Genomic DNA, 55,130 nt, shown 5'->3' on the forward strand with positions numbered 1-55,130 from the left:
AGCATGTGGCCGCTGATCATCTTCCGGGTCGTGCAGGGCCTCGGCGCCGGGGCGATCTTGCCGACCACGATCACCATCATCGGCGACCTCTACTCGGTCCGCGAACGGTCCAAGGTGCAGGGGTACGTCGCCAGCGTCTGGGCGGTGGCGTCGGTGGTCGGGCCGACGCTGGGCGGGGTGTTCGCCGAATGGCTGTCGTGGCGCTGGATCTTCTTCGTCAACATCCCGCTCTGCCTGCTGGCCGGCGCGATGATCGTGCGCGGCTTCCAGGAGCGGGTCGAGCGCCGCCGGCAGGTCGTCGACTACCGCGGCGCCGCCCTGCTCACGGCCGGCCTGGTCCTGGTGATCCTCGGCATCCTCGAAGGCGGCCAGGCCTGGGCGTGGACCTCTCCGATCAGCCTCGGCGTGCTCGGCGTCGGCTCGGCGCTGCTGGTCGTCTTCGGTCTCGTCGAGCGGACCGCCGAGTCGCCGGTGCTGCCGCTCTGGGTGTTCCGCCGCCGGCTCCTGGTGACGAGCGGCCTGATCTCGGTCGGCGTCGGCGCCATCCTGATCGGCCTGAGTTCCTACATCCCGACGTACGCCCAGGACGTGCTGGGCACCGGCCCGCTGGTGGCCGGCCTCGCCCTCGGCGCCCTCACCATCGGCTGGCCGATCACCGCCAGCCAGGCCGGCAAGATCTACCTGCGCGTCGGTTTCCGGGCGACCGCCCTGATCGGCACGGCCGTGGCCACCGTGGGCATCATCCTGTTGCTCCTGCTCGGCGACAATTCATCGATCCTCCAGGTGGCCGCCTTCTGCCTGGTCATCGGCCTCGGCATGGGCCTGACGGCGGCCCCGACGCTGATCGCCGCCCAGTCGAGCGTGGGCTGGGCCGACCGCGGCGTGGTGACCGCCAACAACATCTTCCTCAGGTCGCTGGGCAGCGCCGTCGGAGCCGCGGTCTTCGGCGCGATGGCCAACGCGGTGATCGGCTCGTCCGCGGTCGACCCGGCCCGCCTGACCGTCGCCGTCCACCGCATCTTCATCGCCATGCTGATCGTGGTGGTGGTGATGATCGCCCTGTCCGCCCTGATCCCCCGCTCGGCCGACGACGTCACCCACGACCAGCCGGCCGAGGCCGTCCCGCGGTGAATCAGTCCGCTACCGGTCGATCCCGGCCATGTTGGCGTCGTCGTGGCGGGCTCCGGCCGCCGGTCGCAGCGCGTCGAGGCGGGCGAGTTGCGCGGCGGTGAGTTCGAGGGCGTCCGCGGCGGTGTTCTCCTCGACCCGGGCCACCCGGCGGGTGCCGGGGATGGGGGCGATGTCGTCGCCACGGGTGAGGATCCAGGCGAGCGCGGTCTGCGCCGGGGTGGCGCCGATCTCGGCGCCGATGGCGGTGACCTCGTCGACGATGGCGAGGTTGCGGCGGAAGTTCTCGCCGGTGAAGGACATGGAACGCCTGCAGAGCCTGGTCAACCGCCCCGACGGCGCCTTGGTCGTGGTCGTGCTGGGCCAGGACCGCTGGCGCTTCACCGCCCACCCCGACGGCCGCCTCGACACCGGAGCCCTCGGCATCACCGTCTACACGAGACTGGAGCCCACCGCCCCGGGCTGCTGAGTGGGTCATACTGAAGATCATGACTCCCCGTCTCCTCGGCAGGGCCGCCCTCCTCGGGGCAGCCCTGCTGGTCGCGTTCCCGGCGACGCCGGCATTCACCCAGCCCGCCCAGCGCGCCACCCCTCCCGCCGAGCGTGCCTTTCCCGCCGAGCGCGGCCCTCTCGCGGGGCGTGTCTTTCCCGCCGAGCGCGGCCCTGTCGCGGAGCGTGCCTTCTTCGCCGAGCGTGGGCCCTCCGTCGAGCGCGACGCTCTCGCTCGGCGCGCCGACCCGAAGTGGTATCAGGTTCGGGAGGAGTGGCAGGGCGAGCACGAGTATCTGTATGAGATCGCCGATCGCTTCCTCGGGGACGGCGACCGGTTCACCGAGATCTTCGCGCTGAACAAGGGCCGGGTTCAGCCGGACGGCATGGCGCTGGAGAACCCGGAGGAGATCGAGGCGGGCTGGATCCTGCTGCTTCCGCCCGATGCCGAGGGCGACGGTGTGCAGACCGGCCCGCTGCCGGTCGCGTCGAGTGCGCCACCGTCCACTGCGCCGCCCGCTCCCGCTGCGGCGACTCCGGGGTCGCCGTCGTCCGACGCCGGAACTCCCGCCTGGGTCATCGCCCTACTCATCGCCGGCGTCCTCATCGTTGGCGCGGCCGTCGCCGTGGTGCTGCTACGTCGCCGCAAGCCCGCTCCGAAGCCGCCGTCGTTCGACCACCCGACGTCGCCGATGCGCACCCTGCACGCCGCCACCGACTGGATCCTCGACCGCGCCCTGCGTGGGCTGGTCACCTCGGCTCAGGGGACCGGTCGCCCTACGCCCGCGATCCTGGGCGTGACGCTCGACGAGAACCGGATCGCGCTCCGGCTGGCGACCCCGGACACCTCGGCGGTGGCGCCGTGGAAATCCGGCGGCGACGGCCGCTCCTGGATCGCGTCGCTGAGCGACCTTCAGGCCCAGCCCGCCGCCGGCGACGTCGCCAGCCCCTGCCCGCGGCTGGTCACACTGGGCACCACCGACGGCACCCGCGAGCTGATCGACCTGGGCCGCAGCGGCGGTGTCATCGGTGTCACCGGCGACGCCGAGGCGGCCCGCGAGGTCGTCGCGGCGTGGGCCGAGGAGTTGGTCAGCAGCCCATGGTCCGATCGCGTCCAGGTTGTCACCGGTGACTTGCGGGTGAACATCAAGGGCGAGCAACTGACCGTGCTCGACGGCATCCCCGCCGCCCTGGACACCGCCGCCGCGGCCGCCACCGGCGCGCCGGGCGTGCTGATCCTCGGCACCGCCCCCGAGGGCCGCGACCTGGGCCGGGCGCGCTACTTGGCCGACCACCCCGAGGCCGCGTGGGTGGTGATCGTGCTCGGCGGAACCGGCCAGGACCGCTGGAACTTCACCGCCCACCCGGGCGGCCGCCTCGACACCGGCTCCTTGGGCAGCAGCGTCCACTGACGACCGGCGCCGCCCAGGCCACCATGTCACCGGAAGCCGGCGGCAGAGCCGGCCCCGAGCCGCGCCAGCCCCCATGTCACCGGTGACCCACGGTCATCGGCTCCGACGGCGCGCTCTCGGCGACGACGGCTGGGAGGCGGGGCGCGACGGGGAGGCGCCACACCAGGAAGATCGCCATCAGGACGAAGGTCTCGGACGCCCGGTCGCTCCACCAGATCGGGGACAGCACGCTGAGCAGGTAGCAGAGCGCCGCCGCCACCACGTCGAGGCGGTCCCGGCTGCGGGCCAGCACGAGCAGGGCCGGCGGCAGGAAGACCAGGTGGTGGGTCCAGGCGACCGGCGTGATCAGGTTGGCGGTCAGGCCGGTGAGGGCCAGGGCGGTCAGCTCCTCCCCGTACGCGTGGGCCTGCGACGCCCGGCGCAACCCGGCAACCAGGGCGACCGCGCAGCACACCAGCCAGGCGCCGGTGGGGGCGGTGTGGCTGCCGGCGAGGCGCGCGAGCAGACCGGCCAGCGACTGATTGGCCACCGCGTCCGCCTCGCCGACCCGGGCCGTGTGCCACATCAGGTCGCCGAAGTAGCGGAGCGACTCGCGTGGTGCCACCAGAAGACTCGCCGCGGTCAGCGTCGTGACCGTGGCGACCGCCACCCCGGCCGCCCGCCACTGACGCGTGACCAGCAGGTAGACGATGAACAGCCCGGGTGTCAGCTTGATCGCGGTGGCGATCCCGACGCCGACGCCTCGCCAGCGTTTCGGCAGAACCGTCAGGTCGAGCACGACCAGGGCCAGGAGCAGCAGGTTGACCTGGCCCAGGCCGAGGGTCTGGCGGACCGGCTCCATGGCCAGGGCCGCCACGAACACGAGGGGTTTCGACCGCAGGGTGACGGCCAGGGCGAGCAGGCTCGACGCGGTGATCACCCAGCCGGCCACCTTGAGCGGGACCAGGGCGGCGGGCAGGAGCAGGATCGCGGCGAACGGCGGGTACGTGAAACCGAGCGCGCCGCGCACCGGCGCGTGGTAGCCGTACAGGTCGCCGCCGGCCAGCCACCAGCGGACCGCGCCCTGGTAGATGGCCATGTCGAAGAACCGGTAGTGGCGGTCGAAGACCAGGGCGACGACGATCAGCAGCGCCAGCGTGGCCGCGACGCCGCGCTTCATGGCGTCTGGCTGCGGCGGGTGTCGAGGACGGCGAGGCTGTACTGGACCGTTCCGGGGGCGAGGGTCGCGTTGGCGGGACCGGGGCGGCGTACGACCGCCTGGCTGAAACCGATCTGGTCGGTGCCGGCGAGCAGGTAGATCTGCCAGTCGACGAGGCCGTAGCGAGGCGTCTCGCCGGTGTAGGCGAGGCCGGTCGCGGGACGTCCCGCCGGATCGGTGGCGGCGTCGAGCGTGCGTATCCCGTGCAGGCCGGCCAGGGTCCGGAAGAGCGTGGCCCGGTCGGCGCCACTGAGCGTGTTGGTGAACACGTCGAGCAGGCGGGTGCACTCGCGGAACAGCCAGCCCTCCCGGTCGGCGACCGGCACCTCGGCGGCGTCCGGCAGCGAAGCCACGTCGCCGTCGAACTCGGGGTCGTCGGCCAGGTTGGGCGACACGGTGTCGGGCTGCTTCCCGGGCCCGGGCGACCCGTCGCGGCGCCACGAGGCGGCATCCCGGTCGGTCACCGGCCGTACGCTCGAACCCTCGTCGCCGATGATCAGCCAGCCCTCGCCGGGACGGCCGTCGGCCGGCTGCATGCCGCGGACGTCGTCGACCCGGATGAGGTTGTAGCCGCTCGCGTCGTCGATGTGCATCACCCGCGCCGAGGTGCCCCTGACGTGCAGGAACTGGCCCTTGCCACTCGGTTGTCCGGCCCGGTCGGCGGCCGCGGCGAGCACGGCCGGCGGCGCCGCGACGGTCGCTCGGGGCGGCGGCGTGGGCGCTCGGCGGGTGATCGTGACGAAGGCGCCGCCGGCGGCGATCAGGACCAGCGCGGCCGCGGCGGGGATGAGCCGATGAGCGCGCCGCCGGCTTTTTCGGGGTACGGGCTGAGCCAGCACCGTACGCAGGCAGAACTGCGCCTGTGACGACCCCGGCGGCAGCGGCGAGGGCACCGGGTTGGCCGCGGCCAGCCGGCGCATGGCGTCGGTGTCGTTCATGCCGATCGCACCTTCCTGGCCATCGGGACGTCTTCCACGGGCGAGGAATCAGCAAGGGCCAGCAGCCGGGCCAGCCGTCGCCGGGCCCGGTGCAGCCGCACCTTGAACGCCACGACCGAGCAGCCCAGAACGGTGGCCGCGGCCTGGTTGTCCAGGCCCTCCCAGCCGACCAGCAGCAGGGCCTCCCGGTCGCCCGGCGCCAGGCCGTGCAACGCCTGCCGGAGCCCGGTGTCGGTGATGACGGAGAGGGCGTGGTCGGGTTCCGGTTCGAGGCCGTGCCCGGCGATCTTCTCGGCCACCCGGGTCTGCCGCCGGTCGGCCCGCACGGCGTTGGCCAGGCAGTTCCGCGCCACCCGGTAGAGCCAGGGCAGCGGCTCGTCGGGCAGCCGCTCGAAGTGTCGCCACGCGACGGTGAAGGCCTCGGCGACCACGTCGTGGGCCCGGGCCTGGTCCGTCCGTCGTGACACGAAAGCGAGCACCAGCGGATAGTGCTCACGGAACATGGCCGTGAACTGCTCCTCCATAGCGCCCCCTCAAGCATCTTCACCTGGCTTAGGTCCGGCGAAGAGCTTCGGGTTACTACGGCCGTCGATCCGTTATCCGAGCGTGACGGTGGCGCGTCAGCGGACCTCGACGTCCCAGATCGAGAAGCCGTAGGCCCGGAACCGCTTGAGGCAGTAGACCCGCACGTAGCGGGCGGCCTTGCCGTCGGCGGGAACCGTCACGACACCGCCCGTGCCCGAGGTGGTGGAGTAGACCGACGTCCATGCGGTTCCGTCGGTGGAGAGTTCGACGCGGTACGACACGGCGCTCGCGTCTTCCCACCGCACCGTGACATCGGTGACTCGCCAGGTGGCGCCGAGGTCCACCTTCAACCACTCCGGCTCTGCGAAGCCGCTGCTCCACCGGGTGGCCGGGTCGCCGTCGACGGCCATGCCGGCCGACCAGTGATCGCTCTCCACACTGGAGGCGAACGCCGGGCGGTTGAGCGCGAGGTTGCGCCTGGCGGTGTTGACCGACCCCTTCGGCGCCGAAGCGGCGGGTTGGGTGGTGGCGGGGTTGTCCGGGGTGGGTTTGACGCCGCCGGCCGCGGGCGGCGAGAGCTGAGCCGCTGGGGTACGCGAGGACACCGGATCGGTCGACGGCCGGCCCACCGGCGGGGCCACCACCGGAGCCGACGAGGGCGACAGGGTGGGAACGGGGGCGACGGCGGCCGGGACGGCCACGTCCGCATCGGGTTCGGACCGGCCCAGGATCAGCGCGGTCGCGCCGGCGGCCAGCACGAGGACCACCGCGGCCGCCGCCATCACCCGCCGGCCGGCGCCGAGGCGGGGCCGGCCCGGTGACTCGCCCCGCAGCAGGGCGAGCAGCTCGGCGGCGGTCGGCCGGTTCGCCGGGTCCTTGTCGAGCGCGCGCAGCACCGGTTCCCGCAGCTCGTCCGGCACCCCGTCGAGCCGTGGCGGCATGGTCATGATGCGCGCGGCCGTGGCCTGGGGTGAGTCGCCGCGGAACGGCGTGCGCCCGGCCGCCGCGTACCCGACCAGGCAGCCCCAGGCGAAGATGTCGGCCGCCGGCGTGATCGGGATGTCCGGGTCGGCGGAGAAGCGCTCGGGCGCCATGTAGGCGACCGTGCCGACCATCATGTCGGTCCGGGTGTGCTGGCTGGTCAGCTCGAACGGCCGGGCGATGCCGAAGTCGATGACCCGCGGGCTGTCCGCGGCGAGCAGCACGTTGCCCGGTTTGAGGTCGCGGTGGATGACGCCCGCGCCGTGGATGCCGGCCAGGGCGGTGGCCACCCCGAAGGCCAGCGGGCGCAACGCCTCCGGGGCCAGCGGGCCCTGCCGGGTCACCACCTCGCCGAGACTGGGCCCGTCGACGTACTCGACGACCAGGTACGGCGGGTCATGATCGAGGTCGGCGTCGAGGAACGCCGCGGTGCAACTCGCCGGCACCTGCCGGGCCCGGCCCACCTCGCTGCGGAACCGGCCCCGGACCTCGGGGTCGGCGAGCAGTCCCGGGTGCACCAGCTTGATCGCGACCCGCTCGCCGCCGGGGTTCTCGGCCAGGAAGACGACGCCCATGCCGCCCGCGCCCAGGCGTCCGAGCAGCCGGTACTCACCGAGCCGCTCCGGATCCGACGTGGCCAGAGGATCCACGTGCCGCCCGCCGCTCATCAGAGCCCACTCCCCTGCCCGGTTAAGTTGTGACGACCGGTTATACCGCGCGCCGCGACCGCGACGATGCATCGGGCCCGGAAGTCTGCCCTGGATCACCCTGGGACGAGAGTCCAGCCGGTCACCGTTTGATCACCGAACGGCCACCACCGCCTCGGTTCCGGCCCCTACGGTCGGACGCCATGAGCACGCTGCCCCGCTGGGCCGACCCGGCCGTACCCGACTCCGCGTTGGACCGCCCCGGGCTCAGCCGCCGCGGCGTCCTCCGGACTGCCGGCCTGTTCGGCGCCGCTGGGCAGCCAGGGTGAGGGGCGGCAGCGAGGGTGAGCAGGCAGCCCGGGCGCCCGGCAACCCAGCTCAGCCCATGACCAGCGCGAGCGCCGGCCGCAACGAGGGCGGGCACCGTCGCAGCCCGGCCCGCGCGGATGGGCCGGCGCGGATAGGCCGGCGCCACCGTAAGGCGTCTAGCTGGCTAGCTCGTCCTCGACGAACGCGGGCCTGGCCAGCGTGACCGCCGGGATGGTCGTCACGAGGATGACAGCGAGCAGGAACAGCAGCGGCAGGGTCCACCCGCCGCTCACGTCGTGGAGCAGTCCGACGAGCAGCGGACCGAGCGCGCCGAGCGCGTACGCGACTCCCTGGGCAAAGCCGCTCAGCGCGACCGTGCCGCCCTGGGTCCGGGTGCGAATGTTGATGAGCACCAGGCAGACCGGGAACAGGATCGACCCCGAGCCGATGAGCAGCACCCAGAGCAGGGTGAGGGTCGCGGGCGCGAGCAGCAGCCCGAGGTAGCCGAGCGCGAAGCTGGCAACACCGGCGGCGATCAGCCAGCTGACATTACGCAGCCGCGCGACGAGCAAGGGCGCGATGAGTGCGAGGGGCACGCTGATGAGGCCGGTGACGGCGAGCAGCACACCGGCCTCGGTCGGCGTCGAGCCGGCGATGTCGCCGAGGATCTCGGGCAGCCAGGCGAAAGCCGCGTAGGTGCAGATCGTGCTGGTCGAGAACAAGACGGTGATCGACCGGGCCACGCGCGACCGCCACAGTCGCGTGACGAGGGCGGGCGGTGGTGACTCGACGGCGACGGCGGCCGAGAGTCGCCGGCGGCGCTCCCGCGCGATGATGATGAGCCACGGTACGAGCGCGATGACGGTGGTCACCGACCAGATGCCGAGCGCGAACCGCCAGCCGATCCGCTCGGCGACCGGAGCGGCGACCGCCGCGGGCACGGCCGTGCTCAGTCCCACGATGCAGACGTAGACGGCGGTCAGCAGCGCCACCCGGTCGGGGAAGTAGCGCCGCACGATCGGCGGCAGCAGCACATTGCCGATCCCCGTACCGGTGAGCGCGACGACACTGCCGGCGAGCAGCACCGCGAAGCCCGGGGCGAACGCGCGCACGAGATGGCCGAGGGTCATGAGCAGCAGCGCGAGCACGATGCCGCCGTCGAGGCCGAGGCCACGGGCGACGCGCGGCGCGATGAAGCCGGAGGCCGCCAACAGGATCGGCGGCAACGTGCCGAGCACCCCGACGCCGATGTTCGAGATCGGGATGTCCACCCGGATGTCGCCGAGGATCGGCGATATGACCGCGACCGCCTGGCGCAGGGTGAGTGCGACGAGCACGATGCCCAGCAGCGCCGCCGCGCGTCCCGCCCACAGCGGAAGGGGGCGGTGCTCGGACATCCCCTGAGCCTAGTGCTTCAGCCGGGAATCGTGATCATGGCTCGACCGGCGACGGAGAAGGTGTGGGCGAAATCGCGCCGGAGGGCCGGCGGCGTCCGATCTCGACAGACATGTAACCGGCCCGTAACATGGGCCCATTGAATCGTTATAACCCGACAGCTGGAGCACGCCATGCCTGCTCGGTTCGCGCTCGCCCTGATCCTCGCGCTCGCCCCGATGCCGGCCGGCGCCCCAGCAGCCGCAGCCTCGGCGGCCGGCGCCCCAGCGGCCGGGCTCACCGTTCACGACCTGCGGACCGGCAACGTCGCGGCGCCGCTGGGCATCGACGAGCCGCGGCCCGCGCTGAGCTGGCGGCTGCGGTCGGGGCGGCAGGGTGACCGGCAGAGCGCGTACCGCGTGCTCGTCGCCAGCCGGCCCGAGCTGCTGGCCCGGCGGAGCGCCGACGTCTGGGACAGCGGCCGGGTCGCGAGCGCCGACTCGGTGGCCGTCCGGTACGGCGGCCCGGACCTGGTCTCCGCGCGCCGGTACTACTGGACGGTCCAGGCGTGGGATGTGAACGGCCGCCCGTCGCCGCCGTCACCGGTGTCATGGTGGGAGACCGGCCTGCTGGACGCGGCGAGCTGGGCCGGCGCCCGGTGGATCACCCCGGACGTCGGCGACGCGCACTCGTGGCGGGACCTCACGCTGGACACCGATGTCACGATCCGGTCGGGGGCGGCGAGCCTGCTGTTCCGGGCCGCGAGCGCCGACACCTACGCGATGTGGCAGATCAACGCCGTGACCCACCCGGGCCGGGTCATGCTGCGGCCGCACGTCCGGCGCCAGGGGGCGTACGCGCTGCTCGGCGAGGTCGACCTGAGCCCGGTCGTGACACCGGAGAACGTCGGCGCGACCCATCACGTGCGGATCCGGGCCGACGGCGGGACGGTCACCACCTGGATCGACGGCGTCCAGGTCGACGTACGCCCGCTGGATCTTCCCGGCCCGGGCACCATCGGCTTCCGGTCGTCGGTCAGCCAGGGTGTGCCCGAGGTCGCCCAGTACGACCACCTGACCGTACGCGACCTCGGCGGACGCACCCTGTTCAGCGACGACTTCACGGCCGACCCGGATCCCCGGTTCCCGGGCGCGCCCGTGGTCGACGGCCGTCTGGAGCCGCGAGGCGACCCGACCCTGCTCGCCTCCGACCCGGACGCCCCGATGCTGCGCAAGGCGTTCGACCTGGACCGGCCGATCGCGAGCGCCCGGGCGTACACCTATGGCCTGGGCTTCGCCGAGCTGCGGCTCAACGGCGGCAAGGTCGGCGACCGCGTGCTGACCCCGGCGAGCACGCCGTACGAGCGGCGGAACCTCTACGACACCTACGACGTCACGTCGCTGCTCCGGCCGGGCGCCAACACCGTCGGGCTGTGGCTGGGCAACGGGTACGGCCCGCGGTTCAGCCCGTACGGGTTCCGATGGCCGGGGCCGAAGCAGGCGATCGCGCTGCTCGCCGTCACGTTCGCCGACGGCACCCGGGCCACGGTCGCCTCCGACGACACGTGGCGGTGGTCGGACGGCCCGATCCTGGCCAACGACCTGTACGGCGGCGAGAGCTACGACGCGCGGCTGGCGCAGGACGGCTGGGACCGGCCGGGCTTCGACGACCGCGCCTGGCATCCGGTGCGGACCACGACGGCGCCCAGCCCGGTGCTCGCCGCCGACGACGCTCCCCCGATCCGGGTGGTGGACACCCTCCATGCCACCGGTGTCACCGAGCCCCGTCCCGGTGTGCACGTCCTCGACTTCGGGCAGAACATCGCCGGGTGGCCCCGGTTGCGGGTCACCGGGCCGGCCGGCACGACGGTGCGGATGCGTACGGCCGAAGAACTCGGCCCGGACGGCCGGCTCGACACGGCGACCAATCGCAACGCGGCGTCGGCCGACGCGTACACCCTCGGCGACGCCCCGGGCGAGCAGGTCTGGGAGCCGCGCTTCACCTATCACGGCTTCCGCTACGTCGAGGTCACCGGTTTCCCGGGCGCGCTCGGCCCGGACAGCGTGACGGCCCGCGTCGTGCACGCCGACGTCGCGCCGACCGGGACGATCGCCACCTCGGACCCGTTGCTGGACCGGATCTGGCGGAACAACCGCTGGGCGATCCTGAACAACTCGATGAGCCTGCCGACCGACACCCCGGTGCGGGACGAGCGAACCCCGCCCGGGATGGACGTGCAGGCCTATCACGCCGCCGCGGTCCGGGAGTTCGGGATGGAACGGTTCTACGCCAAGTACCTGCTCGACCTCCCGCCGGGAACGGCGTTGCCGAACGACGCCGGCAACGCCCAGCTGCCCGACATGGGCGGCGGCTCGGTCTCGCTCGCCTGGTCGCTCTACGAGCAGTACGGTGACCAGGCCCTGCTGGCCCGCTCCTACCCGGCCATGGCGGCGTTCGTCGAGGCCAACGCGGCGGCCCGGCCGGATCTGGTCTGGCCGGACGACCGCGGCTTCGGCGACTGGTGCCCGCCGGTGCGCGGCCCGGACGCGCACGACGGGCAGGGCAGCCCTTCGACCGGCGAGTGCTTCAGCGAGCGGGCGATCGTGAACACCGCCCTGTCCTACCGCCAGGCCGACGACACGGCCAAGGCCGCGGCGGCGCTCGGCCGGACCGCCGACGCGGCGCGTTTCCGGCGGCTGGCCCAGGACATCGCGGACGCCTTCAACGCCCGCTTCCTCGACCCGTCCGGCACCGGGTACGGCAGCGGCCGCCAGGTCACCAGCGTCCTGCCGCTGGCCTTCGGCATGGTGCCCGAGGACCGGGTCGCCGCGGTCGGCGCACGGCTGGCCGACACGGTCCTGACCGCCGATCACGGCCACCTGGACACCGGCATCTTCGGTACCCGGTACCTGATCGAGGCCCTGGCCCGGGCCGGTCGCGCCGACGTCGCCGCGACGGTTCTCGGCACGACGACCTACCCCGGTTTCGGCTACCAGCTCTCCCGGGGCGCCACCACGCCGTGGGAGCAGTGGACGTACGAATCGAACATGGAGACCCACGACCACGCCATGTTCGCCGGCGTCAACGCCACGCTCTACACCGTCTTCGCGGGCATCACCCCGGCGTCACCGGGCTACGCGTCGATCGCGGTCGCCCCGCAGGTGCCGCCCGGTCTGGCCCGCCTGTCGGCGTCGATCGACACGGTACGCGGAACGGTGACCTCGGCCTGGACCAACGCCGCCTGCCGCTTCGACCTGACCGTCACCGTCCCGGTCAACGCCACCGCCACGGTCGACGTGCCCACGTTCGGCCACGACGTCACCGCCCCGGCCGGGGCTGAGCCCGCCCCGGGTGTCACCGGTGTCGCGCGCTACGCCGTGGGCTCCGGCACCTGGCGCTTCACCGTCACCCGATGCGACTGAGGCCCGGCCGGAACGTTCTCCGGCCAGGCCGGAGCAGTTCCCGGAGACGTCGGCCGAGGCCGGCGCCGGCGACGCGAGGGTGAGCAGCGGCGCCAGGAGCACGGCGGCGATCAGGCCGAGAAGCGTCTTCATCGGACGTTGTATCCGCGGGCGCTCCAGAACGAGGCCGGGTTGTCGTTCTCCAGGTCCGGGTCGCCGACGCTGACGGCCGCGAGCGGCTTGCGGCCGTCGCGCACCTCGACGTGGGTGTGCGCGGCGCCGCTGGAGCTGACCCCGTGCCAGGCCTCGGTGGCGATCCGGTCCTCGCGGTCGACCCGGTCGCCCTCCTGCAGCGACGACGACGGGTTGGTGTGCAGGTAGATCACCGTCTTGTTGACGTCCGAGTTGTAGACGGCGATGGTGGACAGCCCACCGCTGCCGTTCGAGCCGCGGACGATGTTGATGACCTCGCCCCGGACCAGCGCGTAGACCGGCGAGCCGACGCTGCGCGCCATGTCGATGCCCTCGTGGCGGCCCGGCGTGTTCTCGTAGCCGTCGAAGCCACAGGTGATGGAGCCGCCGCTGGCGTCGTACAGACCGTGGGTCAGGTTCTCCTTGCTGTCGCCGTCGTTGGTGTTGAACTTGTGGGAGGCGTTCTCGTTCTTCAGATCCGAGTTGAGGTTGACCTTGCCGCCGGCCTTGATGGTCTGCCGTGCGCCCTTGTAGTCATGGTTGAAGTAGACGGTGACCGGGTCGGAGGTGCGGTTCCAGACCGCCGCCGCGTCGTTCTTCACACACTTGAACTGGCCCGCGCCGTCGCTCTTGAACTCGTAGCAGGACGGCTGGCTCTTGCCGTAGTCCGGGATCGAGCCGGTGAAGTCGGACACCGATCCCTGGTGGTTGCTGTTGAAGTACAGGCAGAACTCGCCCGACTCGCAGACGCCGTTGCGGCCCGCGGCCTGGGCGGCGGTGGGCGTCATGGCGATGATGCTCGCGCCGGTCAACGCGGCCATGGCGATGGGCATGATCTTCTTGTTCATGGACGGACTCCAGTTCTAGAGGGTTCGGAGGTATTCCTCGTAGGTGACCTTCGGGACACCCGGGCCGTCGTCGGCCGCGTTGTTGGCCAGGCCGTTGCGACCCTCGTAGTAGGCGCCGACCTGCTTCTGGGCCGGCGACGACAGGTCGGGGTCGCTGATCGCGACGGCGTGGATGTGCAGCGGCCAGTCGCCCTGGGCCGGGGTCCGCAGCCAGGCCGCGAAGCCGACCTGGCGGAGCGCGGTCACGGCGGCCGTACGCTGGGCGGCGGTCAGCGCCTCGGCGTCGAGGTCGAGCACGCCGCCGCCGTCATGGGTGCCGGCCGACGTCGGATCGGTTCCGGGCGAGTACGAACCCTGCTCGACGACGTACGTACGGCCGGAGCGCCCCTGCGCCGCCTTGAGCATCGCGAGGGTCCGGTCGTTGACCGGGAAGCCCTGGTGGGTGACCTTCGCGCCGGCCAGGACGATCCGGGTCAGGGTGAACTGTCCCTCGCCGAGCCTGGTCAGCGACGTCCGGCCGGGCAGCCCGGTGGCGTCGAGGCCGCTGTAGCCGAGCTGCTGCTGCCACTGGGCGTAGGCGGTGACGGTCCGCGTGCCGAAATGACCGTCCTCATAGGCCGGATCGAGCAGGCCCTTCTTGCGCAGAGCGGTCTCGACCAGCTTGACGCTCGGCCCGGCGCCGGGGGTGACCGCCGAGTCGGCCTTGGCCGGGTCCCACTGCGCCGCCTTGAGTACGGCTTCCATGTCGACCGTGGGCAGCGCGGCCGCGGCCATGGCCGGCTGCGGCCCCAGCGCGAGCGCGGGAACCGCAAGGCACACCGCCAGCAGAGAACGACGGGAGAAATTCACGGAAAACCTCTCTGTACGGGGTGATTGCCGGCTGTCGAGAGAGGACGCTACGGACGGGCGAACCGGACCGTGAGGGGTGAACAACCCACATTTGGATCACCGGATTACGATCTCGAGCGGAGCACGGAGGTGCAGACCATTCGCGACACCGGACCGGTAGAGACCTCGGTCAGAACAGCCGCCGCCCGGATCGCCGTGACCGCGCGGGTGCTCGTCGTCCTCGCCTGCACCGCCCTGCTGCCCATCGGCGACCCTCCGAAGGCCGCCGTGGCCGTGGTCGCCGTGGTCGTGGCCTGGCAGGTCGCCTCGGTGGTGAGCGGCTGGTGGCCACGATGGACGGCGGCCGTGGACGCCATCCCGCTCGCGGCGGCCTGCGTGGTGCTGCCCTGGGCCCACCCGCCGCACGGCCACCTGGACCTGGACGACTGGGCCCGGACGGTGACCTCGGTGTGCGTCGGCGCGGCCCAGTTCTCCCTCCGCCCGCGCGACGGCGCCGCCCACCTGCTGGTGACCTCGGCCGCGGTCTGGGCCGGGTCGGCCCTGGCCACCGGCACCGGCTGGGACCTGGGCGCCGCCCAGACGGTGATGCTGCTCTGGCAGGGCGCGCTGGCCCGGGGGCTGATCGTGCTGGTGTCCCGGGGCGCGCGACGGGTGGACGAGCTCGCGGTGGCCACGGCCGCGCTCCGGCGGGACGCGGAGCTCACCGCCGCCCGCCGGGCCGACGTCGAGGACCACCTGGCCGTGCTGCACGACACCGTCGCCGCCACGCTCACGGCGGCGTCGTCGCGGGGCGCCGGCGGTCCCGAGCTGCGCCGCCGCGCGCGGTCCGACCTGTCCCGGCTCGAGCCCGCGCCCCGGACCGCCACGTTCGCCGACCTGACCACGCCACCGGAGCATGGCGGCCTCGTCGTCACGGCCGTGCTTCCGCCGGCCCACGGCGTGCCCGCGATCCCGCCGTACGCCATCAATGCCCTCCTCCTGGCCCGTGACGAGGCGCTGCGCAACGTCGAACGGCACGCCGGCACCGACCGGGCCCGGCTGGAGCTGCGGCTGCCCGCGCCGGGCACGGTGGAGTTGGATGTCGTCGACGACGGTCGGGGCTTCCGGCCGGACGCCGTGCCGGCCGGGGTGCATCTCGGTGTGCGGCTGTCCATCGCGGCTCGGATGCGCCGGGCCGGTGGAGGCGCCCGGGTGGTCAGCGCCCCCGGTCAGGGCACCAGGGTCGAGCTGCGCTGGCCCGCGCCGGATGCGCCATGACCGACATCCGCCGGGCGGTCCGGTGGGGCACCTGGGTGATCGCCGGGGTGCTGCTGCTGGTGCTGTACCGCGCCCAGGCCCTGAACGGCTCCCGGCCGGCCTATCTGGCCAGCGTCGGCGCCTGGGCCGCGACGGCCGGGCTGCTGGCCTGGCCGTTGCCGCCCTACCGGCTGCGGCGGATCCTGGCCGCCGTCCTCGGCGTCGTGACGCTCGGCGCCACCGCCGCCGTCACCCTCACCGTTCCCGCCGCCCTGCAACACACCACCGCGAACTGGGCCGTCGGGGCGAACGGCTGGCTGCTCCTCACGCTCGCCTCGGGCCGCCGGCTGACGACGCTCCTGCTGTGCCTGACCGTCCCGGTGGTGTTCGCCGAGTCGGCCGCCCTGGCCGCAGGCGGGGTCGAGGTCGTGCTGATGACCGCGCGCGCCCTCGGCATCCTCGGCCTGCAGCTGCCGATCGCGCTGGCCGCCCGGGCGGTCGAGCAGTCGGCCGAGGCCACCCGGGTGCTGCACCTGACCCGGGAGGCCATCCGGACCGAGCAGTTCGTGGCGGCCGCCCTGCACGACGATCGGCTCCGCCGGTCCCAGGCGGTCGCCGCCGCGGTCGAGCCGGTCCTGGCCGGCCTGGCCGGGCCCTCCCCCGGCCCGGACGACACGTTGCGGCAGCGCAGCGGCGTCGCGGCGGCCCAGGTGCGCCGGCTGCTGGCCGAATGGCACGGCGCCGGCGGGGACCCGCTCGGCGCCGACCTGTCCACCTGCCTCGACCTGGTGCAGGCGGCGGGCACCCGGGTGGAGGTCGCCGTGCACGCCGGGAGCCTGCCCCCGGAGCTGCGCCGGGCCGCCTGTGACGTGGTGCGGGAGATCGCCCGCCGGCCCACGGCCCGCCTGCGCCTGACCGTCGTGCCGACCCCGGCCCAGCTGTGCCTGAGTGTGGTCGCCCGGACCGACGGCGCCGATCCGGGTTTCGCGCTCACCGAGGTTCCGGCCCCGCTGACGATCCGCACGACGACCATCGGCACGACTCTGTGGGTGGAGCTGACATGTCCCGTCTGAACCCGGCCGTCGCGATCGTCGACGACCACCCGGTGGTCCTGGCCGGGGTCCGCTCCTGGTTCGACGGCGCCGGGATCGCGGTGACCGCGGCGGGCGGCGACCCGCGGATCGCCTGGAGCCCGGACGGTCTGCGGGCCGACGTCGTCGTCCTCGACCTGCAGCTGGCCGACCGGCCCACGGCCTCCTGGGACGCGCTGGCCGACCTGGTCGCCGCCGGTCGGCGGGTCATCGTCTACACGATGCGCGAGGACCGGGAGACCGCGCTGCGGTGCCTGGACGCCGGCTGCGCGACCTTCCTCACCAAGGCCGAGGGCGAGGAGCATCTGGTCGCGGCCGTCCGGGCCGCCGCCCAGGACCTGCCGTACGTGCCACCCGCCCTGGCCGGCGCGATGTCGGCCGACGACACCTCCGACCGCCCGCGGCTGACCGACCGGGAGCAGGAGGTGCTGCTGGCCTGGTTCCAGTGCGAGTCCAAGCAGCTGGTGGCGGCCCGCTGCAACCTCTCCCCGCGTACGGTCGAGGGCTACATCGACCGGGTCCGGGTCCGCTATGCCCGGGCCGGTCGCCCCGCCCCGACGAAGGCCGCGCTGGTCGCCCGCGCCCTGCAGGACGGCCTGATCCAGCTGGACGACCTTTAGGGCGCGAGCGTTAGACCCGGCGCCCCCTGGGTAACCGTCGGCATGGCCCTGGGCAAGCTCGTCGCAGCGATCGTCGGCGGCGCCCTCGTGGTGCGCGTCGCGCGGTCGCGGCATCAGCGCTTCATGCATCCGTCGGGACGATCGTTCGCCGGCGATCTGGAGATCTTCGGGCGCGGTGAGCCCGGCGGGTCGGCGCTGCTGTCCGAGCCGGCGCGGCACGACGTCACGGTGCGCCTCTCCAAGGGGGTGGGCACCCGTGGTGGCCGGGCCGACGTCCGGGGGCTGGCGGTCCGCGTACACCTGCCGTCGGGCCCTCTCGATCTGTTGCTCTCGACCGCCGGACGCGGGCCGGTGACCCGGCATCTGCCCGTGCCGCGGCGCAGCTTCGACACGATGTACGGCTCGATCACCGCCTACCGGACCGGGAGCGGCCGGAAGCTGTACGTCGCCGCCCGCCCCGATCCGGCCGGGCCGCCGCTCGGGCGGTCGCTGGAGTCGCTCGCCCCCGGCAACCGTCTCCTGCTCGCCGTCCGGCACCGGGGCGTCGGGCGTACGGTCGGCCGGGTCACGCTCGGCCAGGAGCTGCCGCCGCCGGTGGACGCCGGCCTGGCCTTCGACGCGGTCCGCAACTCGCGGTCCGACCTGCACCCGAGCGGGCTGGTGCACGGGGTGCGCGCGTTCGCGTACCGGCAGAGCCAGCGCTGGCGGGGAGCCGTACCCGCCAGCCCGGACCACGACGCGGTGGCGCGGACGATCTCACGCCGCTAGGAACTGTTCCAGGTGGCCGGCCACCACGTCGGGCGAGTGAGCCGGGAGGTCGTGCGAGGCGCCCGGCACGACCTCGGCACGGACGTTGGGCATGACCTGGGTCAGGTGGGCGGCGAGCTCGGCCGCCGGGTAGAGGACGCTGTGCTCGCCGAGCAGCACGAGGGTGGGCGTGGTGATGCGGGCCAGGTCGGCGTCGGCGATGGTGTCCGGCAACGGCAGCCGGCGGCGGAACGACATGGTCATCGGCAGCAGGGGCATCAGCGCGTCCTCGCGCAACGTCGCGTTGCGCACCGGCCCGGCCAGGCGGCGCCGGATCGGGCCCGGGGTGAGCCCGGCCAGCCCGCCGGCCATGATCCACAGCCAGAACCGGGCGCCGAACCGGCCGAAACCGCCCGGGTCGAGCAGGGTCAGGCTGGCCGCCCGGCCCGGGAAGGCGAGCTCGTGCCGCACGATCGTCCAGCCCCCGTAGGACATGCCGACCAGGTGGGCGCGTTCGACCCCCAGACCGGTGAGCACTTCGGACAGGAACGTGGCCGCGTCGTGCCCGTCGGCGATCGGGCGGGTCTGCCGGGCGGCGCTGGGCTCGCCGACCGGGTCGAGGCCGATCACCGGGTGGTGGCGGGCGAGGCGTTCGACGTAGTGGTACCAGGTGACGGCGCTGCCGCCGGCGCCGGGCACCAGCACGACCGGGACGCCGTCGGCGGGGCCGGCGCGATAGGCGACGGCCTCGCCGTACGAGGTGGGCACCGACGTGGTGGTGAACGGTGGCCACAGCCGGGTGAGGGCATCCCGGTAGAAGCCCAGGAAGCGTTGTCTGGCACGGTCGTTGGTGAAGTCGCTGATCCTCGTCGCGGCTTTCATGGTACGAACGTACCACGAAAACGAGAGGGGCGGGATGCCGAAGCGGGTGGACCATGACGAGCGGCGGCGGCACATCGCGGGCGCGCTCCTGTGCATCGCCGAGCGGGAAGGGCTGCAGGGCGCGAGCATGCGTGAGGTGGCGGCCGAGGCGGGCGTCTCGGTCCGGCTCGTGCAGTACTACTTCACCACCAAGGACGAGCTGCTGGTGGGCGCGCTGGGCTATCTGGCCGAGAAGCTGACCGTACGCGTACGCACGCGTCTCGAAGCTCTCGGTTCTCCGCCGCCGCCGCGGGAGTTCGTCACCGAGACGCTGCTCGCCGCGCTGCCGACCGACCCGGAGCGGGTACGCGAATCGCGCGCCTGGGCGGCCTTCTACAGCCTGGTGCTGACCGATCCCGCCCTGTCCCGGCTGCACGGCACCGACTATCCCGACCGGCTCGAACGCCTGCTCGCCACCCAGCTGGGGCTGGCCGGGGTGGCCGCGCCCGAGACGGTCGCGGCGGGCCTGCTGGCGATGACCAACGGCCTCACGTCGAGCATCCTCGGCGGGCAGCGCGACGCCGACGCGGCCACCGCCGTGCTCCGACACCACCTCGACCGCGTCTTCGCGAAATAGCTCAGCTTCGCTCGGTAGGGTCGACTCGTGCTGGTGGTGGCGAACGAGGACGGCGAACGCTGGTGGGGCGGCGCGGTCGCCGACGGTGCTCTGATGCCCTTCGGCCCGGGTCACCGGCGCGATCTCGCGTGGTCGGCGGGCCGGCCCGACGATCCCGGGCACGGACCCAACCAGAGCGCTCCCCTGCTGCTGTCCAGCGCCGGGCGCTACATCTGGTCGGAGCGGCCGTTCACCTTCGAGGTCGGCGCCGGCGAGCTGCGGGTCTCGGGCGACGACCTCGTCCTGGACCGGGCCGGCGGGTCGCTGGGTGACGCGTTCCGCGGCGCCTCGGCACGGTTCTTCCCGCCGTCCGGCCGCGCGCCCGCCCGCGAGCTGTTCACCGGGCCGCAGTACAACACCTGGATCGAGATGCCCTACACGCCGACCCAGGACCAGGTTCTCGGGTACGCCCGGCGCGTGCTCGACGCCGGCCTGCCACCCGGCGTCCTGATGATCGACGACTGCTGGTCCCCCGGCTACGGCACCTGGCGCTTCGACCGGGCCCGCTTCCCCGACCCGCGCGGCATGATCGACCGCCTGCACGAGCAGGGCTTCTCGGTGATGCTCTGGCTGGTCCCGTTCGTCAGCCCCGACTCGGCGACGTTCCGCGACCTCGAACGGCGCGGCCTGCTGGTCCGCGACGTCACCGGTGACACGGCGATCCGCCGCTGGTGGAACGGCTACAGCGCCGTCCTCGACGCCACCGACCCCGACGGCGTCGCCTGGCTGCACGGCGAGCTGGACGCCCTGGTCGCCGACCACGGCGTCGACGGCTTCAAGTTCGACGCCGGCGACCTGCACTTCTACCGAGGCACGAACGTCGAGCCGGTCGACCATTGCGAGGCGTGGGCCCGGGCCGGCGAACGCTATCCCTTCAACGAGTTCCGGGCCTGCTGGAAGCGGGGCGGCCGCCCGCTGGCCCAGCGCCTGCACGACAAGCCGCCGTCGTGGACCGGCGACGGGCTGGCGTCGCTGATTCCCGAGCTGGTCGCGCAGGGCCTGATCGGCCACGCCTTCACCTGCCCCGACATGGTCGGCGGGGGCGAGATCGACGCCGTGACCAGGGCCGGCGCCGTCGACCAGGAATTCTTCGTCCGGTACGCCCAGATCGCCGCCCTGGCGCCGATGACGCAGTTCTCGATACTGCCCGACCGGGTCCTCGACGCTCGCCACCGGGCCGCCGTCCGCGCGGCGCTCGACCTCCGGCGTACCCTGCTGCCCTTGATCCTCGACCTGGTGGATCATGCCGCCGCCACCGGCGAGCCGATCGTCCGCCCGATGGCCTACCACTGCTTCGAGCACGTGAACGACCAGTTCCTGCTCGGCCCCGACCTGCTCGTGGCCCCGGTCCTGCACCCCGGCGCCGCCGAGCGCACCGTCCTGCTGCCGCCCGGCAGGTGGGACGCCGACAACGGCGAGACCTTCACCGGCCCGGCCACCATCAGCACACCTGTGGATCTCGAACGGATCCCGCACTTCCGCCGCGCCTGACCGCCGTGGCCGAAGGCCCAGTGCCGAGCCACCGCCGCCACGAGGCTGTCGTGCGCATCCCGCTCGAACCGGGTCAGCGGGCGATGTAACCGCCGTCGACACTCAGGATCGTGCCGGTGATGCCGGACGACTCGGGGGACGCCAGGAAGACGATGGCCCGGGCGACCTCGTCGGGGGTCGAGACACGGCCGATCGGGTGGTTGCTCAGGGTGACGGCCAGGCTGGCCCGCGGGTCGGAGTCGGCGGCTCGCGCCTCGTCCATGAAGCCCGTGTCGACGGCTCCGGGAGCCACGGCGTTGACGCGTACGCCGCGGGCCGCGAACTCGATGGCCAGCTGACGGGTGAGCTGGACGATGGCCCCCTTGGTCATGGCGTACACGCTCTGGTTGGGCACCCCGATCAGCCCGGAGATCGAGGCTGTGTTGACGATGCAGCCGCGGCTCTCGATCAGCGCCGGCAACGCCGCCCGGCTGAACCGGAACACCGGCCGCACGTTGGTGGCGATCAGCCCGTCGAAGTCCTCGTCCGAGGTCTCCAGGATGGGCCGGCGCAGGAACCGGGCCGCGTTGTTGACCAGCAGGTCGAGCCGCCCGAAGGTCGAGACGGCCAGCTCGACCGCGGCGCCCGGCGTGTCCGGCGCGGTGACGTCGGCGACCAGCGGCCGCACGCCGTCGTCGCCGTCGAACGGCAGCGGCGCGATGTCGACCGCGACCACCCGATAGCCGGCCGCGCGCAGCCGCGTCACCACCTCACGGCCGATGCCCCGCGCCGCACCGGTCACCACCGCGGTCAATTCCATGGTTGTCCTTCCTCCATCTGGTAGTACCGTCATACAATCTACGGCATGAACGACGCGCAACCCGAGGGGTTCGACCGCCTGTTACGCGGGGCGATCGACGTGCACGTCCACGGCCGGCCGGACATCTCGGCGGCGCTGCCCCTGCGCGGCGACGACGTGGCCGTGGCGCGGCTCGCCCAGGCGTACGGGATGAGCGGTTGGGTTCTGAAGTCTCATCTGTGGGCGACCATGGACCGGGCGCGGGCGGTTCGCGACCACACCGAGGATTTCCAGGTGTACGGGAGCATCACGCTCAATCCCCCGGTCGGCGGCCTCGAACCGAGCGTCGTCGAGCTGGCCGCCGCGCACGGCGCCCGCGTGGTGTTCCTGCCGACCTGGGGCAACGCGGCCGACGTCGAGCGGGACGGCTACATCGCGATGTTGCTGCGCCGGGTCTCGCCGTCGTTCGCCGAGTACAACGACCGTACGGCCATCGCCCTGCTCGACCCCTCGGGCGCCCTGACCGGCCGGGCGCGGGCAGTCATCGACGCCTGCCACGCGCTCGGCCTCGCCCTGGCCACCGGGCACGCCTCGCTGGCGGAGAGCCGGGCGGTGGCCGCGTACTGCGCCGACATCGGGCAGCGCCTGCTCGTCACGCATCCGCTGCACTACACGCGCGACCCGGCCGAGCTGCGTGACTTCGGTGACATGGGCGCCTTCCTGGAGTTCGCCAACGCGCCGCTGGTGCACCCGGACGGGCACCTGACGATCCGGGACGTGCACGAGGCGCTGACCGCGGTCGGGCCGGAACGGGCGATCCTGAGCACCGACGTGTTCTCCCGCTGGGTGCCGCCCGAGCCCGAGTGCCTGCGCATGTTCGTCGAGCAGTTGGCCTACCTGGGCTGGGCCGACGAGCAGATCGCGATGATGGTGTCCGCCAACCCGCGGGAGTTCCTGGGGGTTACCGCATGAAAGTCTTCCGGGGGGGTTGCCGCATGAGAGTCGAGGACGTCGATCCGGCCGGCATGAGCGACGAGCAGCGGTCGCTGTACGAGTGGTACACGACCGGCCGGCGGGCGTCGCCGGACAGCCCGTTCCAGCTCTCGACGCCGGACGGCAAGCTACAGGGCCCGCCCGCGGTGTGGATCCTCAGCCCGGCCTTCGGGCAGGCGCTGCAGAAGATCGGCGGCGTCGTCCGGTACGAGTCCGCGCTGCCGGCGCGCGGCCGGGAGATCGCGATCCTGCTCGTCGGTCATCACCACCGCAGCGCCTTCGAGCTGTACGCACACACCCGCGCCGGGCGGGCCGCCGGGCTCTCCGAGCATGACCTGGCCGCACTGGCCGACGGTAAGGAGCCATCCGATCTGTCCGCCGCCGAGGGTTCGATTCTGCGCGCCACGAAGGCGATCCTCGACCGCGGCACCCTCGACGATCTCGAATACCGTGACACCGTTGACATCCTCGGCGAGCCCGGCCTGCTCGAGCTGGTCACGATCGTCGGCTACTACAACATTGTGGCGTGGCAGCTCGCCGTCTTCGACGTCCAGCCGCCGGCGGCCTGAGGTGTGGTCGATCTGGATCCTCGAGTACGGCTACGTCGACCGCTTCCCGGCCAGCAACCTGTTCGCCGCGCAACCGAACGAGGGCCATCGGCGCATGCCGTACTGCTTCGGATTGCTGCGCTCGGCCGATCGCACCGTCCTGGTCGACGTCGGGTTCGCCGACCAGGCGATCTACCAACGGCTCACCGCCAAGTACGGGGAGACGCGGTGGCTGGACCCGGTCGACGTGCTGGCCCGGATCGGTGTCGACACCGGTGACATCGACACCATCCTGTTGACCCACAACCACTTCGACCACGCCGGCCGGGTCGCGGCCTTTCCCGGCGCCCACGTCTGGATCCAGCGCCGCGAGATCGACAGCTACGTCGCCGCGACCAGGCGGCCCCGCCGGTTCGAGTTCCTGACCCGCTCCTGTCAGCCCGACCTTACCGACCAGTTGGTAGGTAGCCGGGCCACGCTGGTCGACGGCCACGCCGAGGTCGCGGAAGGCCTCGAGCTGCGGCCCGCCCACGACACCCACACAGCGGGCTCACAACTGGTCGCCGTCACCAATGACACCGATGGCACGTGGGTGTTCGCCGGCGACAACGTCTACAGCTACGAGAACCTGGAAGGCCTGCACGGCGACGGCGTGCTGGCCCCGATCGCGATGACCACCGGCAGCGCGACGGCGTGGCTGGACCTGGCCGACTCCATGCTGGCGAGTGTCAACGGTGACACGAGGCGCATCCTGCCGTTCCACGAGGCGGCCGTCTGGGACCGCTTCCCCTCGATCACGTTCGACGACGGCCTGCACGTGGCCGAGGTCTCCCTGGCCGGCGGCCACCCGAGCCTGCTGTCCTGACCTGCGGTTTCGCGGCGAGGTGGCGGATCCGGCCGGTTCGGAGCATCGTCGGTGGCATGCGACGTTCACGCGGATGGCGGTTCACGGTGCTGGCGGCGCTGCTTGCCGTGATGGCGGCCTGCAGCGACTCCCCGTCCGGCGGGGCCTGGGAGGCCGGGCAGGCGACCTCGGCCGGCCCGTCCGCCGGCCCGTCCGTCAGCCCGTCCGCGAAGCCGCCGGCGGGCAAGCCGGTGCACGTCCGGCTGCTGGAGGGTGACGGCACCACCTGGGGTGTCGGCATGCCCATCATCGCGTACCTGTCGGCCAAGGTCACCGACGCGCGGGCCTTCGCGGCGGCCTCCAAGGTCACCGTCGACGGGCAGCCCGCGCAGGGCGCGTGGTACTTCCAGCGGTCGGCGATCTACCGGGGCTATCCGCTGGAGGCGCACTACCGGACCAAGGAGTACTGGCCCGCGCACGCCAAGATCCATCTCGACCTGCCGGTGAAGGACCAGCCGGCGGGCCGGGGCCTGGTGTTCGACAACAGCCTGACCCTGGACATGTCCACCGGTCCGGCCAACATCAGCAAGGTCGACGGGCGTACCAAGGAAATGGTCGTCACCTCGGACGGCAAGCAGGTGTTCCGCTTCCCGGTCTCGCTCGGCAAGGCGAGCACGCCCACCTTCGGCGGCGTCAAGATCGTGATGGCGAAGAACAAGGTCAAACGCATGACCGGCCCGGGGTACGACCTGCAGGTGCCGTGGTCGGTGCGGATCACCAACTCCGGCGAGTTCCTGCACGCCGCGAGCTGGAACGGCGGCAACATCGGCCAGCGCAGCACGTCGCACGGCTGCACCAACCTGACCGTGAAGGACGCCGAGCGCTACTACCGGTTCGCCCAGATCGGCGACGTGACCAGCTACACCGGCACCGGCGGCCCGACCATGCCGAGCTGGGACGGCTACGGCGACTGGAACCTGCCCTGGTCGACCTGGCAGTCCGGCGGCCTGCTGAAGACCACCTGACCCGGCCGGCTGGCCACCGGGACGGTCGTGCGCAGCGCGACGCAGGCGTAGGATCGGCGGACCGGATGGAGGTCTGCCGATGGCGACTGCGAGGGCCGGAACGGACGGCCGATACCGAGCCATCCTGATCGGCAACTCGACCTATCCCGCCGACGAGCACAACCTCCAGACGCTCAAAGGACCGGTCAAGGACATCGCCGCGCTCAACCGCGCGCTGGTCGACCAGCAGACCGGGATGTTCGCCGACCTCGACGTGACGCTGCTGCCCGAGACGACGTCCCACCGGGCGATCCGGGCGCTGGGCCGGTTCTTCGGCGCCGCGCACCGCGACGACGTGCTGCTGTTCTATTTCAGCGGGCACGGCAAGCTCGACCTGACCGGCCGCCTGCATCTGTGCATGCAGGACACCGACTCGGCCGACCTGCTGGCCACGGCGGTCAGCAGCGCCCGGATCAACGAGTTCGCCGAGGCGTCCCTGGCCCGCGACATCGTGATCGTCCTGGACTGCTGCCACGCCGGCGCGTTCCGTGGCGGCGACCTGCCGGACACCGTCGCCGGCCCGGGGCGGTACGTCCTGACCAGTTGCCGCGGGACCCAGCTGGCCAACGACGCCACGGCCGACAACGGCACCAGCGTCTTCACCCAGCAACTGATCGACGGTCTGCTGATCGCCGCGCCGGATCACGACGGCGACGGGTACGTCGGCTTCACCGACCTCTACACGTACGTCGACCGCCGGATGCGCGAGATCGGCAAGCAGATCCCGCAGCGGCGGGTCGACGGGGACGGCGACGTGCGCCTGGCCCGGTGTCGCGACGCGGAACCGCCCGCCGTTCCCGGCCGGACGCACGCCCCGGCCGACCGGCCGGCGCCGGTGCCGGCATTGGCACCTACATCGGCACCGGATCGGCGACGCCGGATCCTGATCGCCGCCGCTCTCGCCGCCGCGGGTCTGATCGCCGCGGGTCTGATCGCCGTCGTCCACCCGTTCCGGGACGACGACCGGTCGCCGCCGGGACGGGTGGACCACTCGGCCTCCGCGCCGTGGCGACTGCGCATCGAGGACCACCAGATCGGCCAGCACGTCGGGTGCACGGTCACACTCACCGACGCCCGGTCCGGCTCGGAGATCCCGCTGCCGGGTGATGTCTTCGGCGAGCGGACGTTCCAGATATTCCACACCGGATCGTTCCGGTGGACGGCGAACAGTCCGAACTGCCGGCTGGTCCCGCTGGCCGGATCGGGTTCGGCCACACTCCCCTTCGCGCTGCAACTGACCGGGGACAGCGACGTCTTCGCCGCCCCGGCCCGGGTGTCGGTGCAGGTGCGCGACTTCAACAACAACGAGAAGTGCCTGATCTCCCTGCACGACCCGGCCGACGGCTCCGCGCTGGACTTCAGGGCCGCCGTGCCCGGAGCCGACACCGTGATCCTGGACGCCCGCGGCCGGGCGAGGGCCTACGTGGCCGATCCCCGCTGCGGCTTGCTGGTGTCCGCGGCGCCGTGACCTCTCATTCCAGCTTCTCGAGCAGCAGGCCCAGGTGGCGCTTGTCGTGGGCGACGTAGGCGCATGGTTCGGTGATCGGTTCGATGCTCACCCAGCGGACCGAGCTCGTGTCGATCGTCAGGTCGACCACCATGGTGCGGTCATCACCGATCGGCGCCGCCAGCCAGCAGTGGCCCCGGCGGGGATCAGGTCTCCCCAGGTTTTCGTCCATCCTGGAGCCCTGGAACTCGATCCGGGTGTCGTCGGCGTCGACGACGGTCACCGGCTCCAGGCCCAGCCGCTGCGCCACGTTCGCCGGGGTCTCGGCGAGGTAGGTGACGGTCAGCCCGTCGAGCGTGTCCTCGGCCAGGTCCCGCTTGGCGTACACGCACCGGTCGTCCTGATTGACCGCCCGGCGCAACTGGTAGTCCAGGAGCTCATCGGTGGCCACGAAGTCACAGGGCCGTTCCTCGGCCGGGTCGAAGCCACCACAACCGGCCACGGACAGCGCCAGCGCCACGACCACCAGCCACCGGAACGGCTTCCCCATGAATCGGAGGGTAGCGATGTCCCGCCAGGGTCGGAACGCCTGGTCCAGCGACCCGAATCCCGCGATCATCCGGATTCGGCCGGCGGACCGGCGCCGGTGAGGTCGCCGTCTGGTGGAATCGGCCCGCCGTGCCTCGGCATGCGGGCCGATCAACCGGCTCCTCAGCGGATGCGTTCGCCCGTGTCCAGATGCCAGAAGTGCAGGCCGTTGCCGCGGTCACCGGAGGACACCACGGTGCGGCCGCCGACCTCGGCGGCGGCCACACAGGTCACGATGGCGCGATGGCGGCCGTACTTGAACTCGCCGGCCCCTCCGTACGGATCCATGACCAGGACCGCGTCGTCCGCCGCGATCAGCACGACCTCACGACCGGCGGAGCGTGCCACCGTGGCGTGCCGATTCTCTCCCCCCTTCCGCGGGTACTGGCTCAGCACCGCACCCGTGGCGACGTCGACCACCTGCACGTATGCATCGGTCTCCGGATAGTTGTCGTCCTGGGGGTCCCCCTGGACGGCAACTAGTTGCCCGTTCAGCGTCGCCAGCGTGCCCAGGGTGACGGAGTCCTCCGACACCGTCACCGGCTCGGACCGGGGCATGCCGGTGGCGACGTCCCACAGGGCGACCATCGGGTCGTCGTCGCCGTCGTAGTAGGCGACCGTCAACGCCACCAGCCTTCCGTCCAGCACGCCCAGGTCCGCGTGGTTGACCACCACGTCCGCGCCGGTGCGGAGCTCGGCACCGGGCCGGCCGGTCACGGCATCCCAGACGCGGAGGCCGTCCGCGGTGGCGACGCCCACCACCGAACGGCCGTCGACCTCGGCCGTGCCGATCCCGGCGATCCTCTCCCCCAGTTCGGCCAGGAGCTCGCTGTGCGGTGCGCCGGCCCGCTGCTGCCGGCGCAGCACGACGCCGCCCTCGTCGGCGGTGACGAGGATGTCGCGATCCGGGCCGCTGAAGGCGACGTGCGTGACCGGCGCGGCATGGTCGGTGAACGCTGGGCCGAGCGGCAGCCCGGTGGCCGCGTCCCACAGCCGCACGGTGCGGTCATCGCCGCCGGAGGCGAACACCGGGCTGTCCCCCCACCGGCCCGCGGCAACGGTACGAACGGCGTCGGTGTGCCCCTCGTCCGTCGCCGAGGCACGCAACCGCCACAGACGCGGGGCGCCGCCACGTGGGTAGGACAGCACGACCGGTTCGCCGTTCCACTCGATCACCTGCAAGCGGTAAATGGCATCGCTGTGGCCGCTGCTCCACGGCGTACCGATGGCTTCACCGGTGGTGGCGTCCCAGACCCGCACGGTGTTGTCCCGGCCGACGGAAACCAGCACGCTACGGCCGTCGGACATGCCGAGCGCCAACGCCGTCACGGTCTGGGAGTGACCGGCCATCGGTGGCACGACGGCCTCGCCGGTGGCCGGGTCGAACAGGTGGATCAGCCACTCCCCGTCACTTACCGCGATAACCGGGCGGTCACCGATCCGGCCGGCGGCGAAGGCCATGATGGACGTATCGAGCCCCGGGTACGGGCGGCCACATGGTTCACCGGTGGCGGCATCCCACGCATACACCGTGCTGCCGATCTCGACGGCGGCCGCCGTACGCCCGTCGACCTCGGTGAAGACCACCCGGCCCGGGCGAAGCTTGCCGGTGGTCAACGGCTCGAGCGAGACCTCGGCGACCAGCACATCGGCTCGGGGATCCCAGATGGACAGTGCCGCGGGGACGTCCCGGTCGCCGCAGACGACGGCGATCACCGGCCGGCCGTCCAGCCGGCCCGTCGCGGAGCTGGTGATCCCGGGAAACGATCGGTCGAGCCGGGCCACGGGAACGCCGGCCGCGAGATCCCACCGGCGCATCGGGCGCCCGCGCAGGACCAGCGTGCTGTCCATGGCGCCGACGATGTCGCTGTACACCGGCCCGCCGTAGAAAGGGCTGCTGAACTCGGTCGCGGTGCGGGCATCGAACAGGCGCAGTTCTCCGTACGCATCACCGAGGACCACCGTGGGTTGTCCGTCGACCGTGCCGAGCGCTGTCCGGAACACCGCGCCGCCGGTCAGCGCCGCGCGTCGCGTTCCTCCCGCGGACCACTGCCACAGCCGGGTCCCACCGGCGTCGACCGTGACCGCGAAGAACCCGTCGTCGAGGCCACCCAGCGCCAGCCCGGTGCAGTCGCCGTCATACCCGGCGAAGAAGTCCGGGAGCACCTGCTGCCCGCTGATCGGATCCCACAGGACCAGCCGCGGCCCCGACCTTCCCGACCGGCCCGCGAGCAGCAGCGGCCGCCCGTTCACCATGGCCATGTCAATCAACCGGACATCGTCGAACGGCGGAACCGCCGGCAGCTCGACGCCGGCGGTCGCATCCCACAGCGTGACCCTGGTGTTGTTGACACCGTCGAGGAACGCAACCAGCAACCGGCCGTTGTGGTCGACCGCCGACAGACGGAAAACGCCCATGCAGTTGTCGCAGGGGATCGGATCACCGAACCGCTCGCCGGTCAGCACGTCGTACGCCTGCAGCGATTCGATAGTTTTCTCGGTCAGCACGAGCAGGCGTCCCCGGTGCATCGTGAAGTGGCGGCCGGAGAAACGATCGTGCCGCGTAATCAGCGCACCGGTCGACACATCCCAGACCGACAGACCCGGCGCCATGGTGGCCACCACCGGCCGCCCGTCGGCCGTAGCGAGTGCCAGCGCTCTCGGCCGGCTCCCCAATCGGATCGGCGGACCGGCCGGCGAGCCGGTGACCGCGTCGCGGACGACGACGGTCTCGGATTGCGGCCCCAGGGTGGCCAGGAGGCGTCCGGCGCCGAGCGCCAAGACCTCGTGCCGGTCGTAGCGCAACAACGCGCGATCCGGCAGCATCCCGCCGGTGGCCAGGTCGACCGCCCGGACCAGACCGGATTCACTGCCGTGCAGAGCCGGCAGGGCGAGCACCTGGCGCCCCTCGACCGTCACCAGCGCGTCGCCGGAGCTCTCGGTGATCGGCCCGTCCAGCACGAGGTGAGACGGCGCCTCGGGATCCGGCAACCACCCGGATTCCACCGACCGGCCGGGGCCGGCAGGATGCTCCTGCTGCTCGAACGGCATTGCTACCTCCTGGACGTGGCCGACGTTTACCGGACCATATAGTCCGGCTGACTCGCCTCGTCCGCAGTACCCGCGGCAGCCAGGCCTCAGCCGGTCCGCATCCTCAGCGGGTCGTCCCTCGGCCGATATCTTCAACGAATCTCAGGCGCAGGACGCTAGGCCGGGTTTCACAACCCGGCCTAACTCGGTGAGCGCAGGCCGAATCGGGCGACCAGCCGGGTGGCCAGCGCGTACGCGAGGTGCCCGCCCGGCCACTGGGTCACGTTGTGCCCGGAGCCGTCGTGGTAGTAGTTGTGGCAGCCGGCGTTCATCGCCGAAGCATTCGAGGCCAGGCGCTTGTCGACCCACGCGGTGAAGCGGCGGGCGGCGGCCGGGGACGTGTCGATGGTGCGGCGTCGGGTGCGGGCCAGCCGCCGCACGGCCGCCACGACCACCTCGGCCTGCCGCTCCAGCTGGGCGATCACCGATACGCCACCGTTGGTGTTGGGCCCGTACAGGATGAAGAAGTTGGGGAAGCCGGGCACCGTGATGCCCATGAACGCGGTGGCCCGCTCGCGCCACACGTCGTGGAGGCCACGGCCGTCGCGGCCCTTCACGTCAAGGCCGGCCAGGAACCTCGTCGGCTGGAAACCGGTGCTCAAGATCAAGACATCGATGTCGCGTACGGAGCCGGTGGCGTCCTCCACGGCGCCGGGGAAGACCCGGGTGACCGCCTGCGGGACCAGCGACACGTTGTCCCGGTTGAGCGACTCGTAGAAGGTGGACGACAGGATCGGCCGCTTGCACCCCCAGGGGTAGCCCGGTGTCACGGCCTTCCGCACCGCGGGGTCGGTGATGGTGCCGTTGATGAACCGCTCGCACGCCTCCCGCATCCGCCGCTGGCGGCGCGACCCGACGTCGTAGCCCTTGAACCGCCGGTTGCCCTTGTGGAAGATGCGCGCCCGGTTCAGGCGCTGGGCCAGCGGCACGTGCCGGTAGATCCAGCGCTCGCGCGGGCTGAAGTCGCGCTCGTACTTGGGTTCGATCCAGCCGGGCTCGCGCTGGTAGACGTACACCTGGGCGGCGGTCGGCGCGATCGCGGGAACGATCTGCACGGCGGTCGAGCCGGTGCCGACCACGGCGACCGACTTGCCGGTCAGATCATGCTGCTCCCAGCGGGAGGTGTGGAAGACCGGGCCGGCGAAGGTGTCCAGGCCCGGCCACCCCGGGTAGCGCGGGACGCTGAGCAGGCCGAGCGCGGACACGACCACGTCGAACTCGTGGCTGTCGCCGTGCTCGGTGGACAGCGTGTACGTGCTCGACGCCTCCTCCCACACCAGGCCGGTCACCCGGGTGCTGAGCCGCAGGTGCTCGCGCAGGCCGAAGCGGTCGACCACGTGGTTGGCGTAGGCGAGCAGTTCGGCCTGGGTGGCGTGGGTACGCGACCAGTCGTACCCGAGGAACGAGAACGAGTACGCGTGTGAGTGCACGTCGACCTCGCACCCCGGATACCGGTTGTCGTACCAGGTCCCGCCCACCCCGGCCGACTGCTCGAAGATGGTGATCCCGGCCCGGGTGCTCGTCGTGAGCTTGACCGCCGCCGCGATCCCGCCCAGCCCGGCGCCGATGATGGCGATGCGCAGCGTCATGGCGCCGGGTACTCGTCGGCGTTGAAGACCCAGCCCTCCATCGCGGAGAAGTCGGAACGCGGCGGCGAGAACACGTCGATCAGGTGGTTGCGGCCGGGCGCGATCGCCTCGCTGGTGTGCAGCGACGGCGGCGGGATCACGGTCACCGAGGGCGCCTTGACGGTCTGGTGCTCGTCGGCCCGCCAGTTCGCCTTGTTGGTCGTCCAGGGCCAGCGGATGTGGTGGGTGTACTCGCCCTCGAGCACGATCGAGCACTGCTCGAAGTCGTCGTGCTTGTGCGGGGACATCTTCGCGGGGTCGCGCGGGCCCTGCTTCGGGTCGATGAAGTTGACCATGAAGGTGGTGCACCGGAAGAGCCGGAACGGCGGGTTGGACAGCGGCGGGACCGTCAGGTCGTACGCGCGGATCTTGAATCCACCGACCGGGTCGGGCCAGGGCTGCCAGGCGGCGATGTTCTCGTGCCGCTCGTCGTAGGAGCCGGCGTTGGCGGCCAGCGACGCGATGTCGTCGGAGCGGGTGGTCAGCAGGCGGATCACCCGGCCCTGACCGGTGATTGTGACGGTGCTGTCACCGGGCGGGAGCACCAGCATCGTCCGGCCGCTCACCGCGATCTCGTCCCGGTCGGAGGAAGCCGTCGCGGACAGGCCGTCATCGGCGAGCAGCACGACGTACTCATCGGGTTGGTCCCGCCGGGCGAACGTGGCCGTGCCGTCGAGGTCGGAGTAGCCGACGACGAAGTTCTGGCCGCGGGCGTACCAGGTGGAGACGCCGTCGCCCTTCTCCACCGGAGGGAGGTCGCCGAACTGGACGTGCTCGGCGGCGGAGAAGCGCTCCGGGATCACCTCTTTGGTGGTGGGCAGCGTGGAGCGGAGGTCGTTGGACTCGAACGGCATGGCGGAAACCTCCTAGGGGGTACGGAATCCGGCGACGATCGACGTCGCGGCGGACCGCAGCAGGCTGGTGTCGTTGCTGACCATCACGTAGCGGTAGCCGCGGCCGGCGGCGGCCCGGCCCTGCTCGGCGGTCTGCACGGCGGTGCCGACCGGGATGTCGCGCGCCTTCGCGGCGGCGAGCAGGGTGGCTTCCAGGTCACGGATCGACGGGTCGGACGGCGGCAGGCCGGTGGACAGGGTCAGGTCGCCCATGCCCAGGAACACGCCGTTCAGGCCGTCGATGTCGAGGATCGCCTCGGCGTCCTCGATCGCGCCGCGGTCCTCCAGCTGCACGCCGCGCAGGACCTGCTCGTCGCCGAAGCGGAGATATTCATCCCGCGGGGTGCCGCCCCACCGGCCGGCCCGGGAGGTGGTGCCGAGGCCGCGGTCGCCGCGCGGGGAGAAGAGCATCCCCCGGACCGCGGCGCTCGCCTCGTCGACCGACGTCACCCGCGGCACCAGGATGCCGTCCACGCCCGCGTCGAGCAGGCGCTGGAGGTGGCTGCCGCTGCGGTCGGGGACGCGGACCACGACCGAGAGGCCGGCGCTCTGCGCCACCACGGTCGCCTGGTAGGCGAACTCGAAGGTCAGCGGGGCGTGCTCCTGGTCGATCACGATGTAGTCGAACCCGGCGTCGGCCAGGATCTCGATCGGCTCGAGCGCCGGGATCTTGACCCAGGTGCCGATCAGACAGCGGTCGGCCGAGGCCAACCGGGAGGCGAAACCCAACCGGGCCATGACGCTCCTCACGAGGGGTTTTGAGTCCCGAAATTGTAGCATCGTCATACGATTTCCAACAACGGTTCACCGAACCGCGGTCACGCTCGGTACGATGTCGCCAGGCAGCGGCAGAGCATGGAGGGCAGCGGTGACACAGACCAACGCGCTGCGCGTGGAGCGCAACCCGGCCCTCATCCGCTCCCAGGTGCTGGAGAACCTTCGTCAAGCGATCCTCGACCGGCGGCTCGCGCCCGGTCAACGGCTGATCGAGCGCGAGCTGGTCGAGCTGACCGGCGTCTCGCGCACCAGCGTCCGCGAGGCGCTGCGCGAGCTCGCGGCCGAGGGCCTGGTCACCGCGATCCCCAACAAGGGCACGATCGTCACCAGCGTCAGCGCCGAGGAGGCGCGCCAGCTCTACCAGGTGCGTTCGGCCCTGGAAGCGCTGGCCGGCCGGCTCTTCGTCGAACACGCGAGCGTCGCGCAGCGCAAGGCGCTGGTCCGCGCGCTCGACAAGGTCGACAAGCTGGCGGCGAAGGACCAGCCGATCCTGGCCGCCAAGGACGCCTTCTACGAGGTGCTGTTCGAGGGCGGCGGCAACGTCGCGTTGCGCCAGGTGGTGGGCAGCCTGCACGCCCGGGTGAGCGTGCTGCGATCGCTGTCGCTGTCGGTGCCCGGGCGGCTCGAGCACAGCGTCAAGGAACTGCACGCGATCGTCGACGCGGTGCTCGCCAACGACGCCGAGGCCGCGGGCGCGGCCTGCGCCCGTCACGTCGAAGAGGCCGGCCGCGCGGGGCTGATCGCGCTCGCCGAGCAGGAAGCCTAGCGTCGAACTATTCCCTCAGATTGTATGATCGTCGTACGCTCTCCGCATGAGCGATGACGACAGCCGGCTCGTGCGCGGCGACCAGGTCCGGCGTGCGGTGCTCGGCGACGAGCACGTGGACCGGTCCCGGGCGCAGGCCACCGACTTCACCCGCGTCGTGCAGGACTACGTGACCGCCAGCTGCTGGGGTGACGTCTGGTCGCGCCCCGGGCTGGACCGGCGTACCCGGAGCCTGTTGAACCTCGCGATGCTCACCGCGCTGAACCGGCCGCACGAGTTCTCCGTGCACGTGAAGGGCGCGCTGCGCAACGGCTGCACCGTCGAGGAGATCCAGGAGGTGCTGCTGCAGACCGCCGCGTACTGCGGCGCACCGGCCGCCCTCGAGTCGTTCCGGCTCGCCGAGAAGGTCATCACCGAGGTACGCCAGGAAGCCTCGGTCGGCACCACCGCCGCATGACCGGCCGGACCGGCGCCCGGGTCCTCGCCGACATGCTCGACGGCTACGGCGTGACCCACCTCTTCCACGTGCCGGCGATCCTGCGGCGCACGATGGCCGAGCTGGAGCAGCACCACCCGCACATCCAGCGGGTGGTCACGCACGGCGAGAAGGCCGCCGCCTACATGGCCGACGGCTACGCCCGCGTCTCCGGCCGGCCCGGCGTCGCGGCCGCGCAGATCATCGGGGCGCTGAACCTCGCGGCCGGCCTGCGCGAGCCGTTCCTGGCCGGCTCCCCCGTGCTCGCGCTGACCGGCGGCCGCTCCCCGGCGACCAAGTTCCGGCACGTCTACCAGGAGATCGACGACCTGCCCGGGTTCGACCCGGTGACCAAGTACAACGCCACCATCGACGACGCCGGCCGCTTCCCGGACATGCTGCGGCACGCGTTCCGGGTGGCGACGACCGGCCGCCCGGGCCCGGTGCACCTCCAGATCCAGGGCAACGAGGGCCAGCTCGACACCGCGCTCACCGACGCCGGCCCGCTCGTCGAGCCGCGCTTCGCGCAGGTTCCTCCGGTACGCCCTGGGCCTCTTGACGCGGACGTCGAGGCCGTTCTCCAGCTTCTTGACAATGCCGAGCGGCCGGTCATCGTGGCCGGTGGCGGCGTCCGTTCCTCCGGCGCCGGCGCCGAGCTGGTGGCGCTGGCCGAGCTGCTCGACATCCCGGTCGCCACGTCGGCCAACGGCAAGGACACGATCCCCGGCACCCACCCGCTCTCGGTCGGCGTGGTCGGCACCTACTCGCGCGAGTGCGCCAACGAGATCGTCGGCCGGGCCGACCTGGTGTGCTTCATCGGCACCCAGACCGGCAGCATGACCACGCACTTCTGGGCCGTGCCGCCGATCGGCACCCCGGCCGTCCAGATCGACCTCGAGCCGGCCGAGCTCGGGCGCAACTATCCGCTGCGGGCGTCGATCGTCGCGGACGCCCGCGCCGCCCTTCGCCGAATGCTGGCGCTCGCCGGCACGAGCGCGAGAGCGTCCTGGCGCGACGAATGTGACCGGCTCGAGTCCGCGTGGCGCGAGCGCTATCGCGAGGTGCTGACCAGCGACGCCGTCCCGATCCGCCCCGAGCGCATCGCCGCCGAGCTGACCGCCGGCCTGCCCGGCGACGCCGTGCTCGTGGTCGACACCGGCCACGCCGGCATGTGGATGGCCCAGTTCCACGACATCACCGCGCCCGGCCAGGACTACCTGCGGGCGGCGGGCCACCTGGGCTGGGCCTTCTCGGCCGGCATCGGGGCCAAGTGCGCGGCGCCGGACCGGCCGGTGGTGGTCTTCACCGGTGACGCCGGTTTCTACTACCACCTGGCCGAGGTCGAGACGGCCGCCCGCCGGGGCATCAATCTGGTCACCATCGTGAACAACAACGCGGGCGGCAATCAGAGCAAAAGGGGCTTCGACCGGGCGTACGGCGGGCAGGCCACCGAGAAGTCCCGGGAGATGTGGAACTACCGGGACGTGGACTTCGCCCGGATCGGCGAGGAGATGGGCGCGCTGGGCATCCGGGTGGACCGGCCGGGCGACCTGGCCAAGGCGCTGGATCAGGCGCTGTCGGCCAACCGTCCGGTGATTGTGGACGTCCACACCGACATCGAGGTGGTCGCTCCCCCGGCGGTGTCCTAGCTCCCCGGGGCCGCGGTGGGTCCACTGAGCGCCTGGCGGGGCCGGGGCATCGGATCGATGATTCCGGTGCTGAACTGACGCCATTGGAGCCCGTAACGTCTAGCGATTGTCAACGATCTCGCTTACGATCTTGTCGACATTTGCTGTGGAGCGTTCACCTTCCGAACGTGAAGGTTAGACGACGCCGGGTGACAAGGCATTCCTCATCATCTATTCTTTCGCCCGGATCTTTCGGGCAAAAGGGGTGTAGCCGTTGATGACGGCTGAATCTCAGGGCCCGAATTCGTCCACTCCACGCAAGGACGGCTCTCGAGAGGCTTGACATGACCAGACGATTCCGCAGGACGACGACTGCGCTGCTGGCGGCGCTGCTCGCCGTCACGGCGGCCGGATGCTCCTCATCGGACGACGACGGCGGTGGCGACGGCGGGGCGTCCGGCGGCGGGGCGAAGGACAAGGTCAGCTACGTGACCGCGTTCGGCGCCGTCGGCCGTGACTCCTTCGTATGGGTCGCGAAGGAGAAGGGCTTCTTCGCCGAGGCCGGCATCGAGATCGACATCCAGAAGGGCGCCGGCAACGTCCAGAACCTGACCCTGCTCAAGTCGGACAAGGTTCAGTTCGCGGCGCTCGACTTCACCGGCGCCGAGATCCAGGCGGGCCTCGGCAAGTTCCCCGACTGGCGCGCGGTGGCGGCGGTTCACCAGCGCACCCTGGTGTCGATCATGACCACCAAGGACACCGGCATCAACAAGCCCACCGACCTGGTCGGCAAGACCGTGGGGACCGGCAGCGGCTCGGTCAGCGAGCTGCTCTTCCCGGCGTACGCGAAATCCGCCGGGCTCGACCCGACCAAGGTGAAGATCCAGGGCGCCCAGCCGACGGCGCTCAACGGGCTCATGGCCCAGCGCAAGGTGGACGCGCTGAGTACCTTCCTGCTGAGCAAGACCGCCCTGGCCAACGTGTCCAAGAAGGAGGTCGTCGTGATGCCGTACAGCGACTACCTCAGCGACCTCTTCGGCAACGCGATCATCACCAAGCCGGGGCTCATCTCGTCGGACCGCGACCTGGTCCAGCGCTTCGTCGGAGCGGCCATGAAGGGCCTGCAGTACACGATCGACAACCCGGACGAGGCCGCGGCGATCCTGAACAAGGCCGAGCCGACCGCGCTCGTCCCGGCGGCCAAGGGCGAGATCAACGCGATGAAGCCCTACGTGACCCCGCCCAACGCCGGACCGATCGGCTACATGGACGAGGAGCGGGTGACCCGCAGCATCGCGGCCGTCCAGGCGGCCGGGCTGATGCCCGCGGGCCTCACCCCCGACAAGGTGGCCGACTTCAGCTTCATCAAGAAGTCCTGATTCACTGTGGCCCGCAACGCGGCGGCCGGCGGTCGAACCGCCCCGCGTTGCGGGCCACGCCCTGCCCCACATCGACGGAGCTGACCTCATGACGAACACGGACGCCGACTCCCGGCTCTCCATGACCTGGAACAACGGCGTGCTTCCCGTGCTCGGCGCGGTTCTGGCGGTCGGTCTCTGGTGGCTTCTGACCGCGGTCCTCGACATCGACCCGTTCTACGTGCCGTCTCCCATGGACGTGCTCGACGCCATGCTGCGCGACCCGCGATACCTGGCCGACGAGATGTGGACAACCTTCCAGCGCGTGCTGATCGGGTTCGGGCTCGCGGTCGCCGGCGGCCTCGGCCTGGCCATCATCCTGGCCGCCTCCCGGACCGTGGAACGCATGACGATGCCGCTGCTGGCGGCGGTCAACGCCATCCCCAAGGTCGCCCTCGCCCCGTTGCTGCTGGTCTGGATGGGCTTCGGCAACGCACCCAAGATCGTCATGGTCGTGCTGGTCAGCTTCTTCCCGATCATCGTGTCGACCATGGCCGGACTGACCTCGACCCCGGCCGACCTGGCCGAGCTCGCGCGGTCGCTCAAGGCCTCGTGGTGGCAGACGTTCGTGAAGATCCGGCTGGTCTGGGCGCTTCCGCAGACCTTCGTCGGGATCAAGGTGGCGACCCCGCTGGCCATCATCGGCGCCGTCATCGGCGAGGTGGTCAGCCCCGACCACGGGCTGGGCTCGGTCATCGTCGGCTCGGGCGCCAACTCGGACACCGCGCTGGCCTTCGCCGCCCTGGTCCTTCTCGCCGTCGCCGGGGTCGTGCTCTTCTATGTCGTCGCCGCGCTCGAGCGGCTGCTGGCCCCGTGGGCACGGGCCATCTCATCGTGAGCGACCATCCGTCACCGGGAGCATCCGCATGATTCGCATCGACGCCGTGTCTCAGACCTTCCGTGGCCGGCGCGGCCGCGTCGAGGCCCTCAAGGACATCGACCTCGACATCGCGGCCGGGGAGTTCCTGGCCGTCATCGGCCGGTCCGGCTGTGGCAAGTCGACCCTGCTGCGGGTGATCGGTGGGCTGCTCACACCGAGCTCCGGCTCGGTGACCGTGGCCGGCGACATCGTCACGGAACCACGCCGGGACGTGGCCATGGTGTTCCAGCGGCCCGCCCTGCTGCCCTGGCGCTCGGTGCTGGACAACGTGCTGCTCCCGATCGAGATCTTCGGCGGGAGCCGGGCCGGGTCCCGCGGCCAGGCCGAGCGGCTGCTGGAGATGACCGGCCTGGCCGGTTTCGCCACCCGGCAGCCCCACGAGTTGTCCGGCGGCATGCAGCAGCGCGTCGCGCTGTGCCGGGCGCTGATCCAGAACCCCAAGGTCATGCTCATGGACGAGCCGTTCTCGGCGCTGGACGCGCTCACCCGCGAGGAACTGGCGGTCGAACTTCAGCGCATCCACATCGAACTCGGCACCACCATCGTGTTCGTCACCCACTCCATCTCGGAGGCCGTGCTGCTGGCCGACCGGGTCGCCGTGCTCAGCTCCCGTCCCGGCCGCCTGAACAAGGTCGTCGAGGTGCCGATCCCCCGCCCCCGCACCTTCGGGCACAACGCCCACCTGGACCAGGTGGCCGCCGCCTCGGCCGAGCTGCACGAACTGTTGCTGGACGAGAGCCCGCGGCCGGCCCGGACCTGACGGTCGGCCGCGCCTAGCCGTAGAGCGCGCGGTCGTACGCCTCGAAGTTCCAGGCGCCGGCGCCACCGGACGGGCGGACCGTGCTGACGATGCTCGCGCCGCCGTCCACCGAGACCAGCTCGCCGGTCATGTAGGCGGCGTCGTCGGAGAGCAGGAACGCCACCACGCCGGCCACGTCCTCGCCGGTGCCGGCCCGGCGCAGCGGGGTGCTGCTCGCGCGGCGTGACATGTCGTCCTTGCCGCCGGCCACGTCCGGTGTGGCGGCGAAGAGGTCGGTGGGCACGATGCCGGGAGCGACGGCGTTGACGCGTACGCCGAGCGGGCCGCCGTACATCGCGGCGCCGCGCAGCAGGCCGACCACCGCGTGCTTGGAGGTCTGGTACGCCAGCAGGTCGGCGCTGCCCCGCAGGCTGCCGATCGAGCCGGTGAGGACGATGTTGCCGGCGCTCCCCTGAGCCGCGTACTGCCGGAACGCCGCCCGCACCCCGAGGAACACGCCGCGCACGTTGACCGCCATCACCCGGTCGAACTCGGCCACCGGCAGGTCGGGCAGGGTGGCGAACGAGCCCGGGATGCCGGCGTTGAGGTGGTGCAGGTCGATGCGCCCGAAGCGGGCCACGGCCGCCTCGACGTACGCCGCCACCTCGTCCTCGGCCGACACGTCGGCGCGAACTCCGATCGACGGGGACGGCAGCGACGCGGCGAGGTCACGGACCCGGTCGAGATCGAGGTCGACGGCGACGACGTTCGCGCCCTCCTCGGCCAGCCGCCGGGCCGTGGCCGCGCCGATCCCACCGGCCGCACCCGTCACGACCGCGACCCTGCCGGCAAGTCCGCGCATGTTCTGCCTCCCGACCACTAGCCAAGGATTGTAGGCCAATCATACAATCAGCCACCAGCATCATTTAACAACTGGGACTTACGGCGGAAATCTTGCTCGACCCTTGACAGGCGTCGGGAGAGATCACCTAGATTCCTCGAATACCGGATAGATGGACGGCCGCCCCGGAATGCGGGACGGGCGACGACAGTCAGGGAGGTGCCCATGGAGATCGCCAGCGGTGACCTTCAGGTCGTGGCCCGGGTCGTCCAGCTGCTCCGGCTGCTCGCCGGCAACGAGACGATCGACCTGGTGTCGGCCGCCGAGGAACTGGGTGTCGGCAAGTCCACCGCCCACCGCTATCTGGCGTCCATGGAGAACCACGGTCTCCTGCGGCGCCGCGACCGCAACCGGTACGAGTTCGGGGTCCTCCTGGCCGAGCTGGGCACCCTCGCCCTGTCCCGGCTGGGGATCGTCGACCTGGCCGGCCCGGTGCTCGAGGACCTCGGCGCCCGCCTGCGGCACACGGTCGTCCTCAGCGTGTGGAACGGCACCTGTCCCGTGGTGGCGCGGGTGCGCGAGGACCGCAGCCGCACGGCGCACGTCTCGATCGCGGTCGGCAGCCAGCTCGGGCCGAACGCGGCGCAGACGGTCGTCTTCTGGGCCTTCAAGGACCGGTCCTACTACCGGTTCGGGCAGGGCGCGACGCCCACGACCGCGACCGAGGCCGAGCTGGCCGCGGTTCGCGAGACCGGCGTCTCGGTCCGCCCGAGCCTCAAGGACGGGATCAGCGCCGTGGCGGTTCCGGTCCGCGATCCCGCCGGCCAGGTCGTCGCGACCCTGGCCGTCGTCGACATCACTCAGTTCGTACCCGAGGGAACCGACAGCCCGGTGGCCCTCGCCCTGCGGGCCGGCGCCGAGACGATCAGCCGGCGCATGGCACAGCCCCTCGGTTAGCTCAGCCCCTCAGCTGACTCAGCCCCTCGACTGACACCAACCCTGCGCAAGATCAAAGGCGATGCAGATGAAGACCTATCGAATCGTGGCCGTGCTGGCCGCGGCCTCCCTGGTGTTGTCGGCGTGCGGCGTGGGCGGCGACTCCGGCAGCGGCGGCGCCGACGACAACAAGCTGACCTGGGCCAGCACCGGCGGCCAGTTCCAGGAGGACGAGAAGAAGGCCCTCCAGCAGCCGTTCACCGCCAAGAACGGCACGGCGTTCACCAACATCAGCCCGGCCGAGCAGGCCCAGGTGCGCACCATGGTCACCTCCGGCAAGACCATCTGGGACCTGGCCAACATGAGCTGGATCTACGCCGGCGCGTACTGCGGCGAGCTGTTCGAGAAGCTGGACGACCCGGCCCTCGACCGCGCCAAGTTCCCCGAGGGCACCACCGGCGACTGCTTCGTGCCGACCTACCGGTACGCCAACATCTTCAGCTACAACGCCGACATGTTCTCCGGCGCGAAGCCGACCACCATCAAGGACTTCTTCGACGTGAAGAAGTTCCCGGGCAAGCGGGTGGTCTACGACTACCCGAAGGCCGGCCTGCTGGAGGCCGCACTGGTCGCCGACGGGGTGCCGGCGGCGCAGGTCTACCCGCTGGACGTCGAGCGGGCGCTGAAGAAGATCGACACGATCAAGAGCAACCTGGTCTTCGCGGCCAGCTACGGCGCCATCCAGCAGATGATGGTCGACAAGCAGGCCAGCATGACCCTGACGGTCACCGCGCGGACGATCGTCTCGAAGCAGAGCGGCGCCAACCTGGTGCCGGTGTGGGACTTCAACACCACCGACATCGGCGTGCTGGTGATCCCCAAGGGCGCGCCGCACAAGGCCCTGGCCCAGCGGATGCTGGCCTTCGTCACCGAGCCGGAGCAGTCCAAGGCGTACGCGAAGCTGACCGGCACCGCGCCCGCCCGCGCCGACATCGACCTCGACTCGGTCGGCTACACCGACCAGCAGAAGGTGTTCAACGCCTTCCTGCCCGATCGCGGTACCACGGTCGAGCAGGACAAGCAATGGTGGATCGAGAACACCGACGCGCTGGTCAAGCGCTGGACCGCTTGGAAGGTTGGCTGACGGATGTCGGTCACGACAGTCACGGCCAGGGCGCCCTGGCTCGCCCGGTTCAGGGGCAGCGGCTGGCTGCTGCTCCTGCCGGCCCTGGTGGCCCTGGTCGTCCTGTTCGTGGTGCCGCTGCTGAGCGTGGTCGGCGACAGCTTCACCGAGCCGGAACCCGGCCTGGGCAACTACGCCTCGCTGTTCACCGACGGCTACACGCTGCGGGTGCTGGGCCGGACGCTGCTGGTGGCGCTGGTGGTCGCCGTCGTCGGCGTGCTGCTGGCCTACCCGTACGCGTACGCGATGACCCTGTCCGGACCGGCCATGCGCGCCGTGCTGGTGACCGTGGTGCTCATCCCGTTCTGGACGAGCATGCTGGCTCGCAACTTCGCCTGGATGGTCCTGATGCAGGACGGCGGCGTGATCCAGAAGTTCCTCGGCCTGTTCGGGCTGGGCGACGTCACGCTGCTCGGCACCACGCTGGCGGTCGGCATCTCGATGACCCAGGTGCTGCTGCCGTTCCTGGTGCTGCCGATGTACAGCGCGATGGAGCAGATCGACGGCCGGCTGGTGGCGGCCGGTCAGAGCCTGGGCGCGCCCCGGACGCGGGCCTTCCGCCGGGTCTACCTGCCGCTCTCGACGCCCGGCGTGGTGGCCGGCATGTCGCTGGTCTTCGTGCTGGCCCTGGGCTTCTACGTGACGCCGGCCCTGCTCGGGTCGAGCCGGACCGCGATGATCGCCCAGGTCATCAACATCCGCACCAGGGAACTGCTCGACTTCGGCGGGGCCGGCGCGATGGGCATGTTCCTGCTCGTGGTGACGCTGGTCGTGCTCGGCCTGAGCCGCCGCCTCGCCGGTTCGTCACTCTCGGCCGCCGCCGCGGGCACGACGCCCACGCGGGCCGGCGGTTCCCGCGGCGTGGTGCGGCCCTGGTTACGCGTACACACGACGGTCGTCGCCGTCATCCTGGCCGTGCCCACCCTGGTCGTCATCCCGATGAGCTTCTCCTCGGCGCAGACCTTCCAGTTCCCGCCGCAGGGCTGGTCGCTGCGCTGGTACGAGAACCTGTTCACCTCGCCGGAATGGGTCGCGGCGATCCTCAACACGCTCCAGACCGGCCTCTACACGGCGATCTTCGCGACCATCCTGGGCACTCTGGCCGCCTTCGGGCTGACCCGGCTGAACCCCCGGATCCGGGGCGCCGCCAACGGGTTCCTGCTGTCGCCGATGATCGTGCCGCACATCCTGGTCGCCCTGGTCGTCTTCTCGGCGTTCCTGCGGCTCAGCCTGAACGGCACGCTGATCGGCATCATCCTGGCCCACACCGCGCTGGCCATCCCGTTCGTGGTGATCGCGGTGACCGCCCGGCTGCAGGGCATGGACTCAGCTCTGCCGCACGTGGCCGCGGTGCTCGGCGCGAGCCCGTCCTCGGCCTTCCGGCGGGTCACGCTGCCGCTGGTCATGCCCGGCATCCTGTCCGGCGCCGTGCTGGCCTTCGTAACGTCGCTCGACGAGGTGGTCATCGCCCTGTTCCTGCAGGCGCCGGGCGCGATCACGCTGCCGGTGCAGATGTTCAACAGCGTCACCGTGCAGATCGACCCGACCATCTCGGCCGCCTCCAGCCTGATGGTCGTCCTGGTCAGTGTTCCCATCCTGTTCGCGCAGATCCGCGGCTCCGGCCGGAAGCGAGGCAAAGCATGAGCTCACCGATCAGCGCCGCCGGCGGCCGGGTCGAGCTGACCGGCCTGGTCAAGACGTACGGGAGCACCCCGGCGGTCGACCACATCGACCTCGACATCCAGCCGGGCGAGTTCATCACCCTGCTGGGCCCGAGCGGCTCCGGCAAGACCACCACGCTCAACATGATCGTGGGCTTCACCGAGCCGACCGCCGGCCGGGTCCGCCTGAACGACAAGGACATCACCCGGACACCGCCGCACAAGCGCAACTTCGGCATGGTGTTCCAGAACTACGCGCTGTTCCCGCACCTCACGGTCGCCCAGAACGTGGCCTTCCCGCTGCGCGAACGCAAGGTGCCGGCCGCCGAGACGGCCCGGCTGGTCGGTCAGGCCCTCGACCTGGTCGACCTGACCGGCATGGACCACCGCCGCCCGCACGAGCTCTCCGGCGGCCAGCAGCAGCGGGTCGCGCTGGCCCGTGCGGTGGTCTTCTCCCCCAGCGTGCTGCTGCTCGACGAGCCGCTCAGCGCGCTCGACCGCAAGCTGCGCCAGTCGTTGCAGCGCGAGATCAAGCGGCTGCACGACGAGCTGGGCCTCACCTTCGTCTTCGTCACCCACGACCAGGACGAGGCGATGACCCTGTCCGACCGGATCGCCATCTTCAACCACGGGAAGATCGTGGCCATCGGCACGCCGGCCGACCTCTACCACCGGCCCCCCACCGAGTTCGTGGCCCGGTTCCTGGGCGAGTCCAATGTGTTCCACCGGCCGGATCAGACGCTGATCGTACGGCCGGAGCGCCTGCACGTCGCCGATTCGCCCGAGTCCGTGCCGGCCGGCGACGTCACCGAGGACGCCACGGTCACCGATGTCTCGTTCTACGGCACCTACTACCGGCTCGAGCTGTCCTACGGCGACGACTCGGTCGGCTGTGCCGTGCTGCCCGTCGGCGCCCCCGCCGCGGTCGACCCCGGCGCCAAGGTCGTCGCCCACTGGCGCCCCGAGGACCAGGTCCTCGTCACCAACTGAAAGGGATCCCCTCATGACTGACGTCGACTACCCGTTCAACCTGGACGCCGACGAGGACCGCAGGATTCCGGACCCGGAGGCGGACGCGTTGCTGGCCGGCGCGGTCGACCTGCACCAGCACCCCGGCCCGAGCCCGTTCCCGCGCCGGATGAGCATCCTCGACGCCGCCCGCGACGCCGCGTCGGTCGGCTTCCGGGCGATCGTCGCCAAGTCGCACCACCACAGCATGGTGACCGACATCCTGGCCTTGCGAACCGCGGGGCTTCAAGACCTTTCGACCGAGGTGTACGGAGGGGTCGCGCTCAATCGCACGGTCGGTGGCCTCAACCCGTACGCGGTCGAACTGGCCCTGCGGATGGGCGGCCGGATGGTCTGGTTCCCCACCCTCTCGTCGGCCGCGCACATCTCCCACCACGAGCACCACGACACCGGCTTCCCCACCCCCGAGGTCGACCTGCGCCCCAACGAGGTCATCTCGATCCTGGATGACACCGGTGACGTCCTCCCCGAGGTACGCGACATCCTCGACGTGATCGCGGCGGAACACGCGGTCCTCACGTGCGGCCATCTGGGCGTACCCGAAGCTCAGAAGTTGATCGACGCGGCGCTCGAGGCGGGCGTCGACCGGATCCTGGTCAACCACCCGGTCTTCGTCGTCGGCGCCGACGTCCAGCAGGCGGTGGCCTGGGCCGAGCAGGGCGTGACCATCGAGCACGAGGTCATCATGTACTTCGGCAAGCCGGAACGCCGCCGCGACCTGGGCGAGCTGCTGACCTTCATCAAGGAGGTCGGCGTCGAACGCACCATCCTCTGCTCCGACTCGGGCCAGAAGACCAACCCGCTGCCGGTCACCCTCTACCGTCGTGCCGTCCGAGCCCTGCTCGACGCCGGCGTCAGCGAGGACGACATCCGCCGCCTGGTCGGCACGACAGCGGGCCACCTGCTCTACAAGTGACTGAGGGCCTGTTTCATGGCCCGGCCAGGGCCGCGGCGTGAAACAGCCCTAACCGAACAGGTCGTCCTTCGAGCCGCGCTCGCCCTTGACGAGGACGTAGTGCTCGGCGGCCAGCCAGTCATCCGCCGTCGAGGACACGAACGGCGAGCCGGCCGGGATCTGGGACGCGTACGCCGCCAGCGCGGCTTTCTTGCGCGCCGCGTAGGCGGTGCCGGCGATCCAGACGTCGATCTCCTCGTCCGGCCGGCCGAACGGCAGGTCCTCGACGCGTCCGAAGTCGTCGAAGGACGGGTCGCCGAACGCGCGGAACTCGACCAGGGTGCGCTCGAGATAGGAGAACGGCATCGCGGTCCAGTAGATCTTCGCCGGCCCGAACCCCTCCTCGTCGGCGAGCTCGGCCGCCCGCATCGCGACCCGGTTGGCCTGGATGTGGTCGGGGTGGCCGTACAGGCCGTTGTCGTCGTAGGTGACGAGAACCTGCGGCCGCACCTCGCGCATCACCTCGAGGCACACGCGGGCGGCCTCTTCCAGGTCGGCCTGCCAGAACGCCCGCGGGTGCTTGTTGCTCTCCAGGCCGATCATGCCGGAGTCACGGTAGTGGCCGGCGCCGCCGAGGAACCGGCGGTCGGTCACGCCGAGCTCGGCGCAGGCGCGTTCCCACTCGGCCAGGCGCCAGCCGCCCAGCTGATCGGCCTGGTCGGCGGCCAGCTGGGCCAGCGCGGGCACGTGGATCTCGCCTTCTTCACCGAGCGTGCAGGTGACCAGCGTGACCTGGGCGCCTTCATCCACGTACCGGGCGAGGGTCGCTCCGGTCGAGCTCGACTCGTCATCCGGGTGGGCGTGCACCATCATCAGGCGCCGTTCAGAGGTCATGGTTCTATCGAACTCCATCGCGGGCCCGAAGTTCACCGCTCCGGTCGTGTTCTCGATCACGGCCGTCGTGAATCTCGGCGGCCCGGCCGGACGGTCTACGCCGTGAATCTCGGCGGCCCGGCCGAACCGTCTACGTCGAGATGGGAGTCACTGGACGTAGCCGTCCGGGCGGACGGCCACCTCGCCCAGGCCGGGCACGTCGATGCGGGCCGGGCGGCCGTCGAGCAACGCGTCGCCCGTGGCCGCGACCCTCGTGCCCGCCGGAGGCTGATCGCCGTAGTGGACGTCGAGGCCGGCCAGGCGCCGGGCCCAGAGCAGCGACAGCTCGGGCACAGTGGCCAGCGCGTCGCTGAGCACCGTGCGCAGCGCCTGCCCGGTGGGGGTGGTCGCGGTGATCAGGGCGGTCTGGGCGAGGGTGTGCCCGGCGACGTCGAGGGCCCACGGGCGCCGCTCGGCGTGGTAGGTGTCCAGCAGGTCGGCGCCGGCCCGCTGCTGGATCACGTCGGCGAGCTTCCAGCCCAGATTCATGGCGTCCTGCAGGCCCAGGTTGAGGCCGACACCGCCGGCCGGGAAGTGCATGTGGGCGGCGTCGCCGGCCAGCAGGACCCGGCCGCGGCGGTATTCCGAGGCCACCCGGGTGGCGTTGCCGAAGCGGCTCAGCCAGGCCGGGTCATGCAGGCCGAACCGTTGCCCGGAAATGCGGAAGACCGTCTCCTCCAACGACTCCAGGGTCGGGGTCTCGGTGGCGAGGGGGTCGGTTCCGGTGAACCGGAACAGGCCGCCGGGCAGTGGCGCGACGATCAGGGCGCCGCGCTCGTTCTGCACCCCGAAGCCGGGTGGCGGCGGGGTGGTGGCGCGCACGTCGCCGAGGTAGGCGTACGTGTCGGCGTCGGTGCCCGGGAAGCCGATCCCGGCCAGCTTGCGCACCGTGCTCCCGGCGCCGTCCGTACCTACCAACCAGTTGGTAACAAAGTGCTCGCCGGCCGCGGTCGTGACCTGCACCTGGTCACCGGTGTCGGCGACCTCGGTGACCCGGTGACCCCGCCGGATGTCCGCGCCCCGCGCCAGCGCCACCTCCTGCAGGACGGCCTCGGTGCGGTGCTGCGGGAAGGCCAGCATGAAGGGGTACGGGCTGTCCAGCCGGCTCAGGTCGAGCCGCTGCGGCAGGAAGCCGAAGTGCCATTGCGACACCGGGACGCCGTGGGCCAGGAACGGGTCGATCAGCCCGCGCATGGCGAGTTGCTCGAGGGTACGGGCGTGCAGGCCGAGCGCCTTCGGATGCGGCGACGGGTCGGCGCGCTGCTCCAGCACGACCGTCTGGACACCGGCCAGCCGGAGCTCGGCGGCCAGGAACAACCCGACCGGCCCGGCGCCGACGATGATCACCTCGGTCTCGTTCACCGGGGCGACGCTACGGACCGGGGCGACGATCGGCCTTGATCGAGGGCGACAGATTGTTCGTCACAGCCGGCGTACCCTGAGCCCGGTGCCGACCGTCGCCGAGGAACTCACCGCCCGATGCGGACCGCTGTTCTCGGTGATCGACGATCCGGAGGGCGCGCGGCGGGTGGTCGGCCTGCGGCTCCGCCGCCCCGACGCCCGGGCCACCGCCTCGTTGCACGGCCTCCACGTCGCGCTTCGTGAGCTGGCCGGCGACTACGGGCCGCGCTCGGTCGACCTGCCCGGCGCGCCCGAGGAGGCCACCCACCGCTACGGCCAGGCCTTCGGGGCCAAGGTGCGGTTCCGCCGGCCCGCCGCGCTGCTGCGCCTCCCGGCCGGCGTGCTGTCCGGCCACCCGTCCCACTCCGACTTCGCCTGGCGCGTGCGTCATGTTCTGGGCGAGCGGCTCGGCTCCCGGTCGACGGCGCTGGCGGATGTCGCCCGTACCCTCGCGGTTCATCCCCGCACCCTGCAGCGCACCCTGGCCGACGAGGGGTTGACCTTCGCCGAGATCCTCGACTGCGTCCGCCGCGCCGAGGCGCGCACGCTGCTCGCCACCGACCGGCCGTTCGCCGAGATCAGCGCCCGCCTGGGTTTCGCCGAGCCGGCCGTGCTCACCCGCTCGTGCCGCCGCTGGTGGGGCGCCACCCCCTCGCACCTGCGGCGATAGCGACTCAGCGGACCAGGGTGGCCCGGCGCTGGGCCGCCTCGGCGCCGGCCGTGATGAACACGGTCTCGGCCCGTTCGATGCGCCGGGACAGGTCGACATCGCCGACGAGCGTCACCGCTCGATGGCGGGCGCGCTCACCCCGGCGGCGGACATCTCCTCGAGCAGGATGGGCGCGGCCGCGGTGACGCCGTGGATGCCGAGCACGGCGGCGATCTCCATCACCTCGAGGATCTCCTGCGGCGTGGCGCCGTAGCCGATCGCGTTCTCGATGTGCAGCTTGAGGCCCTTGGTGTAGAGGTGGGTGGCCGCGGTGTCGAAGGCGATGTAGACGAACTCCTTCACCTTCGGTTCGAGGGTGCCCGAGCGCCACGGCACCGACGAGAACTCCGTGTACGCCTCGAACATCTCCGGGTCGAGCTCCAGCATCTCGTCCCAGAAGGCGTGCCAGTAGCCGCGCGTGCGGGTGAACTCGGCCTTGAGCCGCTCCTGGTGGTCGTCGAGCGGCGCCGGCCCGTTGCGCAGGCCCTTCTCCGCCAGGACCTCGACCAGGATGGGTACGCCGATGTTCATCGCGTGGATGCCGAGCGTCGCGGACAGCTCCAGCACCTCCATGATCTCCGGCGGGGTGGCGCCCAGTTTCAGTGCCGCCCTGATGTGCTGGCGCACGCCGGGCAGGTACATGTGGGTGGCGTTCGCGTCGATGGCGATGTAGACGAACTCCTTGACCTTGTCGTCGAGGTGGTTCTTGCGCCACGGCACGGCCGAGAAGTTGAGGTACGCCATCAGGAACTCGGGGTCCAGGCGCAGCACACCGTCCCAGGTCTCGCTCCAGGCCCCGCGGACCCGGATGAACTCGGCCTTGATCTCTTCCTGCCGTGCGGTCAGCGTCACCGGGAGTCGTCCTTTCGCAGCCAGTTCACGATTTCGGTGTGGTCGGCGCCGGCGTCCAGGGCCTCGGCCGCCCGCGCCCACAGCTCAACCGCGGCATGACCGAGAGGATCGGGTACGCCCACCTGGTCGGCCAGGCCGGTGGCGATGCGCATGTCCTTGAGCATCAGCCGCAGCCCGAAGCCGGAGTCGAAGGTGCCGGGCAGGATGAAGTTGGGCCACTTGTTGTCGGTGGAGCCGCTGCGGCCGCTGGAGCCGTTGAAGATCTGCAGCATGGTGGCCGGGTCGAGGCCGAATTTCTCGCCGGCCAGGATCGCCTCGCTGGTGGCGAGCAGGTGGGTGGCGGAGAGCAGGTTGTTGAGCGCCTTGACGGCGTGGCCGCTGCCGACGTCGCCGGCGCGGGTGACCTTCCCGAGGTGCCCGAGGATCGGTGTCACGCGCTCGATGTCACCGGTGTCGCCGCCGGCCATGATGGTGAGGCTGCCGTTGATCGCGCCCTTCACGCCGCCCGAGACCGGCGCGTCGATGAGGGTCGCCTTCCGGCCCGCCAGTTCCTCGGCCAGCGCCCGGGTCCGCAGGGGTTCCGACGAGCTCATGTCGATGACCGTCGTCCCGGCCGGCGGGTCGAAGCCCCGGTCATGGACGACCGCCTCGACGACGTCCGAGTTGGGCAGCATCAGGATCACCACCGTGCTGCCCGCGACGGCGTCCCGCAGGTCGTCGCGGTAGACCCCGCCGGCGTCCGACAGGGCCTGCCCCGCCGCGGGTGAGACGTCGTACCCGGCGACCTGGTAGCCCGCTGTCACCAGCCGGGTCGCCATCGGGAGGCCCATGTTGCCGAGGCCGACGAAGCCGATCGTCGCCTCAGTCACCGGTGACCTCCTCGGCCCAGCGGGTCTCCCCCAGCGAGATCGCGGTGTGCGACATGAACGAGTCGGGCGCGGCGCCGTGCCAGTGCCGTTCCCCCGGCGGCACCCACACGGTGTCACCGGCCTGGATCGGCTGCGGTGTCTCGCCGTCCGGGCAGATCAGGCCGCGCCCGCTGAGCACCTGGAGGATCTGGCCGTTCTCGTGGCTGTGCCAGAACGTCCGGGCGCCGGGCGCGAAGAACACCGTGGCGATCGTGGTCCCGTCGGTCGCGGGCAGCACCTGGTCGAACCACACGTCACCGGTGACCGTGGCGCGCCGCTCCGAGGCCCGGCCGTCGGCCCGGCCGTGGACGATCCTCATGCTCCGGGTTCCTCTCGCGTGTGCAGCCGTACCCCGCCGGACAGGTCGCCGATGGCGTCGACGACCGTGTTGCTGATCTCGTCGGCGTAGCCGAGCGCCCGCGCCATCCCGAAGCTGGCCACCGGGCCGGCCGCGTTCAGGCTGGCCACGCCCAGCCGGGCGACCAGTTCGACGTACAGGTTGACGTCCTTGAGCATGAGGCTGTTGGTGAGCCCGCCCTTGAGGTAGTCGCCGTGGATGATCTTCGGGAACCGGTTGAGCGTGGCGAAGTTGACGCCCGAGCCGGCGTTGAGCACGGCCAGCAGGGTCGCCAGGTCGAGGCCGGCCTTCTTGCCGGCGACCATGACCTCGGCGGTGGCCGACAGGGCGATCGCGTTGAGGAAGTTGTTGAGCAGCTTGACCGTGTGCCCGGAACCACTCGGTCCACAGTGGAAGATGTGGCCGGCGAACAGGTCCAGCACCGGGCGGGCGGTTGCCAGCGGCTCGTCGTCGCCGCCGACCATGAGGGTCAGCGCGCCCTTCTCGGCCGCGGCGGCCCCGCCGGAGATGCCCGCGTCGAGATAGGCCGCGCCGCGCTCGGCGAGCAGGGCGTGGATGCGTACGGTGGAATCCGGCGCAGCCGTGGAGAGGTCGACGACGATCTGCCCCTCGCGGGCATGGGCCAGGACCCCGTCGTCACCCAGGACCACCGCCTCGACCACGGTGCTGTCCGGCAGCGAGAGCAGCAGGATGTCGCTGCCCTCGGTCACCTCGGCGATCGAGGCCGCGGCCGTCGCGCCCGCGGCGATGACGTTCTCCGGCCGTACGTCGTAACCCAGCACGTCCTGACCGGCCTTGACCACGCAGGTGGCCATCCGGCCGCCCATGTTGCCGAGCCCGGCGAATCCGATCCTCATGGTGCCTCCCCGATCGTCGCATAGGTGCCGTCGGTCCCGCCGAAGCGCGCCAGGGTGGCCGGGTCGTGGCCGGGGACCAGGTAGCGCACCTCGCCCGAGTCGACCATGCCGCGGATGCGCTCGAACCCGGCGTACATGTCGATCAGGTTGGCCACCTGGGTGAACGGCATGCTGCGCTGGTACTCCTCGTAGTAGTGCACCGCGTCGGAGGCGAGCAGGACCGGGCCGGCGGAAGTGTCGACGAGCACGACGGTCTGGCCCGGCGTGTGCCCGCCGAGCCGGATCAGCCGGACGCCCGGGGCGAGCACGGCCTCGTCGGCGAACGGGCGCAGGCGACCCTCGCTCTCGACCTGCCTCAGGTGGGCGATCTCGTCGTCCTCGACCGAGTGGTGCAGCAGGGTGCGGTTGGCGTACGGGCCGGTCCAGAAGTCGTACTCGGCCCGCGCGATCGACACCGGTGACATCGGGAACAGGCCGAGGTTGCCGATGTGGTCGTAGTGCGCGTGGGTGACCACGACCGGCGGGCCGGTGGCCCGGTCGACGCCGAGCGCGTCGAGGGCGGCGGCCGGCTCGATCAGCGTGGTGCGCTTCCGGTTGGCGCCGCCCGCCGCGGAGAAGCCGGTGTCCACCACGATCGTCCGGCCGGCGCCGCGCAGGACCCAGAAGAAGTAGTCCATGCCGATCGGGCCGTCCGGCTCGCCGTAGAGGTGATGATTGAGGTAGACGTCGCTCCGGACCGTCTGCCGGGTGCCGTACCGGACGATCACCACCTGCCACCTCTGCACCGCCGGATTATATGATCGTCAGACAATCTCTGGCAACCGGCTACGGCTTCGGGGAGTCCTGCCGATCAGGGAGAGGTGACCTACCTCTGGCTCGGCTGGTGCGCGCTCTCCGTCGCGCTCACGGCCACACGCGCCTTCGTACCCCAGGACTCGCTCTTCGCCACGGTGGTAACGGCCAGCGTCTCGGTGCTCACCTGTGCCGCCGTCCTCACCGTCTCGAGGAAGCCGCCGTTCCTCCTGCTGGCCGGCTCGGCGCTGGCCGACCTGGCCGGCAACCTGGTCCTGACCTGGAACATCCAGCACGGCTTCGTACCGTACCCGTCGCTGTCCGACCTTTTCTGGCTGCTCAAATATCCGCTGCTGGCGGCCGGCCTGATGATGCTGATCCGCGGCCTGTCCTGGCGGCACGACCGGGCCGGCATCCTGGACACGCTGATCGTCACGGTCGGGCTCGGCCTCGGCGTGTGGCTGCTGTTCCTGCAGGATCTGGTCCACCTCGGCGGCATGCCACCGGTGACCCGGCTGGTGACCATGGCGTACCCGCTGGCCGATCTGATGGTTCTGGCCGCGTTCATCCGGTTCTTCACCTCGTCGGCCCGGCGCGGCGCCGCGTTCTGGCAGCTCACCGCGTCCCTGCTGGCGCTGGCCGCCGGCCACATCATGTGGGTGTGGCAGAACAGCCACGGCATCCACAGCGACAGCACCGCTCCCCTGTTCGTGCTGGCCACCCTGCTGCTCGGCGGGGCCGCGCTGCACCCCTCGATGGCCACCTTCGGCACCGGCACCCCGATCGCCACCGGAGAGGCCACCCGGGCCCGGGTGCTGCTGATCGGCTCGGGCTGCCTGATCAGCCCCGTGCTGCTGGTCGTCGACGGGCTGGCGAGCGGCGGCCGGGTCGACTGGCTGGCCGCCTCGATCTGCTGCGTCGTCGTGTTCGCGCTGGTCATCGCCCGGATGGTCGAGCTCGTGCGCACGGTGCAGGACCAGGCCACCCAGCTCGAGGCGATGGCCTACATCGACGGCCTCACCGGCATCCCCAACCGCCGGGCCTGGGACATCGAGCTGAACCGGCGGCTGGCCGGCGCCCGCCGCCAGGGCCGCACCCTGCTGGTCGGGCTGATCGACCTGGACCACTTCAAGCGGTACAACGACGAGCACGGCCACCAGGCCGGCGACCAGCTCCTGCGCGGCGCGGCGGTGGCCTGGCGCGGGCAGCTGCGGTCCGAGGACCTGGTGGCCCGGTACGGCGGCGAGGAGTTCGGCCTGATCCTCGGCTGCCGCCTGACCGAGGTCGACGGGATCATGGAGCGTCTGCGCGAGGTCACCCCGAACGGCCAGGCCTTCTCGGCCGGCATGGCCCAGTGGACCGGCGTCGAGACCGCCGACCAGCTGGTGGCCCGCGCCGACGCCGCCCTTTACACGGCCAAACGCGAGGGCCGCAACCGGACCACGGTCAGCTCCGATCCCCACCTGGCCGACGTCAGCTTCACCACCACCAGGTGACCCCGCCCGCGATGGCCTGGCGCGCCCTGGAACCGGTCCGCGACCAGGTCGTGGTCGCCACCAAGTTCGGGTTCGCTACCCGGAGCACCTGGAACGCCTGACCTCGACTCCCGGCTCCACAGCGGGGCGGCGGCGAGGAGCAGCCCGGGCGGCGGAGGCGCGGCCGACACCGAGGGCGAGGGGGGCTGAGGGCGCCCGGGGCCGGGGCAGGTGGTGGGGTGGACGTGCACGAGGACAGCGTCATCAACCCGGCGGCCAGCGCCGTCACCATTCCCCATCGCATAGACGGGGAAGAGTACCGGCCGGTGGGGCGGCTAGCTGTTCCGTCGCTCGGCCAGGTCGGCGAGCCGGCGCAGGGCCTCCATGTTGCGGCGGTGCAGGACCACGTCGTTGATCTTGTTGCGCAGGCCCAGCAACGGGCCGGCCTTGAACTCCTCGCGCATGACCACGCGGGTCCGCTCCGGGCCGAGGGGCTCCAGGGTGATCCGCACCTCGGCCTCGCCCAGCGGCCACAGCCCGGCCCGGAGGGTCAGCGATGACTCCGGTGTCACGGCGATCACCGTCGACGTGTCGTGCAGCGACACCGGCCACGGGCCGGCCTTGTGGTGCAGCTGGGACCCCTGTTTCGGCCAGGCGGCGTCGACGTCGCGGATGTGGGTGGTCCCGACCACCCAGTCGCTGTACGTCCAGCCGTCCGCCAGCACGGCGAA

At 71.6% G+C, this 55,130-nt stretch carries 53 protein-coding genes (2 of these 53 running past the window's edge); 29 read left to right on the forward strand and 24 right to left on the reverse strand.

Annotation, left to right across the window (positions count from 1 at the left end; translation table 11 throughout):
• On the forward strand, window positions 1-1,131 hold the 3' portion of the coding sequence (locus tag AB0M54_RS28730) for an MFS transporter (protein ID WP_364317718.1). It extends 297 nt beyond the left edge of the window; the window shows 1,131 of its 1,428 coding nt (coding positions 298-1,428); its start codon lies beyond the left edge, outside the window; it ends in the stop codon at window positions 1,129-1,131.
• 9 nt (window positions 1,132-1,140) lie between these two features.
• Here AB0M54_RS28730 and AB0M54_RS28735 read toward each other — a convergent pair whose 3' ends face one another.
• Window positions 1,141-1,431, reverse strand: coding sequence for an aldo/keto reductase (locus tag AB0M54_RS28735; protein WP_364317719.1), 291 nt, complete (start codon window positions 1,429-1,431; stop codon window positions 1,141-1,143).
• Here AB0M54_RS28735 and AB0M54_RS28740 point away from each other — a divergent pair.
• Together AB0M54_RS28740 and AB0M54_RS28745 are read left to right on the forward strand one after the other, a co-directional pair.
• Complete coding sequence (locus tag AB0M54_RS28740; RefSeq protein ID WP_364317721.1) at window positions 1,430-1,597, forward strand: hypothetical protein; 168 nt, start codon at window positions 1,430-1,432, stop codon at window positions 1,595-1,597. The two genes, AB0M54_RS28735 and AB0M54_RS28740, sit on opposite strands and share 2 nt — an antisense overlap.
• Before the next feature lie 19 nt (window positions 1,598-1,616).
• Window positions 1,617-3,029 (forward strand): hypothetical protein, encoded by a 1,413-nt coding sequence (locus AB0M54_RS28745; RefSeq protein WP_364474668.1) that lies wholly within the window; start codon window positions 1,617-1,619, stop codon window positions 3,027-3,029.
• Between the two features lie 76 nt (window positions 3,030-3,105).
• Here the strand turns inward: AB0M54_RS28745 and AB0M54_RS28750 are convergent, their stop codons facing one another.
• The 4 genes from AB0M54_RS28750 to AB0M54_RS28765 form a co-directional block, all read right to left on the reverse strand.
• Window positions 3,106-4,188, reverse strand: a complete 1,083-nt coding sequence (locus AB0M54_RS28750) for a glycosyltransferase 87 family protein (RefSeq protein WP_364474670.1) — start codon at window positions 4,186-4,188, stop codon at window positions 3,106-3,108.
• Window positions 4,185-5,165: a hypothetical protein gene (locus AB0M54_RS28755; RefSeq protein WP_364474672.1), complete on the reverse strand. Its 981-nt coding sequence runs from the start codon at window positions 5,163-5,165 to the stop codon at window positions 4,185-4,187. Before AB0M54_RS28755 ends, AB0M54_RS28750 begins: the two co-directional genes overlap by 4 nt.
• Window positions 5,162-5,689, reverse strand: a complete 528-nt coding sequence (locus AB0M54_RS28760; RefSeq protein ID WP_364474674.1) for an RNA polymerase sigma factor — start codon at window positions 5,687-5,689, stop codon at window positions 5,162-5,164. Before AB0M54_RS28760 ends, AB0M54_RS28755 begins: the two co-directional genes overlap by 4 nt.
• Before the next feature lie 96 nt (window positions 5,690-5,785).
• Complete coding sequence (locus tag AB0M54_RS28765) at window positions 5,786-7,339, reverse strand: protein kinase (protein WP_364474676.1); 1,554 nt, start codon at window positions 7,337-7,339, stop codon at window positions 5,786-5,788.
• 182 nt (window positions 7,340-7,521) lie between these two features.
• Between AB0M54_RS28765 and AB0M54_RS28770 the strand changes: the two genes are divergently transcribed.
• Window positions 7,522-7,647 carry a hypothetical protein gene (locus AB0M54_RS28770; RefSeq protein WP_364317731.1) on the forward strand — a complete coding sequence of 42 codons (126 nt, stop codon included), beginning with the start codon at window positions 7,522-7,524 and terminating at the stop codon, window positions 7,645-7,647.
• 156 nt (window positions 7,648-7,803) lie between these two features.
• Here the strand turns inward: AB0M54_RS28770 and AB0M54_RS28775 are convergent, their stop codons facing one another.
• Window positions 7,804-9,024, reverse strand: coding sequence for an MFS transporter (locus tag AB0M54_RS28775; RefSeq protein ID WP_364474678.1), 1,221 nt, complete (start codon window positions 9,022-9,024; stop codon window positions 7,804-7,806).
• 171 nt (window positions 9,025-9,195) lie between these two features.
• On the opposite strand from AB0M54_RS28775, the gene AB0M54_RS28780 reads away from it, so the two are divergent.
• A complete protein-coding gene (locus AB0M54_RS28780; protein ID WP_364474680.1) occupies window positions 9,196-12,423 on the forward strand; it encodes a family 78 glycoside hydrolase catalytic domain in 3,228 nt (1,075 codons plus the stop codon).
• A gap of 128 nt (window positions 12,424-12,551) precedes the next feature.
• Here the strand turns inward: AB0M54_RS28780 and AB0M54_RS28785 are convergent, their stop codons facing one another.
• Together AB0M54_RS28785 and AB0M54_RS28790 are read right to left on the reverse strand one after the other, a co-directional pair.
• A complete protein-coding gene (locus tag AB0M54_RS28785) occupies window positions 12,552-13,442 on the reverse strand; it encodes a peptidase inhibitor family I36 protein (protein ID WP_364474682.1) in 891 nt (296 codons plus the stop codon).
• Window positions 13,443-13,457: 15 nt separating this feature from the next.
• Entirely contained in the window at window positions 13,458-14,291 is an 834-nt protein-coding gene (locus tag AB0M54_RS28790) for a peptidoglycan-binding domain-containing protein (RefSeq protein WP_364474683.1), read from the reverse strand.
• A 129-nt stretch (window positions 14,292-14,420) separates the two neighbouring features.
• On the opposite strand from AB0M54_RS28790, the gene AB0M54_RS28795 reads away from it, so the two are divergent.
• The 4 genes from AB0M54_RS28795 to AB0M54_RS28810 are packed head-to-tail and all read left to right on the forward strand — an operon-like array spanning window position 14,421 to window position 18,006.
• Window positions 14,421-15,548 carry an ATP-binding protein gene (locus AB0M54_RS28795; RefSeq protein ID WP_364317740.1) on the forward strand — a complete coding sequence of 376 codons (1,128 nt, stop codon included), beginning with the start codon at window positions 14,421-14,423 and terminating at the stop codon, window positions 15,546-15,548.
• Window positions 15,545-16,600: a hypothetical protein gene (locus tag AB0M54_RS28800; RefSeq protein ID WP_364474685.1), complete on the forward strand. Its 1,056-nt coding sequence runs from the start codon at window positions 15,545-15,547 to the stop codon at window positions 16,598-16,600. Before AB0M54_RS28795 ends, AB0M54_RS28800 begins: the two co-directional genes overlap by 4 nt.
• Window positions 16,588-17,238, forward strand: a complete 651-nt coding sequence (locus tag AB0M54_RS28805; RefSeq protein ID WP_364474687.1) for a response regulator transcription factor — start codon at window positions 16,588-16,590, stop codon at window positions 17,236-17,238. Before AB0M54_RS28800 ends, AB0M54_RS28805 begins: the two co-directional genes overlap by 13 nt.
• Before the next feature lie 42 nt (window positions 17,239-17,280).
• Complete coding sequence (locus tag AB0M54_RS28810) at window positions 17,281-18,006, forward strand: hypothetical protein (RefSeq protein ID WP_364474689.1); 726 nt, start codon at window positions 17,281-17,283, stop codon at window positions 18,004-18,006.
• On the opposite strand, the gene AB0M54_RS28815 is transcribed toward AB0M54_RS28810, so the two are convergent.
• Entirely contained in the window at window positions 17,995-18,867 is an 873-nt protein-coding gene (locus AB0M54_RS28815; protein WP_364474691.1) for an alpha/beta hydrolase, read from the reverse strand. The two genes, AB0M54_RS28810 and AB0M54_RS28815, sit on opposite strands and share 12 nt — an antisense overlap.
• A 34-nt stretch (window positions 18,868-18,901) precedes the next feature.
• Here AB0M54_RS28815 and AB0M54_RS28820 point away from each other — a divergent pair, with 34 nt between their 5' ends.
• On the forward strand, window positions 18,902-19,483 hold the full coding sequence (locus tag AB0M54_RS28820) for a TetR family transcriptional regulator C-terminal domain-containing protein (protein WP_364474692.1): 582 nt from the start codon (window positions 18,902-18,904) through the stop codon (window positions 19,481-19,483).
• Window positions 19,484-19,510: 27 nt separating this feature from the next.
• Complete coding sequence (locus AB0M54_RS28825) at window positions 19,511-21,013, forward strand: glycoside hydrolase family 31 protein (RefSeq protein WP_364474694.1); 1,503 nt, start codon at window positions 19,511-19,513, stop codon at window positions 21,011-21,013.
• 73 nt (window positions 21,014-21,086) lie between these two features.
• On the opposite strand, the gene AB0M54_RS28830 is transcribed toward AB0M54_RS28825, so the two are convergent.
• Window positions 21,087-21,812, reverse strand: coding sequence for an SDR family oxidoreductase (locus AB0M54_RS28830; RefSeq protein WP_364474695.1), 726 nt, complete (start codon window positions 21,810-21,812; stop codon window positions 21,087-21,089).
• 45 nt (window positions 21,813-21,857) lie between these two features.
• Between AB0M54_RS28830 and AB0M54_RS28835 the strand changes: the two genes are divergently transcribed.
• The 5 genes from AB0M54_RS28835 to AB0M54_RS28855 all read left to right on the forward strand — a co-directional run bounded on the left by AB0M54_RS28835 (window position 21,858) and on the right by AB0M54_RS28855 (window position 26,708).
• Complete coding sequence (locus AB0M54_RS28835) at window positions 21,858-22,763, forward strand: DUF6282 family protein (protein WP_364474697.1); 906 nt, start codon at window positions 21,858-21,860, stop codon at window positions 22,761-22,763.
• Between the two features lie 23 nt (window positions 22,764-22,786).
• The gene (locus AB0M54_RS28840) at window positions 22,787-23,353 is read left to right on the forward strand and encodes a carboxymuconolactone decarboxylase family protein (protein WP_364474699.1); all 567 of its coding nucleotides are present in this window, start codon (window positions 22,787-22,789) and stop codon (window positions 23,351-23,353) included.
• Between the two features lies 1 nt (window position 23,354).
• Window positions 23,355-24,197 (forward strand): N-acyl homoserine lactonase family protein, encoded by an 843-nt coding sequence (locus tag AB0M54_RS28845; RefSeq protein WP_364317759.1) that lies wholly within the window; start codon window positions 23,355-23,357, stop codon window positions 24,195-24,197.
• Window positions 24,198-24,253: 56 nt separating this feature from the next.
• Window positions 24,254-25,201 (forward strand): L,D-transpeptidase, encoded by a 948-nt coding sequence (locus tag AB0M54_RS28850; protein ID WP_364317760.1) that lies wholly within the window; start codon window positions 24,254-24,256, stop codon window positions 25,199-25,201.
• Window positions 25,202-25,280: 79 nt separating this feature from the next.
• Window positions 25,281-26,708: a caspase family protein gene (locus tag AB0M54_RS28855; protein ID WP_364474701.1), complete on the forward strand. Its 1,428-nt coding sequence runs from the start codon at window positions 25,281-25,283 to the stop codon at window positions 26,706-26,708.
• 4 nt (window positions 26,709-26,712) lie between these two features.
• On the opposite strand, the gene AB0M54_RS28860 is transcribed toward AB0M54_RS28855, so the two are convergent.
• The 5 genes from AB0M54_RS28860 to AB0M54_RS28880 all read right to left on the reverse strand — a co-directional run bounded on the left by AB0M54_RS28860 (window position 26,713) and on the right by AB0M54_RS28880 (window position 33,624).
• Window positions 26,713-27,237 carry a hypothetical protein gene (locus AB0M54_RS28860; protein ID WP_364474703.1) on the reverse strand — a complete coding sequence of 175 codons (525 nt, stop codon included), beginning with the start codon at window positions 27,235-27,237 and terminating at the stop codon, window positions 26,713-26,715.
• 161 nt (window positions 27,238-27,398) lie between these two features.
• Window positions 27,399-30,326, reverse strand: a complete 2,928-nt coding sequence (locus AB0M54_RS28865) for a WD40 repeat domain-containing protein (RefSeq protein WP_364474705.1) — start codon at window positions 30,324-30,326, stop codon at window positions 27,399-27,401.
• 179 nt (window positions 30,327-30,505) lie between these two features.
• A complete protein-coding gene (locus AB0M54_RS28870) occupies window positions 30,506-31,954 on the reverse strand; it encodes an NAD(P)/FAD-dependent oxidoreductase (RefSeq protein WP_364474706.1) in 1,449 nt (482 codons plus the stop codon).
• Window positions 31,951-32,847, reverse strand: a complete 897-nt coding sequence (locus tag AB0M54_RS28875) for a hypothetical protein (protein WP_364474708.1) — start codon at window positions 32,845-32,847, stop codon at window positions 31,951-31,953. Before AB0M54_RS28875 ends, AB0M54_RS28870 begins: the two co-directional genes overlap by 4 nt.
• A gap of 12 nt (window positions 32,848-32,859) precedes the next feature.
• On the reverse strand, window positions 32,860-33,624 hold the full coding sequence (locus tag AB0M54_RS28880) for an aldolase/citrate lyase family protein (protein ID WP_364317772.1): 765 nt from the start codon (window positions 33,622-33,624) through the stop codon (window positions 32,860-32,862).
• Between the two features lie 130 nt (window positions 33,625-33,754).
• On the opposite strand from AB0M54_RS28880, the gene AB0M54_RS28885 reads away from it, so the two are divergent.
• From AB0M54_RS28885 to AB0M54_RS28910, 6 genes are all read left to right on the forward strand, one after another.
• Entirely contained in the window at window positions 33,755-34,429 is a 675-nt protein-coding gene (locus AB0M54_RS28885; RefSeq protein ID WP_364317774.1) for a GntR family transcriptional regulator, read from the forward strand.
• Between the two features lie 46 nt (window positions 34,430-34,475).
• On the forward strand, window positions 34,476-34,886 hold the full coding sequence (locus AB0M54_RS28890; protein ID WP_364317776.1) for a carboxymuconolactone decarboxylase family protein: 411 nt from the start codon (window positions 34,476-34,478) through the stop codon (window positions 34,884-34,886).
• Window positions 34,883-36,553 (forward strand): thiamine pyrophosphate-binding protein, encoded by a 1,671-nt coding sequence (locus AB0M54_RS28895; RefSeq protein ID WP_364474710.1) that lies wholly within the window; start codon window positions 34,883-34,885, stop codon window positions 36,551-36,553. Before AB0M54_RS28890 ends, AB0M54_RS28895 begins: the two co-directional genes overlap by 4 nt.
• A gap of 323 nt (window positions 36,554-36,876) precedes the next feature.
• The gene (locus tag AB0M54_RS28900; protein WP_364317779.1) at window positions 36,877-37,911 is read left to right on the forward strand and encodes an ABC transporter substrate-binding protein; all 1,035 of its coding nucleotides are present in this window, start codon (window positions 36,877-36,879) and stop codon (window positions 37,909-37,911) included.
• Between the two features lie 88 nt (window positions 37,912-37,999).
• Window positions 38,000-38,788 carry an ABC transporter permease gene (locus AB0M54_RS28905; protein WP_364317780.1) on the forward strand — a complete coding sequence of 263 codons (789 nt, stop codon included), beginning with the start codon at window positions 38,000-38,002 and terminating at the stop codon, window positions 38,786-38,788.
• A gap of 28 nt (window positions 38,789-38,816) precedes the next feature.
• Window positions 38,817-39,590: an ABC transporter ATP-binding protein gene (locus AB0M54_RS28910; RefSeq protein ID WP_364317782.1), complete on the forward strand. Its 774-nt coding sequence runs from the start codon at window positions 38,817-38,819 to the stop codon at window positions 39,588-39,590.
• A gap of 13 nt (window positions 39,591-39,603) precedes the next feature.
• On the opposite strand, the gene AB0M54_RS28915 is transcribed toward AB0M54_RS28910, so the two are convergent.
• Window positions 39,604-40,431, reverse strand: coding sequence for an SDR family oxidoreductase (locus AB0M54_RS28915; protein WP_364474712.1), 828 nt, complete (start codon window positions 40,429-40,431; stop codon window positions 39,604-39,606).
• Between the two features lie 204 nt (window positions 40,432-40,635).
• Here AB0M54_RS28915 and AB0M54_RS28920 point away from each other — a divergent pair, with 204 nt between their 5' ends.
• The 5 genes from AB0M54_RS28920 (at window position 40,636) to AB0M54_RS28940 (ending at window position 46,135) form a co-directional block, all read left to right on the forward strand.
• A complete protein-coding gene (locus AB0M54_RS28920; protein ID WP_364317785.1) occupies window positions 40,636-41,367 on the forward strand; it encodes a helix-turn-helix domain-containing protein in 732 nt (243 codons plus the stop codon).
• 67 nt (window positions 41,368-41,434) lie between these two features.
• Window positions 41,435-42,490: an extracellular solute-binding protein gene (locus AB0M54_RS28925; RefSeq protein WP_364317787.1), complete on the forward strand. Its 1,056-nt coding sequence runs from the start codon at window positions 41,435-41,437 to the stop codon at window positions 42,488-42,490.
• Between the two features lie 3 nt (window positions 42,491-42,493).
• Entirely contained in the window at window positions 42,494-44,173 is a 1,680-nt protein-coding gene (locus AB0M54_RS28930) for an ABC transporter permease subunit (protein WP_364317789.1), read from the forward strand.
• Window positions 44,170-45,180, forward strand: a complete 1,011-nt coding sequence (locus tag AB0M54_RS28935) for an ABC transporter ATP-binding protein (protein ID WP_364317790.1) — start codon at window positions 44,170-44,172, stop codon at window positions 45,178-45,180. Before AB0M54_RS28930 ends, AB0M54_RS28935 begins: the two co-directional genes overlap by 4 nt.
• Window positions 45,181-45,193: 13 nt before the next feature.
• Window positions 45,194-46,135, forward strand: coding sequence for a DUF6282 family protein (locus AB0M54_RS28940; protein ID WP_364317792.1), 942 nt, complete (start codon window positions 45,194-45,196; stop codon window positions 46,133-46,135).
• Window positions 46,136-46,183: 48 nt separating this feature from the next.
• Here AB0M54_RS28940 and mshB read toward each other — a convergent pair whose 3' ends face one another.
• Together mshB and AB0M54_RS28950 are read right to left on the reverse strand one after the other, a co-directional pair.
• Window positions 46,184-47,008 (reverse strand): N-acetyl-1-D-myo-inositol-2-amino-2-deoxy-alpha-D-glucopyranoside deacetylase, encoded by an 825-nt coding sequence (gene mshB / locus AB0M54_RS28945; protein WP_364317794.1) that lies wholly within the window; start codon window positions 47,006-47,008, stop codon window positions 46,184-46,186.
• Between the two features lie 147 nt (window positions 47,009-47,155).
• Complete coding sequence (locus AB0M54_RS28950; protein WP_364474714.1) at window positions 47,156-48,409, reverse strand: FAD-dependent monooxygenase; 1,254 nt, start codon at window positions 48,407-48,409, stop codon at window positions 47,156-47,158.
• Window positions 48,410-48,494: 85 nt separating this feature from the next.
• On the opposite strand from AB0M54_RS28950, the gene AB0M54_RS28955 reads away from it, so the two are divergent.
• Window positions 48,495-49,118, forward strand: coding sequence for a helix-turn-helix domain-containing protein (locus AB0M54_RS28955; protein ID WP_364474716.1), 624 nt, complete (start codon window positions 48,495-48,497; stop codon window positions 49,116-49,118).
• Window positions 49,119-49,229: 111 nt separating this feature from the next.
• Here the strand turns inward: AB0M54_RS28955 and AB0M54_RS28960 are convergent, their stop codons facing one another.
• Genes AB0M54_RS28960 through AB0M54_RS28980 form a run of 5 tightly spaced genes read right to left on the reverse strand, consistent with a single transcriptional unit; the run spans window position 49,230 to window position 52,917 of the window.
• On the reverse strand, window positions 49,230-50,009 hold the full coding sequence (locus AB0M54_RS28960; protein WP_364474718.1) for a carboxymuconolactone decarboxylase family protein: 780 nt from the start codon (window positions 50,007-50,009) through the stop codon (window positions 49,230-49,232).
• A complete protein-coding gene (locus AB0M54_RS28965) occupies window positions 50,006-50,878 on the reverse strand; it encodes an NAD(P)-dependent oxidoreductase (protein ID WP_364317801.1) in 873 nt (290 codons plus the stop codon). Before AB0M54_RS28965 ends, AB0M54_RS28960 begins: the two co-directional genes overlap by 4 nt.
• Complete coding sequence (locus AB0M54_RS28970; RefSeq protein WP_364317803.1) at window positions 50,871-51,236, reverse strand: cupin domain-containing protein; 366 nt, start codon at window positions 51,234-51,236, stop codon at window positions 50,871-50,873. Before AB0M54_RS28970 ends, AB0M54_RS28965 begins: the two co-directional genes overlap by 8 nt.
• Window positions 51,233-52,132 carry an NAD(P)-dependent oxidoreductase gene (locus tag AB0M54_RS28975; RefSeq protein ID WP_364317805.1) on the reverse strand — a complete coding sequence of 300 codons (900 nt, stop codon included), beginning with the start codon at window positions 52,130-52,132 and terminating at the stop codon, window positions 51,233-51,235. The genes AB0M54_RS28970 and AB0M54_RS28975 overlap by 4 nt, the downstream gene beginning before the upstream one ends.
• The gene (locus AB0M54_RS28980) at window positions 52,129-52,917 is read right to left on the reverse strand and encodes an N-acyl homoserine lactonase family protein (protein WP_364474720.1); all 789 of its coding nucleotides are present in this window, start codon (window positions 52,915-52,917) and stop codon (window positions 52,129-52,131) included. Before AB0M54_RS28980 ends, AB0M54_RS28975 begins: the two co-directional genes overlap by 4 nt.
• 75 nt (window positions 52,918-52,992) lie before the next feature.
• Between AB0M54_RS28980 and AB0M54_RS28985 the strand changes: the two genes are divergently transcribed.
• The gene (locus tag AB0M54_RS28985; RefSeq protein ID WP_364317808.1) at window positions 52,993-54,420 is read left to right on the forward strand and encodes a GGDEF domain-containing protein; all 1,428 of its coding nucleotides are present in this window, start codon (window positions 52,993-52,995) and stop codon (window positions 54,418-54,420) included.
• Window positions 54,421-54,734: 314 nt separating this feature from the next.
• On the opposite strand, the gene AB0M54_RS28990 is transcribed toward AB0M54_RS28985, so the two are convergent.
• On the reverse strand, window positions 54,735-55,130 hold the 3' portion of the coding sequence (locus AB0M54_RS28990) for an SRPBCC family protein (RefSeq protein WP_364474721.1). Its footprint extends 81 nt past the window's final position; 396 of the gene's 477 nt are visible here — the last part of the coding sequence; its start codon lies off the right edge, out of view; the stop codon is at window positions 54,735-54,737.

It is taken from the genome of Actinoplanes sp. NPDC051470 (assembly GCF_040682035.1).
In the GTDB taxonomy this organism is placed as follows: Bacteria; Actinomycetota; Actinomycetes; order Mycobacteriales; family Micromonosporaceae; genus Actinoplanes.

Coding starts and splice junctions, on each gene's coding strand:
- mshB (WP_364317794.1), bottom strand. CDS start 47,008: ATGACCTCTGAACGGCGCCTGATGATGGTGCACGCCCACCCGGATGAC.
- AB0M54_RS28925 (WP_364317787.1), top strand. CDS start 41,435: ATGAAGACCTATCGAATCGTGGCCGTGCTGGCCGCGGCCTCCCTGGTG.
- AB0M54_RS28765 (WP_364474676.1), bottom strand. CDS start 7,339: ATGAGCGGCGGGCGGCACGTGGATCCTCTGGCCACGTCGGATCCGGAG.
- AB0M54_RS28880 (WP_364317772.1), bottom strand. CDS start 33,624: ATGGCCCGGTTGGGTTTCGCCTCCCGGTTGGCCTCGGCCGACCGCTGT.
- AB0M54_RS28740 (WP_364317721.1), top strand. CDS start 1,430: ATGGAACGCCTGCAGAGCCTGGTCAACCGCCCCGACGGCGCCTTGGTC.
- AB0M54_RS28840 (WP_364474699.1), top strand. CDS start 22,787: ATGAGAGTCGAGGACGTCGATCCGGCCGGCATGAGCGACGAGCAGCGG.
- AB0M54_RS28855 (WP_364474701.1), top strand. CDS start 25,281: ATGGCGACTGCGAGGGCCGGAACGGACGGCCGATACCGAGCCATCCTG.
- AB0M54_RS28735 (WP_364317719.1), bottom strand. CDS start 1,431: ATGTCCTTCACCGGCGAGAACTTCCGCCGCAACCTCGCCATCGTCGAC.
- AB0M54_RS28865 (WP_364474705.1), bottom strand. CDS start 30,326: ATGCCGTTCGAGCAGCAGGAGCATCCTGCCGGCCCCGGCCGGTCGGTG.
- AB0M54_RS28970 (WP_364317803.1), bottom strand. CDS start 51,236: ATGAGGATCGTCCACGGCCGGGCCGACGGCCGGGCCTCGGAGCGGCGC.
- AB0M54_RS28905 (WP_364317780.1), top strand. CDS start 38,000: ATGACGAACACGGACGCCGACTCCCGGCTCTCCATGACCTGGAACAAC.
- AB0M54_RS28745 (WP_364474668.1), top strand. CDS start 1,617: ATGACTCCCCGTCTCCTCGGCAGGGCCGCCCTCCTCGGGGCAGCCCTG.
- AB0M54_RS28750 (WP_364474670.1), bottom strand. CDS start 4,188: ATGAAGCGCGGCGTCGCGGCCACGCTGGCGCTGCTGATCGTCGTCGCC.
- AB0M54_RS28785 (WP_364474682.1), bottom strand. CDS start 13,442: ATGAACAAGAAGATCATGCCCATCGCCATGGCCGCGTTGACCGGCGCG.
- AB0M54_RS28815 (WP_364474691.1), bottom strand. CDS start 18,867: ATGAAAGCCGCGACGAGGATCAGCGACTTCACCAACGACCGTGCCAGA.
- AB0M54_RS28975 (WP_364317805.1), bottom strand. CDS start 52,132: ATGAGGATCGGATTCGCCGGGCTCGGCAACATGGGCGGCCGGATGGCC.
- AB0M54_RS28935 (WP_364317790.1), top strand. CDS start 44,170: ATGAGCTCACCGATCAGCGCCGCCGGCGGCCGGGTCGAGCTGACCGGC.
- AB0M54_RS28920 (WP_364317785.1), top strand. CDS start 40,636: ATGGAGATCGCCAGCGGTGACCTTCAGGTCGTGGCCCGGGTCGTCCAG.
- AB0M54_RS28890 (WP_364317776.1), top strand. CDS start 34,476: ATGAGCGATGACGACAGCCGGCTCGTGCGCGGCGACCAGGTCCGGCGT.
- AB0M54_RS28775 (WP_364474678.1), bottom strand. CDS start 9,024: ATGTCCGAGCACCGCCCCCTTCCGCTGTGGGCGGGACGCGCGGCGGCG.
- AB0M54_RS28810 (WP_364474689.1), top strand. CDS start 17,281: ATGGCCCTGGGCAAGCTCGTCGCAGCGATCGTCGGCGGCGCCCTCGTG.
- AB0M54_RS28860 (WP_364474703.1), bottom strand. CDS start 27,237: ATGGGGAAGCCGTTCCGGTGGCTGGTGGTCGTGGCGCTGGCGCTGTCC.
- AB0M54_RS28915 (WP_364474712.1), bottom strand. CDS start 40,431: ATGCGCGGACTTGCCGGCAGGGTCGCGGTCGTGACGGGTGCGGCCGGT.
- AB0M54_RS28780 (WP_364474680.1), top strand. CDS start 9,196: ATGCCTGCTCGGTTCGCGCTCGCCCTGATCCTCGCGCTCGCCCCGATG.
- AB0M54_RS28850 (WP_364317760.1), top strand. CDS start 24,254: ATGCGACGTTCACGCGGATGGCGGTTCACGGTGCTGGCGGCGCTGCTT.
- AB0M54_RS28755 (WP_364474672.1), bottom strand. CDS start 5,165: ATGAACGACACCGACGCCATGCGCCGGCTGGCCGCGGCCAACCCGGTG.
- AB0M54_RS28760 (WP_364474674.1), bottom strand. CDS start 5,689: ATGGAGGAGCAGTTCACGGCCATGTTCCGTGAGCACTATCCGCTGGTG.
- AB0M54_RS28830 (WP_364474695.1), bottom strand. CDS start 21,812: ATGGAATTGACCGCGGTGGTGACCGGTGCGGCGCGGGGCATCGGCCGT.
- AB0M54_RS28800 (WP_364474685.1), top strand. CDS start 15,545: ATGACCGACATCCGCCGGGCGGTCCGGTGGGGCACCTGGGTGATCGCC.
- AB0M54_RS28895 (WP_364474710.1), top strand. CDS start 34,883: ATGACCGGCCGGACCGGCGCCCGGGTCCTCGCCGACATGCTCGACGGC.
- AB0M54_RS28930 (WP_364317789.1), top strand. CDS start 42,494: ATGTCGGTCACGACAGTCACGGCCAGGGCGCCCTGGCTCGCCCGGTTC.
- AB0M54_RS28835 (WP_364474697.1), top strand. CDS start 21,858: ATGAACGACGCGCAACCCGAGGGGTTCGACCGCCTGTTACGCGGGGCG.
- AB0M54_RS28820 (WP_364474692.1), top strand. CDS start 18,902: ATGCCGAAGCGGGTGGACCATGACGAGCGGCGGCGGCACATCGCGGGC.
- AB0M54_RS28940 (WP_364317792.1), top strand. CDS start 45,194: ATGACTGACGTCGACTACCCGTTCAACCTGGACGCCGACGAGGACCGC.
- AB0M54_RS28875 (WP_364474708.1), bottom strand. CDS start 32,847: ATGCCGTTCGAGTCCAACGACCTCCGCTCCACGCTGCCCACCACCAAA.
- AB0M54_RS28770 (WP_364317731.1), top strand. CDS start 7,522: ATGAGCACGCTGCCCCGCTGGGCCGACCCGGCCGTACCCGACTCCGCG.
- AB0M54_RS28900 (WP_364317779.1), top strand. CDS start 36,877: ATGACCAGACGATTCCGCAGGACGACGACTGCGCTGCTGGCGGCGCTG.
- AB0M54_RS28910 (WP_364317782.1), top strand. CDS start 38,817: ATGATTCGCATCGACGCCGTGTCTCAGACCTTCCGTGGCCGGCGCGGC.
- AB0M54_RS28870 (WP_364474706.1), bottom strand. CDS start 31,954: ATGACGCTGCGCATCGCCATCATCGGCGCCGGGCTGGGCGGGATCGCG.
- AB0M54_RS28805 (WP_364474687.1), top strand. CDS start 16,588: ATGTCCCGTCTGAACCCGGCCGTCGCGATCGTCGACGACCACCCGGTG.